This window comes from Nonomuraea turkmeniaca, from assembly GCF_005889735.1.
Taxonomy (GTDB): Bacteria; Actinomycetota; Actinomycetes; order Streptosporangiales; family Streptosporangiaceae; genus Nonomuraea; species Nonomuraea turkmeniaca.
The window spans coordinates 1-51,442 of sequence record NZ_VCKY01000051.1; the positions used below are offsets into that span (position 1 = coordinate 1).

The following is a 51,442-nucleotide window of genomic DNA, read 5'->3' on the forward strand; positions in this document are numbered from 1 at the left end:
TGGCTGGTCAGTGCCCGCTTCGCCAAGGATCCGATCCTGCCGCTGCGGCTCTTCCGCGATCGCGCCTTCGCCGTGCCGGTGGCGATCAGCCTGCTCATCGGGTTCGCGTTGTTCGGGACGATCACGTACATGCCGGCGTACCTGCAGATCGCGTTGGGGACCAGCGCGACGCAGGCAGGGCTGCTGGTGACGGCGCTCATGGGCGGCGTGCTCGTCACCACGGTCGTGTCCGGGCGGCTGATCACGCGGACCGGGGTGTACAAGCCGTACCCCGTCGCCGGCACGGCCGCGGCCGGGATCGGGCTGGCGCTCGTCGGCCTCGCGGGGCACTCGCCACTCGGGCTGGCCGGCGCGATGTTGCTGACCGGGTTCGGGGTGGGGCTGGTCATGCAGGTCATGGTGCTGGCCGCGCAGAACGCCGTCGAGCACGCCGACCTGGGCACCGCCACCTCGGCGGTGACGTTCCTGCGTCAGATCGGGGCGTCGGCCGGGGTCGCGCTGGTCGGCGCGTTGATCACATTGAGGTCCGGGATCTCGGCCGCGGCCACGCCGTCGGACCTGCCGGCCGGTGTCCGTGAGGCGTTCGCCGCGGCGGTGCCGCCGGTGTTCGCGGCCATGGCGCCGCTGCTCGCCGTGGCGTTCTTCCTCGCGCTGGCCCTGCCGGCGCGTCCCCTTCGTACCAGAGCCTACGTCGAGGAGTCATCGTGAAACTCGTCGCACCCCTGAGCACGTTCGGCCGGGGCGACCTGGCCATGGCCGGCGGCAAGGGCGCCAACCTGGGAGAGCTCGTCAGGAACGGCCTCCCCGTCCCCCGCGGCTTCGTCGTCACCACGCACGCCTACGACCAGGTCGCCCAGGGCCACACCGGGCGGGCGTACTTCGAGCAGGTCGAGCTGCCCGACGACCTGCGCCAGGCGGTTCTCGACGCCTACGCCGAGCTCGGTGCCGGGCCGGTGGCCGTGCGGTCCAGCGCCACCGCCGAGGATCTGCCGGGGGCCGCGTTCGCCGGCCAGCAGGACACCTACCTGAACGTCGTCGGCGCCGAAGCCCTGCTCGACGCGGTACGCCGCTGCTGGGGCTCGCTCTGGACCGACCGCGCCGTCGCCTACCGCGCCAGGCTGGGCATCGACGACGTGAGCATCGCGGTGGTCGTGCAGAGCATGGTCGAGGCCGACACGGCAGGCGTGATGTTCACCGCGAACCCGGTCAGCGGCGACCGCACCCAGCTCGTCATCGACGCCAGCAGCGGGCTCGGCGAGGCCGTCGTGTCCGGCCTGGTCACCCCCGACCACTACGTCGTCGATGCCGAGGGCGGGGTGGAGTTCACGGCCGGTCGCCGCGAGGTCGTCATCCGCGGCAAGGCGGGCGGCGGGGTCACCCGCGAGGCCGGCGTGACAGGGGAGCGGCTGCCCGACGCGGTGGTCGAGGAGCTGGCGGAGCTCGGCCGGCGGGTCGCCGGGCACTTCGGGCGGCCACAGGACATCGAGTGGGCCTGGGCAGGCGGCCGGGTGTACCTGCTGCAGGCCAGGCCCATGACCGCGCTGCCGCCGCCCCCGGTCGGCAGGCTCAACCCGATCCGGCGCCGCCTGGCCACCGTGCTGGTCGAATACGTGCCCGTGCGGCCGTACCCGATCGACATGTCCACCTGGCTCCCGTACGGCCCGGCCGGGCTGATGGGCAAGGTGACCGGTGCCTTCGGGCTGCACAGCGCGTTCGAGGGGTTCCTGCGCGAAGAGGACGGCGTGGTCTACGCGTTGGTGCCGCCGGAGCCGCGCCCCACGATCAGGGTGCTCGCCGCACCTTTCCGCGTCGCGGCCAAGGCCCGGCGGTACGACCCGGCGCGGTGGACCGAGGACCCGCGTTTCCTGGACTACCTCGCGGCGGTACGGCGACTGGCCGCACGCGACCTGGCCGCGATGCCGTGGGAGGAGCTCGTCCGTGTGCCCAGGCAGACGTTCGCGCTGGTGGCACCGGTGGCCGACCTGCGCGTCGACTACCTGCCGCGCACCGGGCTGGCCCTGCTGCGGCTGCTGGTGACGGTCAAGCTGTTGCGTCGCGGCGCGTTGTTCGGCGGGCTGCTGTTCGGCGCGGTCACGCGTACCAGCGAGGCCAACGAGGCGCTCGTGCGCCTGGCCGAGCTGGCCAGGCGCACCGGCGCGCTCGACGCGGACCCGCCGTCCGCCGAGTTCCAGGCCGCGTTCCAGGAGTTCATGACCGAGTACGGCCACCGCGAGACGGCCAGCCCGATCCTCGTCACCCCGCCCACCTGGGCCGACGACCCAGAGACCGTCCGCGGCCTGATCAGGATGCTGGCCGCCGAGCCGCATCAGCGGAAGGAGACCGACGACGCACTGGAACGCCTCCTCGACCATCCGCTCCTGCGTCACCCGCGCCGCCGCGCCAGGATGCGTCGCTGGGTGGCGGCCACGCGCGCCGGGATCGCCTTCCGCGAGGACAGCCACTTCTACTTCACGATGCCGCAGCCCATCCTGCGCAGATCACTGGTGGAGCTGGGGCGCCGGCTGTGCGACAAGGGTGTGCTCGACCAGCCCGAGGACGTCTTCCACCTGCGGCTGGAGGAGCTCGAGTCGTTCCAGGACACCGCGGCGGACCGGGCGCGGCTGCGGGAGGTCGCGCGGGCGCGCGCGGTCAAGCGCGAGGAACTGGCCGGCACGCGGCTCATCGACCCCGCCGCCGTCTTCCCTGCCGTACAGGGCGGTGACGCGCTGATCACCGGGTCGCCCGCCAGCGGCGGCATCACGACCGGACCGGTGAAGGTGATCAGGGAGCCGGCCGAGTTCGGCAAGCTGGAGTCGGGTGACGTGCTCGTCTGCCCGTACACCAACCCCTCGTGGACGCCGCTGTTCCAGCGGGCCGCGGCCGTGGTCGTGGACAGCGGCGGCGCCGCGTCGCATGCCGCGATCGTGGCCAGGGAGTACGGCATCCCGGCCGTCATGGGCACGGGCACGGGAACGTCCGTGCTGGAAGACGGCCGGCTCGTCACCGTCAACGGCGACGCCGGCACGGTCACCGAGGCTGCCTAGGATCGCCCTATGGTGACCGACCACCGCAAGCTGCCGCGCCGCCGGGGAGAGGCGCTCAACGCCGCCATCTACCAGGCGACGCTCGACGAGCTGGCCGAGAGCGGCTACGCCGGGCTGACCATGGAGCGGGTGGCCGAGCGGGCCAGGGCCAGCAAGGCCTCGCTCTACCGGCGCTGGCCGACCCGCATCGAGCTGGTGATGGAGGCCGTCCGCAACACCCTGCCCACCCCCGAGAGCACGCCCGACACCGGCACCCTGCGCGGCGACCTCGTGGCCATGCTGGGCAATGCCGCCCAGGCCCTGTCGGGACCCGCGGGAGAGGCGATGCGCGGGCTGCTGGGGGAGGCGCTGAGCAGCGGATCGCCGCTGAGGTCCATGCGCAAGACGTCTCAGGGCATGGGCAGGAGGACGATGGAGGAGGTCGTGCGCCGTGCCGTGGAGCGCGGCGAGGTCGACCCGGACGCGGTCACCCCGCGCCGCCTGGACGCGGGGTACGCGCTCCTCCGTCACCATTTCCTCTTCAACGGCACACCCATCCCCGGCGAGCTCGTCGTCCAGATCGTCGACGAGGTCCTCGTCCCATTGCTCACGCGGCGCTGAGCAGCCCATGGCGCCGCGGCTGCGCCGGAGCGCCCGGCGCGCGACCAGCGTCGACATTCCGATGCTGAGCAGCGCGCTGACCGCCACCGCCGCCACGAACATCCCCGACGCCTGCGGCAGGCCGACCACGACCAGGGCTGCGACGAAGACCCAGCCCAGCCCGTTGCAGATGGCCGCGACCGTGAGGGTGCCCGCGCTGGCGCGCACCCGGCCCGCCATCGTGCATCATGCCGGCCCCCAAACCACGCGGCTGGTCCCCGCCTGCTCGATCCGCCGGAGCGTCGCCAGCTGCTCGTGCAGCGCGGCACGGCCGCTCTCGGTGATCTGGTACGGCTTACGCCGCTCGGACGACTCCACCGCCTCGATCCAGCCGCGCTTCTCCAGCCGCATCAGCGCGCCGTAGAGCGTGCCCGGCTCCAGCGCCGTGCCAGAGAACTCCTCGATGTCATTGATCATCCGATAGCCGTGCTTCTGCCCCTCGGCCAGGCTGATGAGGACGAGGAGTGCCACGTCCGTGAAGCGGCCGAGCTCTTGTGTTCTCCGTCCCATATATTCAGTAAAACTTAATAAGTCTCACTGAGTAAGGCCCAAGGTGGCGGCCGCCAGCCGCATCGCGTGCTCGAACGCCGTGCGCCTGTCTTCAATGGTGTTGTTGAACTGGCCGAACACCTCGAAGTTGACCCATCCGTACAGCGCCGTCCATGCCGCGATGGACAACCAGATCACGGAGTCCGGCGCTCCGGGGATGAGCTCGCGGATGCCGGACGCGTCGGCTGCGAGCTCGGACGGTGGCGCGGGCGCGACCCCGGGCGGGCGGACGGCCTCGGCCTCCCAGGCGTCGGCGACGACGCGTCCCAGGACGGCCACGTCCCGCACCCGGGCGACGATCGTGTCCTGCGGCGCCTGGTAGCCGGGCACGGGGGAGCCGTAGATCAGCGCGTACTCGTGGGGATGCTCGATCGCCCACTCGCGTACCGCGTGGCACGCCGCCAGCCACCGGCCCAGGAAATCCTCCCGAGGATGCCCGGCCTCGGCCTGCTCCACGGCCTCCCCCAAGGAGTTGTAGCTGTCGATGATCAACGTGGTGAGCAGGTCATCCCTGCTCGGGAAGTAGCGGTAGATGGCCGAGGAGACCATGCCCATCTCCCGCGCCACGGCCCGCAGCGACAGGCCGCCCGCGCCTTCGGTGGCGAGGTGGCGGCGTGCGATGTCGGTGATCTCCCTGGTGAGCTCCGCTCTGACCCGTTCTCTGGCGGTACGGCTTGCTGTCATGTCCAGGAGGTTATCAGAGCGGTGAGAAAAAACGAGAGCACTGCTCTTGACGAACGCTGCTCTATTGAGAGAGCATTGCTCTCATAAGCGAAGGGCACCACCCCGACGGAGGTCGCAGATGCTCCAGCTCGCCAAGCACGCCAACGCGGCGCTCATGTTCTTCCTGGAGCTCGGTGTGCTGGCCTCCGTGGGCTACTGGGGGTTCACGCTCAGCCCCAACTGGGGGATCAAGCTCCTGGCCGGGCTCGGCGGGCCCGCGCTGTTCATCGCCGCGTGGGCGTTGTTCGGTGCGGGCGGCGGCGCGAACGCCACCTTCCCGCTCACCGGCCTGGCCCGCGCCGTTCTGGAGATCCTCTGGTTCGGCGGCGGCGCCCTGGCGCTCTACGCCTCCGGTCTGGCCGCCTCCTCTGCCGTCTTCTTCGCGCTCTTCGTCATCAACGCGGTACTCCGCATCATCTGGAAGCAGGTCTGATCATGGGTAAGCACGTCGTCGTGGGCTCCGGCCAGGTAGGCACGCATGTGGCCGCCAAGCTCCTCGCCCAGGGACACGAGGTCACCGTCGTGACCCGCTCGGGCGGCGGGCCCGAAGGCGCGGTCAGGGTGGCCGCGGACGTGGCCGACAAGGACAAGATGATCGAGGTCACCCGCGGGGCCGCCGTCCTCTACAACTGCGTCAACCCGAAGTACCACCGCTGGCTCACCGACTGGCCGCCGATGGCCGAGTCCTTCCTGGCCGCCGCAGAGGCCACCGGCGCCGTGTACGTGATGCTCGGCAACCTCTACCCCTACGGCCCTGTCTCGGTCCCGATGACCGAGGACCTGCCGCTCGCCTCGACCAGCCCCAAATCCCGGGTGCGGGCGAAGATGTGGGCCGACGCGCTGGCCGCCCACCAGGCCGGCCGGATCAGGGTGACCGAGGTGCGCGGCTCGGACTACTTCGGCCCCGGTGCCACCGACCAGTCCTACCTGGGCGACCGGTTCCTCGTCCCGCTCAAGGCGGGCAAGACCGTCCAGCTCGTCTGGCCTGCCGACGTGCCGCACAGCTTCACGTACCTGCCCGACGTGGCCGACGCCCTCATCGTGGCCGGCCGGGACGAGCGGGCCTGGGGCCGCCCCTGGCACGTGCCGACCGCCGAGCCGGTCACCTTCCGCCAGCTGGGGGAGCGGGCGGCGGCGCTGCTCGGCCGCCCCGCGCCCCGGATGGCCCAGCTGCCCTGGCCCGTGGTGCGGGCGGCCGGCCTGTTCTCGCCGATGCTCGGCGAGCTCAGGCACATCCGGTACCAGTTCACCGCGCCCTTCGTGCTCGACTCGTCGGCCTTCCAGCGCACGTTCGGTGTGGCGCCTACCCCCATTGACCAGGCGCTCAAGGCTAGTCTCGACGGGTGAAGATAGCCATGATCGGCCTGGGTGACATCGCGGAGAAGGCGTACCTGCCCGTGCTGGCCGCCCAGCCCGCACTCGACCTCCACCTCTGCACCCGCAACAGCGCCCGGCTCGACCGGCTCGGCGACGCCTACCGCGTCGCCCGCCGGTCGACGAGCGTGGACGAGGTGATCAAGGCGGGGGTCGACGCGGCGTTCGTGCACGCCGCCACCGGCGCGCACCCGGAGATCGTCGAGTCGCTGCTCAACGCCGGGATCCACGTCTACGTCGACAAGCCGATCGCGTACGCGCTGGGGGAGTGCGAGCATCTCGTACGGCTGGCGAAGGCCGAGGGCAGGTCGCTGATGACCGGCTTCAACCGCCGCTACGCGCCCGGATATGTCGGACTCGCCGCCCACCCCCGACACCTCATCCTTATGGAGAAGAACCGCGACAATCATCCCGACGAGCCCCGCCGGGTGATATTTGATGACTTCATCCATGTGGTGGACACCCTTCGCTTTCTCGCCCCCGGCGCGATCACCGGCACCACGATCCGCACCCGCGTCGTGAACGGCCTGATCGAGCACATGGTCCTGGAGCTGTCGGGCGACGGCTTCACCGCCATCGGCGTCATGAACCGGATGAGCGGCGCCGCCGAGGAGACCTGCGAGGCCATGGGCGACGGCGCCAAACGCCGGGTGGTCAACCTCGGCGACGTCATCGACTACCGCGACGGCGAGCGGCTCGCCCGGCGGCCCGACTGGGTGCCCGTGGCCAGGCAGCGCGGCATCGAGCAGATCTGCCTGGAGTTCCTCGCCGCCGTCCGCGAGGGCCGCAGGATCGACGCCGACGACGCCCTGCGCACGCACGCGCTCTGCGAGGAGATCGTCAGCCAGGCGGCTTGACCCGCATCGCCCGGTCGGCCCTGGCGAGCATGCGCTCGAAGGGCCGGCCGCCCAGCCTGGCCAGCACGGTGTAACCCTTCTCGTCACTCAACGGGCTGGACGACGACACGACGCCCGCGATCGAGCCGCCGTACAACGCGGGGCCGCCGCTGCCGCCGGCGGCGGCGTGGCAGTTGCGCGTGACCAGCAGCCCCGGGCCCTCGGAGACGCCCTCGACCGCGTCGCCCAGGCACCGGTGCAGCCGCAACGCCGGATACCCCTTGCCCGCCGGGTAGCCGAGCAATTCGAGCCCGCGCAGCTCGGTGCCCCTGGCGGTCGGCAGCGGCCGCAGCCCGCGCCCGGTCACGTCCTCCAGCGGGCGTCGTTGCCGCAGCACCCCGACCAGGCCGACGTCGTACGGCAACAGGTCGGCCGAGTACGGCCGGTTCCGCCACCTGGACGGCACCCACGTGCGCGCGACCGGCCACACCCCCAGCGGCGGCCGCCCCCGGTCGTACCCCGGCAGGAAGGCGAGGTGCTCCAGCACCCGCCCCTGGTTGTAGAGGCAGTGCGCCGCCGTCAGCACCAGGCTGCGGCTACGCGAGCCGATCACCGTGCCCCCGCACATGACGTCCCGCCGGGTGACGGGATCTCGGCCGACCAGCACCCCGGTGAGCCGCCGCGCCCCCGTGAAGGGGCGCGGGACGGGGGCGTAACCCAGGCGGTCCCCGTTCGGGGTCAGCACTCGGGGAACGGGGATGTTACGTTGCGACACCTCGGCGACGACGGCGGTTGGATCGAGCAGGACCAGGGACAGCACCAACCTGAGCACCCTCCACAGTTAGCAGAAGATGATCAGCCGCCTGACCTGCGACATCCATGTTTACCTAACTTGTGTATTGGGAACCGAGGGTCCGTAGCCGGGCATGCGCGCCCTCGTAGACGTCCGCCGCGCCGAGGTAGGCCTTGGGCATCTTGGCGACCATCGTGTAGTTGGTGTCGCACACGTTGCCCACCGGCGCCTGCCCGGCCTGGCTGACCAGCTGGTACGCGTCGAGCGTGTCCAGCCCGGTCAACTCCGACGCCCAGGTGACCAGGTCGTGCTGGCTGATCCGGTACGCGTCTTCCAGCGGCCGGGCCGACCCCGTCGACATCAGGTGCAGGTCGTCCTCCAACCGTGGCCACGTGCGGGCACTCCATGGGCGAGCTGGCCGAGGCCGTGCTGATGCCGCACCCGACGCTGACCAAGGCCGTCGACCGGCTCATCGATCGGGCGCTGGTCTATCGCGGGCCGTCGCAGGGTGATCGGCGGCGGGTGGCGGTGTTCGTGTCCGACCGCGGGGCCGAGTTGCTCGCGCGGGTGGACGGCGCGGTGGCCGAACACCACCGGCTCATCGCGGTGGCGTTCGGCCAGGAGCGCACCGAGCGGCTCATGCGTGATCTCGAGAGCCTGATGGCGGCGCTCGACCACGCCGAGCTCAGGACATGATCATCACGGGTAGAGGCCGCGCATCTGGTGGGCCTCGGCGACGCGGCCCACGCCGATGACGTGCGCCGCCTGCCTCAGCGTCAGCCCGCGTGCCGCGGCCATGGACTTGACCTCGGAGAACGCGCTCTCCACGAGATCGCGCAGCTTGAGCTCGACCTCCCCGGAGCTCCAGGAGTAGGCCTGCATGTTCTGCACACACTCCAGGTACGACACGATCACCCCGCCGGCGTTGGCGAGGATGTCGGGCACGACCGTGGCGCCGTTCGCGGTCAGGATCTCGTCGGCCTCCGGCGTGGTGGGGCCGTTGGCGCCCTCCACGATCAGGCGGGCGCGGACGCGCGGCGCGTTCGCCCCGGTGATCGCGCCTTCGAGCGCCGCCGGGATCAGGACGTCCACGTCCAGCTCCAGCAGGTCGTCGAGGGGCAGCGCGTCGGCATGGCGGTAGCCGGACACGCCGCCGGTCTCGGACACCCACGTACGCAGGGCGGCGATGTCGAGGCCGCCGGAGCTCGCACTGGCGTACACGGCACCCGTGATGTCGGAGACCGCGACCACCTTGCAGCCGGCGTCGGCGAGGTACTGCGCGGTCAGCGCGCCCACCTTGCCGAAGCCCTGCACGGCCACGGTCATGCCCTCGGGCGAGCGGCCGAGTGCGGCGAGCGTGGCGATCTGCACGCCGCGTGAGGTCGCCCCGGAGCGCCCGAGCGAGCCGCCCAGCGTCATCGGCTTGCCGGTGACCACACCGGGCACCGAGTAGCCCGCGCTGACGCTGTAGGTGTCCATGATCCACGCCATGGTCTGCTCGTCGGTGCCGACGTCCGGCGCGGGGATGTCCTTCTCCGGGCCGATCAGCGGCAGGATCTCGTTGACGTAGCGGCGGGTCAGGCGTTCGAGCTCGCGGGTGGTGAGTACGGTCGGGTCCACGGACACGCCGCCTTTGGCGCCGCCGTACGGGATGCCGACCAGTGCGCACTTCCACGTCATCCACATCGCGAGCGCGGTGATCTCGTGGATGTCCGTGCCGGGATGAAACCGGATGCCGCCCTTGGCGGGGCCGCGTGAGACGTTGTGCTGGACGCGGAAGCCCTGGACGACGTCGAGGCGTCCGTCCTCACGCCGCACCGGGACCGAGACGGTCAGCGAGCGGCGGGGCGTGGCCAGCACCGTCCGGAGCCCGTTGTCGAGCCCGAGGTGCTCGGCCGCCTGGTCGAGCTGGTGGAGTGCGGAGTCGAGGGCCTGTCGGCCCGGGCTGATCAGGGCCGGCGTCTTTGACGGCACCATGATGCTCATGGAAGAGATTCCTCCTGGTATATACGCCCTATTTGCGGGGAAAGCGCCATTGCCTTCCACTTGTGGGCGATGTTGTCGCGATCATCCTAGAGCGGGGCGTTTGACCTTGCCTAGCTGTCGGTAAAATCCAAGCCGCTGATCGGGATGTTGCGGACCGTGCCACTCTGGCAGGCTAGGCCGCGAGAGTGTGCCGGATTCATCGAAGGCTGCGAAATCGGAGGTGGGATGCCCGCACTCGTGGTGGGGCCGATGCTGCGACACGTCGATGACAACAGCGCCTCGATCTGGGTGGAGTCCGCCGAGCCCTGCACGGTCACCATCGAGGCGGGAGGCAGGGCTTACCGGTCGCCTACCTTCACCGTGCACGGACACCACTACGCGATCGTGGATCTCGTCGAGCTCACCCAGGATATCGCCTCGTATTCGGTACGGCTCGGCGGGGAGCACGTATGGCCTCTGGCGGGTCGCCCGCCCAGCAGGATCCGGCTCCTGCCGCCGGAGGGAGCGCGCCGGCTGGCGTTCGGATCGTGCCGGACCAGCGTGCCGCACGACGCCTCGCACGTACGCACCCACGGCGAGGACGTCCTGCGTTCCTACGGCCGCCACCTCGCGGAGTCCGGCGACGAGGAGTGGCCCGACCTGCTGCTGCTCCTCGGCGATCAGGTCTACGCCGACAGCCCTTCGCCCGAGATGCGCGCCTACATCCGCGCGCGCCGGACCGGCGAGCCGCAGGACGAGATCGCCGACTTCGAGGAGTACGCCGAGCTCTACCGCCAGGCGTGGACCGACCCCGAGATCCGCTGGGTGCTGTCCACCGTCCCGACCGCGATGATCTTCGACGACCACGACCTGCGTGACGACTGGAACACCTCGCATACCTGGCGCGAGGAGATGGCCGGGACGAGCTGGTGGCGCCACCGGGTGGTCGCCGGGCTCGGCGCGTACTGGGTCTACCAGCATCTCGGGAACCTCTCGCCGGCCGAGCGCGCGGCCGACCCGCTCCTGCGCACGCTGCTGGACCTGGGGGAGCGCGACGGCGCGGACGCGCTCGACGCCTTCGCCGAGAAGGCCGACGCCGAGCCGTCGAGCAGCCGCTGGAGCTATGCCCGCGACCTCGGGCCCGCCCGCCTCATCATGGTCGACACCCGCTGCGCCAGGCAGCTCACGCCCGGCGCGCGCCGCATGCTCGATCCGGCGGAGTGGGCCTGGCTCGAGGAGCAGGTCGCCCGCCCGGCCGAGCGCCTGATCATCGGCTCGTCGATCCCGTTCCTGCTGCCCGAGGGGGTGCACGGCGTGCAGAACTGGAACGAGGCCCTGTGCGACGGCAAATGGGGCCCGGTGGTGGGGCGCTGGTCGGAGAAGCTCAGGCAGGCCATCGACCTGGAGCATTGGGCGGCGTTCCAGCGCTCGTTCCACGACCTGGCGCGGTTGTTCGTCGGGCTCGGCAAGCCGGTGGTGATCCTCTCCGGCGACGTGCACTTCTCCTACCTCGCCAAGGCCCGCCTCGGCCCGGTCTACCAGGTGGTCTGCTCGCCGATCCGCAACCCGCTCAGCCCTCTGCTGCGCTGGGCCAACGTGGTCGCCCAGTTCTCCGTCGCCACCCTGGTGGGCGGCCTGCTGGCGCGCCTGGCGCGCGTCCCGCGGTCACCGTTCCGGTGGCGGATCACCAAGGGGCCGTGGTTCCAGAACGCCGTCGCCACCCTCACCCTCCCCGACCAGGTGACCTGGTACGACTCCAAAGGTGAGACCTTAAGGCGGATCGATTCTGTACGACTTGACTGAAAATGGTTATCGTCACACCTCATGGATGACGACCACTACTCCCTTGCCGTGCCGTTCTACGACCTGTGGCACGAGGACGGGCACGTCCCGCTGATCCGCGAGCTGCTGCCGCCGCTGCTGAAGGGCGTACGGCGGAGCGTCATGGAGATCGGCGCGGGCACCGGCCTGATCACCCGGGTGATCCTCCAGGAGACGCCCGCGGAGGTCTACGCCGTCGAGCCGTCGTCCGGCATGCGCTCCGTCCTGGTCAACCGGCTGGCCGAGGACCGCGAGGCGCTGAGCCGGGTGACCGTGCTGCCGTGCGGGGGGCTGGAGGCGGAGGCCGACGAGCCTGTCGAGGCCGTCGTGATGATCTCGGTGCTGCAGAGTTTCGACGCCGCGCAGCGGGCCGACCTATGGCGGGTGCTGCGCAGGCAGCTCGAACCGGGCGGCTTGTTGTTGTTCAACTGGCGCGAGCGCGCCACACCTGAGCCGGGCGAGCCGGAGATCGTGGGCTCCTACCGGGTCGGCCGGCACACCTACGAGATCGCGGGTCAGGTGCTCGCGGTCGCCGGCGAGAGCGTCAAGGCCCGCTACGTCTACCGCGTCAAGCAGCGCGGCGTGGTGATCAGCGAGGACGAGGTGCTGTCCGAGAGCCACTGGCCGGCGCGGGAGCGCCTGGTGGCCGAGCTGGAGGGGGCCGGATTCGCCCGGGACGGGGCTCCCGACGGCATGGAAGCCTGGCGGCTCCCGAAATAGTAGCTACGGAGCGGGTGCCCGGGCGCCGTAACGGCGCCCGGCCCCGTGAACCGCAGGACCGTCTCCCTGGACCGGGCCCAGCCACGTACGGTGGTCGGGCCCGCCCGGCGCAGCCGTAAAAGAGCTTAAGGGTGTTGATTCTTGAGGTCGTAGAGGGCGTCGGCGAGTTGATCGATCGCCCAGAGAAGATCCTCTTCGGAGATGACGATCGGCGGGGCGAGACGGATCGTGGACCCATGGGTGTCCTTGGCGAGCACGCCTCGCTTCATCAGCGCCTTGGAAACCTCACGACCGGTGGCGAGATCAGGACAAATATCCACTCCGGCCCAAAGCCCCCGTCCACGAACCTCGACGACACCCTTGCCGATCAGCTCGCGCAGACGGGCGTGCATCACCTCGCCGAGCTTGGCGGCCCTGGCCTGGAACTCGCCGGTGTTGAGGATCTCGATGACCGCGTTGCCGACCGCGCACGCCAGCGGGTTGCCGCCGAACGTGGACCCGTGCTGCCCAGGGTGGATGACGCCGAGCACGTCCCGGTTGGCCGCGATGGCCGACACCGGGACGACGCCGCCGCCGAGCGCCTTACCGAGGACGTAAATGTCGGGCACGACCCCTTCGTGGTCGCACGCGAACGTCTGCCCGGTCCGCCCCAGCCCCGACTGGATCTCGTCGGCGATCATCAGGATGCCCGCGGCCGTGCACAACTCACGGATGTCGGTCAGGTACCCGTCCGGCGGCACCAGCACCCCGGCCTCACCCTGGATCGGCTCGACCAGCACGCCGACGGTGTTGGCGTCGACGGCGTCCCTGATCGCGTCGATGGACCCGTACCGCACGATCCGGAACCCCGGCGTGTACGGCCCGAAGTCGTCGTGCGCGTCAGGGTCGGTCGAGAAGCTGATGATCGTGGTGGTGCGGCCGTGGAAGTTGTTCTCCATCACGATGATGTTGGCGAGGTCCGGCTCGACGCCCTTGACCTCGTACCCCCACTTGCGCGCCACCTTGATGGCGGTCTCGACGGCCTCGGCGCCGGTGTTCATGGGCAGGATCATGTCCTTGCCGGTGAGGTCGCCGAGCCCGGCGGAGAACCGGGCGAACTGGTCGTGATAGAAGGCGCGGCTGGTCAGCGTCAGCCGCTGCAGCTGCTCCTGGGCGGCCTCAAGGATCTTCGGGTTGCCGTGGCCGAAGTTGAGCGACGAGTAGCCGGACAGGCAGTCCAGGTACCGCTTGCCGTCCACGTCGCTCACCCACGCCCCGTCGGCCTCGTGGATCACGACGGGCAGCGGATGGTAGTTGTGCGCGCTGCGGCGCTCGCTGAGCTCGATCAGCTCTGCGCTGCTGGTCATGTCAGTTCTCCCCCCTGATCTCCAGTGTGCAGCACTTCGGGCCCCCGCCCGCTTTGCGCAGCTCCGAGAGATCGACCGGAATGACCTCGTACCCACGGCGCTTGAGCTCCAACTGCAGGCCGGAGGCCTCGGCGTTGATGACCACGTTCGTGCCGTCGCTGACCGCGTTCAGTCCGAGCACCTCGGCGTCGTCGGCGGTGGCGAGCACCGCGTCGGGGAACATCCGGCGCAGCACCTCCCGGCTGCCCGCGGAGAAGGCCTCCGGGTAGTAGGCCACGTTGTGCCCGTCGAGCGGGAACAGCGCCGTGTCGAGGTGGTAGAAGCGGGGGTCGACCAGGGTCAGCGAGACGACCGGACGGCCCAGGTACTCCTGCGCCTCCTGGTGGGCGATCACCTCGGTGCGGAAGCCGGTGCCGGCCAGGATGACGTCGTCGAGCGTGAGGAAGTCACCCTCACCTTCGTTGACGTGCTGCGGCGCCTGCACCGGGTAGCCGCGCTCGGCGAACCACCGCAGGTAGGCCGGCCCCTCGGGGCCGCGCTGCGGGTAGGCGAACCGGGCGCCGTAGACGCGTCCGCCCACGACCAGCGCGCCGTTGGCGGCGAACACCATGTCCGGCAGCCCGTCGATCGGGTCGATCAGGCTGACCTGGTGGCCGAGCTCCTCGTAGGCGGCCTTCAGCCCCTCCCACTGCCGGACCGCGATGTCGCGGTCAGCGCCGGTCTCGGGATGCATCCACGGGTTGATCGCGTACTCGACCGTGAAGTAGTCCGGACGGCACATGAGGAAGTGTCTGGGCATGCAGGTCTCCGTCGAGGTTATGGCGGGATGTCCCTGATCGGGGGGACGGAGACAGCCTAAGAATGTCTGTTTACGCAGGCCAAGTCGTTGCATTGCGAGTTGGCGCGGGTCTGTTGCGTCTCTCAGCCGCTGGTGTGCGATCCGTTGCGTACGACCCCAGGAGGGGCTTCCACGAGCCGCGACAGCACGATGGAGCTCTTGGTCCTGACCACGAACGACTGCGCCGCGATGCGCTCGATCACCCGCTCCACGTGCCGCACGTCCGTCGCCCTGATGTGCAGTAATGCGTCCGCCTCGCCGGTGATCGTGGCCGCCCCCACCACCTCGGGGAACCTGGCCACGGCCAGCGCGATGTCCGACGGCTTGGTCTTGCCTTGGCAGAACAGCTCCACGTACGCCTCGGTCGTCCAGCCGAGCGCCTGCGGCGACACGACGGCGCTGAACCCGGTGATCGCCCCGCTGTCGAGCAGCCGGTCCACCCGCCGCTTGACCGCCGACGCGCTCAGCCCCACCTGGTGGCCGATCTCCGCGTAAGTCGCGCGGGCGTCGTCGACGAGCGCCGCGATGATGTCACGATCGAGCCGGTCCAGTTCCACGCGCTCTGTATACAGCCTGGCCAGGCTGGCGCGCGACGAGCGGCGCGCGGGAGACTGGACGCTCTGCCGTTTCACCGGAGGTTTCCGCCAGAATGAGCCCAGAGATGAACATTGCCAGCTTCCCCGAGGGATTCATCTGGGGCGTGTCGACATCGGCCTTTCAGATCGAGGGCGCCACCTCCGCCGACGGCCGCGGCCCGTCCATTTGGGACACGTTCTCCGCCGACCGCGCCGATGCCTGCGACCATTACCACCGCCATCGCGAAGACGTGCGGTTGATGAAAGACCTCGGAATGGCCGCCTATCGGTTCTCCGTGAGCTGGCCCCGGGTGTTTCCCGACGCTTCTGGGAAACTGAACGCGGCTGGGCTCGACTTTTACGACAGGCTGCTCGACGAGCTGCTGGGCGCGGGTATCACGCCGTACGCGACGCTTTACCATTGGGATCTGCCGCAGGCATTGGAGGACGCCGGCGGCTGGCCGGTCCGGGACACCGCCCGCCATTTCGCCGATTACGCGGCCGCCGTCTTCGACCGGCTGGGGGATCGGGTCGACACGTGGTTCACGTTCAACGAGCCGTGGGTCTCGGCCTTTCTCGGCTACGGTTCCGGCATTCACGCGCCGGGCCGGAAATCGGCCGCCGACGCCTTTCGCGCCGCCCATCATCTCCTGCTCGCGCACGGGCTCGGCGCCCAGGCGTTGCGGGCGGCCGGGGCGGCGAAGGTGGGCACCGTGCTCAACATCTCGCCCGTCCTGACGCCCGGCCAGGTGAGCGACGCCGCGCGGCCGCTGTCGGCCGAGGACGCCGAGGCCGTGGCCAGGATCGACGCGCTGGGCAACCGGCAGTTCCTGGAGCCGATGTTGCGTGGCGCGTACCCCGCCGAGGTGCTGCCGATCATCGAGCGCACCGCCGGGCTCGGCCACGTGCGCGACGGCGACCTGGAGCTCATCGCCCAGCCGATCGACCTGCTCGGCGTCAACTACTACACCCCGCTCGTCGTGCAGGCCCAGCCCAGCGAGCCCGCCGACCCCGCCTACCCGGGGAGCGAGGGCGTGCTGTTCTGCACGGTCCCCACCGCGGTCACGGCCATGGGCTGGCCCATCGTGCCCGGCTGCCTGTCCCAGGTGCTGCGCCGCCTGGCCGCGGAGTTCCCCGAGACCGAGCTGATGATCACTGAGAACGGCGCCGACTTCGTCGACGTGGTCACCGGCGACGGCATCCATGACGTGGAGCGCATCAGCTTCATCGAGGAGCATCTGCGTGCCGTGCGCGTGGCGGTCCAGGAGGGTGCGAAGGTCCGCGGATTTCTCGTCTGGACGCTGGTCGACAACCTCGAATGGTCCGACGGCTACCAACGCAAGTTCGGGCTCGTCCACGTCGACTTCGCCACCCAGCGGCGGCGGCTCAAGGACAGCGCGCTGTGGTACCGCGACGTCATCAAGCGGAACGGCCTGGTCGAGACCCGCCCCAAGCGGCCCACTCTCGAGACCGTGGCCGCCCGCTCCGGCGTCTCCCGCGCCACGGTCTCGCGGGTGGTCAACGGCGAGGCGTCGGTCAGCGCTGAGGTCCGCGAGGCGGTGCTGCGGGCGGTCAGGGAGCTCGGGTACGTGCCGAACGCGGCCGCCCGCAGCCTCGTCACCCGCAGGACCAACTCGATCGCACTCGTCCTGTCCGTCCCCCGGCAGAGCGGCGACCCGCTGACGTCCGCCGTCGTCCAGTATGTGACCAGCCTGCTCGAGGGCGCCGGCAAGCAGATCACGCTCATGCTCGCGGACACGGCCGAGAGCCACCGGCGCATCGTCCAGCACGTGGAGGCGGGCCTGGTGGACGGGGTGGTCCTGCTGCCACCGGACCGGGGCGACACACTGGCCGAGCGGCTCTCGCGTACCGGCGTGCCGATCGTGTTGCTCGGCAAGCCGGTGATCGCGTCGATGATGCCGTACGTGGACGTGGACAACGCCGGCGGCGCGAAGGCCGCGACCGAGCACCTGCTGGCCGCCGGCCGCCGGCGCATCGGCATGGTCTGCGGCCCGATGGACCTGGTCGCCGTCCAGGACCGGCTGGACGGCCACCGGATCGCGATGCGGCAGGCCGGCCGGCAACCGCTGCTGGCGCCCGCCGACCTCACCCGCTCGTCCGGCGCGGCGGCGACCCGGCAGCTCCTGACCGACCAGCCCGCCCTGGACGCCGTCTTCGCCGCCAGTGACCAGCTGGCCATCGGGGCGTTGCAGGCGGCCCGGGAGGCCGGGCGGCGGGTGCCGGAGGACCTGGCGATCGTGGGCTTCGACGACATCGACGCCGCCTCGGCCACCACGCCCGGGCTCACGACCGTCCGCGTCCCGGTCGCCGAGCAGGCGCTGGCGCTCGCCCGGCTGATGTTGTCCCGGCTGGACGGCCGGCACACCGAGTCCGTCGTCCTGCCCACCCGCCTCGTCGTCCGCGACTCCACCTGATGACACCTTGCCGCGGTCGTCGCTGAAACATCAGGCGAGCCGTGGTGAAACATCGGCTTAGCGCCACGTCGATACCGTCGGTTCCCATGGAGCCTGATGCGTTGAGCCTCGCCATGGGAGCGCTCCCGCCCTCGCCGGAGGCGGAAGCCCTCTACCGGGAGTTGCTGAAGGCGGCGCCGGTGCCGGAGCACGAGTTCCTGGCCGGCGCCGCCGCCCCCGCCGCCGCCCGCCGCCGGCTGGCTGGGTTCCTCGCCGCCGGCCTGATCCGCCGCGACGCGGACGGCCTGCTGCAGGTGTGCCCGCCGCGGACCGCGCTGGAGGCGTGGGCGGCGCAACGTGAGCTGGAAGCCGCACGGGCCCGGGCGAGCGCACATGCGCTGTCCGAGCTGTACAGCGCCGCGCACGGCACGGGCGGGGCGTTCGTCGAAGTGGCCCAGGGCAAGTTCGCGGCCCGGGAGTTGTTCCGTGTGCTGCAGGCGGCCGCCAGGACCGAGGTGCGCGGGCTCGAACGCGGGCCGTACCTGCCCGACGCCCCGCCGGCGCCGGAGGAGGTGCAGCTCGACGGCATGCGCCGCGGTCTGCGCTACCGCGCCGTGTACGACGGCAGCGTGCTGCACGACGAAGCCCTGCTCGCCGCCGTGCGTGAGGCCGTGGCCGGCGGTGAGCAGGCTCGTGTCTTCGCCGACGTGCCGATGAAGCTGCTGCTGTCCGATGCGGACCGGGCATTGATCATGCTGCCCCACCCGGGCGGCGGAGACGCCGACGCGCTGCTGGTCTACCCGTCGAAGCTGCTGGAGGTGCTGTCGGAGCTGTTCGAAGTGTTCTGGCGGCTGGGGGCGCCGATCCAGGCGGCGGCCGGCGGCCCCGCCGCGGTGTCCCCGGACGCCGACCGGCTCGACCCCGGACCCGACCCGGACACCCAGCGGCTCTTGGTGCTCCTCACCGCCGGGCTGACCGACGAGGCCATCGCCCGTGACCTCGGCGTCAGCGAGCGTACGGTGCACCGCCGGGTCAGCAGGCTGCAGGAGTTGCTCGGCGCCCGGACCAGGTTCCAGCTGGGCGTGCAGGCCAGCCGCCGGGGCTGGTTGTGAGCGGATTGACAGAAACCGGTCATGTCTGGTCTTCGCCGCCGACAACCGATGTGCGCGGCGGGCCGGCCCGGTCATGGTGGTGGCGACCCCGTTCCACCCGAGAGGACAACACATGCCTCGCTTAGCGTCCGTACCGCGCCACGTACCTCGTCGGCGCCGGCTGGCTGTCATCGGGATGTCGCTGATCGCGGCAGTCCTCATGGCGATGCTCCCCACCCCACCCGCCTTCGCCGGCGAGGCCGCCGAGCCGGACACCACCGCGCTCGCCGGCCCGCTCGCGCGGCAGCAGATCACCTGGGAGCCGTGCGGGCTCGGCAGCGTGACCGCCGAGCAGGAGGCGGCGCTGCGGCTCGCCTGCGCGACCGTGACCGTGCCGCGGGACTGGCACGACCCGAAGGACGGCCACACGCTCCAGGTCCGGATCTCCCGTACGGTGGCCACCGGCGCCGACCGCAAGGGCATCCTCCTGGTCAACCCCGGCGGGCCCGGCGGCAGCGGGCTGTCCCTCGCGCCCTACGTGGCACTGGCCGGCCCGGCCGTGGGCGAGCACTATGACGTCATCGGCTTCGATCCACGCGGCGTCGGCCAGAGCACCCCGCTGTGGTGCTCGGTCACCTTCGACAGCGAGATCCACAACACCAACGACAAGATCACGCAGGCGAAGGTCGCCGGCTGCCGGTCCACCGAGCTGACTAAGTACATCACCACCGAGCAGACCACGTACGACATGGACTTCATCCGCGGCCTGCTCGGCGAGCCGACCATGAACTACCTCGGCTACTCGTACGGCACCTGGCTCGGCACGTGGTACGCCGCCACCTTCCCCGGCAAGGTCAACCGGATGGTGCTCGACTCGGTCGCCGCGGTCGACTCGCCCACCCTGCAGCAGACCTGGGACCTGCAGCCGCTCACCCGCGACCGGGCGTTCCAGGAGCAGCTCATGCCGTACGTCGCCCGTCACGACGACGTGTACGGCCGCGGCACCGACCCGATGGCGATCCGGCAGCTGTGGGAGCGGGCCGGCGGCACCCGGCTCGGCATGGGGCCGTTCATGTTCGGCTGGTACATCCTGGGCGCGCTCTACGACACCGAGAACTACGGAGTCGCCGCCGCGGCCGTGGACTACGTCATCGACTACTACGAGCAGTGGAACGGCTGGACGCCCGAGCAGCTCCTGGCAGACGCCACCGCCAAACTGCTGGCCAGGCCTGAACTGACCGCCGGCCAGCGGGCGTACGTGGAGGAGGCGGCCGCCAAGGCCCGAGCCGCGCTCAAGGCCGGTGCGAAGCCTGCCGAGTCCGCCTCCGAATACACCTACGACGTCGACTACGTCTTCGAGGCGATCCGCTGCCAGGACGGCCAGTGGAACCAGAACGTCGGCTACTGGCGTGCCTTCAGCGACCGGCTCACCCGTGACGCGCCGCTGGTGGCGCCGTACATGCAGGACCCGCCGGCGTGCGCTTACTGGCCGACGACCAACGCCATGCCCGCCGTCGACCAGAAGACGTTCCCCAAGGTACTGATGCTGCAGAGCGAGCTCGACGTGGCCACCGCGTACGAAGGTGCCCTCTCCGCCGCCCGGCACCTGCCCGGGGCGCGTATGATCAGCGTCGACAACGAGGGCAGCCACGGCGTCTTCCCCTACTACACCACCTGCGTCGACGACCGCGTCCACGCGTACCTGCTGGACGGCGTGCTGCCCGGCGACAAGTTCACCGCCTGCCAGGCGGTGCCGCTGCCCGGCGAGACGACCGTCCACGAGGTGGGCGGCAGTCTGCAGCCGAAGGGCGCCGTGCGGACCCAGCTGATCAGCGACGACATGCGGGCGGCCAACAAGATGCTCAAGCGCATGCTGCGTACCGAGCCAGGCCCGTCGTACCCCGAGTAGCCATCGCCCAGGGCCTGGCACCCGGTGGTGCCAGGCCCTGCCCGAGGGCCTGACCGGTCACCGGCCGTCCTGGACGACGTCACGGTGGCGTACCCCGACTTCGCGGGCGGTAACGCCGAGACCATCGCGCGCCTGCGGAAGAACGGCCGGATCAGCCTGATGCGGCGCGCCTCTCTCCGGGTGTGTCGGGCAAATTGGTGTGCCTTTCAAACCCGAGGTCGGCTCCCGATTACGGGGTTCCTGTCAGGAGCGGGTGCGGCGGCGGAGCACGATGCGTTCGGCCCAGCTGGCCGCCTCCGGGTCCTTGAGCCCCTCCACCACCCCGCCCAGGTAGGCGGTGGCCAGGCTGTCGAAGCCGCTGTCCAGCTGACGCAGCCGGCTGGCCTTGCGGCGGTCCGCCGCCTGCAGATATTGGGCGATGCTCTCCGCGTACCCGGCGTCGTGCTGGTAGGCGCGCTGGGCGGTGGCGCTGGCGGCGGACTCGGCGTCGCGTTTGGCCCGCAGCTCCCGCAGCCGCCGGTCGTTCGGGTTGTGCATCCGACGCCCCAGGTCGGCGGCGATGAGCGCGGTGGCGATCAGCAGAGCCAGCAGCAGGATCATCGTCGGCAGCTGGCCGACGCCCTCCGACGTGGGGCCGATCTCCTGCCCGTCCACGATCAGCGGCTTGACCAGGGCGTCCCGGCGCAGCACGGCCACGGCGACGATGAGGCCGAGCCAGACGAGCGCCACGCCGATCAGCAGCCAGCGGCCCTTGGCCGAGCTGCCGTGCTCCTGCCAGGACCGGAATGTCCTGCCGTACATATGAGGTGCGACCAGCATGATGAGCGCCGCGCCCGCAGCCAGCAGCGCGGTCATCGCGATGCTGTCGCCCCAGCTCAGGATGACCTGGTAGAGGATCGGGACCTCGACGATCAGCAGGAGCAGCAGCAGGAGCGCGGCGGGCAGCCAGCGGCGGATCAGCGGCCAGTGGCTGCCGGAGATCGCGATCGAGCTGGGCCGGCCGTCGCCGGGCCGCCTGCTCGGCTGCTCCAGCTCCGTGACCCGGTGCTGGCTGTCCTCCAGGGCCTTGCGCGCCTCCCCGAAGGTGCGCTGCGACTCCGCCAGCCTGATCTTCTGGGACTCGAACTCGGCCCGCGCCCGCTGGATCTCCTGCTCGGTACGCTCATCGAGCTCGGCCAGCTCCGCCAGCCGCTCGTCCTCCAACTCGTGGAAGCGCGGCACGCTGCCGGTCTGCAGCGTGAGCGTGTCGATCTGGCCCTCGGCGGCATGCGTACGGCCCAGCTCGCGCTCCTCGCGGCGGCGCTGCGGCCAGTCGGGCAGGCGGTAGAGGTCGCCGTCGTACGCCACGGCAGGCGTGATGCGGGTGACCTGGCCAGACTCGAACGACTCGTCCTGCTTGCGGCGTAAGAAGCGCATCGGGCCTCCAAGAGGGTCCTGCCTTCGATGCTAAGCGCCCGCTTTGTAGAACAATGGCGTGGTGAGCGAATTGCCGGTCATCGATGTCGCGCCCCTCCTCACCGACGCCCCGGACCCCGGCAAGCGTGCCGTCGCGGACGCCATCGGCGCCGCCTGCCGGGACGGCGGCTTCTTCTACGTCACCGGCCACGGCGTGCCGCCGGAGCTCCTCGCCCGGCTCGACGCGGCGAGCAGGCGGTTCTTCGCCCTGCCCGACGAGGTGAAGGCCGAGATCTCCATGGACAGGGGCGGCAAGGCCTGGCGCGGGTTCTTCCCGGTCGGCGGGGAGCTCACCTCGGGGCGGCCCGACCTCAAGGAGGGCATCTACTTCGGCGCTGAGGACCCGCCGGGCCCGCTCCCGCTGCACGGCCCCAACCTGTTCCCCGCCCAGGTCCCCGAGCTGCGCGAGACCGTGCTCGAATACCTGGAACGGCTGACCGCGCTCGCCCAGTCGGTCATGTCGGGCATCGCCCTGAGCCTCGGCCTGGACGAGGACTACTTCCGGACCGGCTACACCGCCGACCCGACCATCCTCTTCCGGATCTTCCACTACCCGCCCGCCCCGCCGGACGACCCCGACACCTGGGGAGTGGGCGAGCACACCGACTACGGCCTGCTCACCCTCCTCCTCCAGGACGCGAACGGCGGCCTGCAGGTCCGCACCCCGGGCGGCTGGATCGAGGCGCCGCCGCTGGCGGAGACGTTCGTCTGCAACATCGGCGACATGCTCGACAAGCTCACCGGCGGCCAGTACCGCTCGACCCCGCACCGGGTACGCAACCGCAGCGGCAACGAGCGCCTCAGCTTCCCGTTCTTCTTCGACCCCGGCTGGGACAGCGAGGTGCCGCCCCTGCCGTACGCGCCCGGCCACCGCTGGGACGGCCAGCTGGACTTCACGGGCACGTACGGCGAATACCTGCTGTCGAAGGTCTCCAAGGTGTTCCCGAGCCTCTTCGAGAACGTCAAGAGGTCGAGAACGTGAACCAGTTGACGTTCACGAAGTCGGCCGGCTGACCGCTGCTGAACGTCAAGTAGACGGTGTGCGTTCCCGTGACGCCCGAGATGTTGGCGGGCACCGTGCGCCAGCTCTGCCACCCGCCCGTGTTGGCGAGGGCGAAGTCCCCGATGGGCGCGGCCGTGGGGCTGTCCAGCCGCACCTGCACCAGCCCGCTCACGCCGGCCGCCGCCCCTGAGGCGACCCTGGCCCTGAACTGCCTGGCCGCCTCCGTGCCGAAGTTCACCCCGTCGAAGCGCAGCCAGTCGCCGTTGGAGATGGCGCCGACGTTCTGCCCGCCGCCCGTGTCGGTGGTCGTCTCGACGATGGTGCCCGACTGGGCCTGGTAGCGCTCGGCCTGGATGGTGGAGCGGGCGTCCACGCCGCCCGGCGGGTTGGTGGGCGTGGTGGTGGTGCCGCTCTGCCACACCGCCACGTAGTCCACCACCATGGGGCGTCCGGGCACGGTGTCCGGCGTCGGCGTCTGACCGCCGAGCGCGTTCGGGAACGCCCCGCCCATCGCCACGTTCAGCAGCAGGAAGTAGCCGGCGTGGCCGGTCATGTTGCTCCACGTCGTGCTGTCGAACTGGGACTGGCTGACGCTGTGGAACTGCTGGCCGTCCACGTACCATCGCAGCTGGTTCGGGCTCACGCTGCGGTCCCACTCGAAGCGGTAGGTGTGGAAGGCCGACTGGCAGGTGGAGCCGGGGCAGGCGCGGCTGGCGCCGAGCCCGGTCGTCTCGTTGCACGGCCCGCCCGGGTTGACGCCGCAGTGGAGCACACCCCAGACGGAGTTGATGCCGTTGACGTTCTCCATGATGTCGTACTCGCCGATGCCCGGCCAGTTCCAGTAGTTCCCCCGGTACGGCGACCCGAGCGCCCAGAACGCCGGCCAGTAGCCGAGTGCGGCGTTGCCGGTCACGTTCGGCATCTGGATCCGGCCCTCGATACGCAGGATGCGCCCGTCGGCGGGTTTGAAGTCGGCGCGCCTGGTCTCGATGCGGGCCGATGTCCACTCGCCCGAGCCGCTGCGCAGGGGTGTGATGCGCAGGTTGCCCGCGCCGTCGAGGCTGAGGTTGGAGGTGCTGGAGGTGTAGTTCTGGATCTCGCCGGTGCCCCAGTTGGCCGGGCCGCCGGGGTACGAGTGCCCCGTGTCGATGATCCAGTTGGTGGACGAGGGGAGAGTGCCGGCGTTGCCGTTGAAGTCGTCGGACCAGACCAGCGACCAGCCTGACGGGGTGGGCGGGACGGCGGCCGAGGCGCTGACGGCCACCTGGACGAGCAGTCCGGTGAGCGCCGCCAACGCCACGGCCACGGCCGCCAGGCGCCGCCGCCTGCTTGTTGTTGTCATCGTTTCGCTCCTGGGGGGTGCGGGAGACGCATGTGAGAGCGCTCTCTCAAGGATGTGAACACAGGGTTTACTCCCTGTCAACATTCCGAACCATGCACGGGGCGGGCCGGTGAGGCGGCCTGCCGAATGCTTAGAGAGCGCTCTCCATGCTCTAGAGCAGATCGACCGTCGTCGCGCCCGCGGACTCGAAGGCCTCCCGCCAGAAGCCCTCGAGCAGCGGGAACCTGTCGGGGCTCGACGTCTTCTTCCGCAGGAAGCCGTGGACGGCCACCGAATACCCGGTCAGGTCGGGGAGCAGCCGTGTGTCCCGCAACTCCTTGATCTTCTGCTGGCGCGCGCCTTCGCTCAGGTCCAGCTTGTTGATGTCCAGGTCCCCCCGGTTGTTGATCAGGTCGCTGAACACGATGATCTGGTGCGTCTTCTCCGGCTGCCGCTGCGCACTGAGCTGCTTGACCACGTACCGCAGCGCGCCCAGCACGTCCGACCCCTCGCCCTCCGTCGGGCAGTCGAACAGCTGGACCGCCCGGGGCAGGACCTCCTTGATGCGGTGCGCCCTGACGCGCTCCTCGACGACCGGGTTCTCGTTGGGGTTCTCCGCCCGGGTGGCGGCGATGGCCACCGGGTCCTGGCGGCACGTGCTGCTCTCCGAGCTGCCCGTGACGGCCGCGAACGCGATCCAGTCGCAGTTCTGGGCGAACGGGGGCAGTTTGGATGTGACGTCGCTCCTGGAGGTGGCGGGCTCGGCGTAGCTGGTCGAATCGACGATCACACCGCAGACGCCACGCGCCTCGGTGCCGCATCCCGCCACCCCGGTGACGGCCAGCAGCATCCCGCTCAAGCCCGCGACCATCCGGCGCACGGTCCCGCGCCGCGTCCGCGCGCGTAAGAGCGCGCCCCGCCGCCCATGAACGTTCCCCTCGCCACCGCCGTCCTTCGCCATCATGCGCCCTTCGCCATCATGCGCCCTTCGCCATCACGTGCCTTCGTCATGCCGCGGTCCGCGCCATGACGCACCTTCTTGCCCGAGGCCAGAAGCGGGACGTTTGGCCGAGGCGTCCGACACGTTCCGGCTGTCTTGCCCCGGATGGCCGTTCCGCCCGGTGGCATTGTCCACAGGGGCCTGGCCGTTTCGAGCGTCCTGGCCGGGCTGGATCTCCGAAGCGTCCGGGGTGGGGCGGTCGCGTCGGACGTCCTGGGCCGGATGGTCGTCTCCGAGGTCGTGGGCTGACTGGTCGTGTCCGGGGTCGTGGGCTGGATGGTCGTGAGCTGGATGGTCGTGTCCGGAGTCCTGGACGGGGTGGTCGTGCCCGGCGTCCTGGGCCGACGGGTCGTGTGCGGCGTCTTCGGCCGTCGAGTGGTCGTTCGACGAGGACACCGCTGAGGACACCGCTGAGGTCGCCGCAGAGGTCGCCGCTGAGGTCGCCGGGCCGAGTTGGCGGCGGGACTCGGTCGTCAGCTCGCGCGGCATGACCTCGGCCCGCCATCCCTCGATCCGGTCCTCCACCTCCCGCAGGATCCGCCCGATCTCCTCCCGTCCCGAGATCGCCGCGGGCGTGTCACCGGGTGCCTCCATCGCGATGACCTCGCCCTTCCACAGGGACGGGATCTCCTCCCGGCGCGGATGGGCCTCGAGAACACCGCCCTTGTACGCGGCGATGAGCTGCTCAGCCCTGGCATGCACGGCCTCCACCTCGTGGTCACGCTCGATCAGCGCACTCTCCCACTCCTGGCTGAGTTGCTCGAGCCGGGCTCTGGCCCGCTGCACGTTGGCGTTCGTCTCCTCGACCACGACCCGCCGCCGAGCCTCGGCCCGCCGCGCCCTGGCCTCCGCGATCGAGATGAACGCGTCCACCGGCCGCTCGTCCTGACCGGCCGCGCGATCGTGCCCGTTCACGTGGGTGGCCGGCTCCGGCAGAGTGTCGCTCCTGCCCAGCTCCTGCAGGATCACCTCCCGCGCCCCCGCAGCCCGCTCCAGCAACGCCGTACGGGCGGCCGCCAGCCGCCTGTCCACCTCGGTGATCTGCTCACGGGCCCGGGCCCGGATCTCGGTCACGTACGCAGGCTGGTAGTCCGGATCCGTGAACTCACCCAAGGGGTGCCGGCGGGCGTCCCGCCTCCCCTGCCGGCGGGCCTCCTCCCGCTCGGCCAGCGGGTCGCCCCGCTTGAACAGCCGCGACAAGAACGCCATCCGCGTCTCCTGGCTCCGGCCGGACCGGAACCCGGCCCGGGTCTGCCTGAACCCCAGACTATGCGCTCACTTTGCGATATGCCGCCGGGCCGCTCTTCGACCACGTCATCGGCCCACCTTGCGCCGTTGCGGCGGCCCGCCGGTAAAGGGCTCAGTGGGCGTTTAGTCCTGTCTGGTCCCGGGTTCAGGTGCCACGCCAGGTGGGGGTGTTCTCGCCGGTGAGGCGGCGGCTCATGAGGTCGATCATGGCGATGTGGATCATGGCTTCGGAGCGGCTGGGCAGGGCTTCATAGTCGCGGGCCAGGCGGCGGCGCAGCATGAGCCAGCCGAGGGTGCGCTCGGCCACCCAGCGGCGGGGCAGCGGGGTGAATCCCCTGGTGGCGGGGTTGCGGGTGACGACTTCGACGTCGATGCCCGCCTTGGCGGCGCCGTCGATGGCGGTGGTGCGGTAGGCGCTGTCGGCCCAGGCCTTGGTGAAGGTGGGCTGAGCTGCGGCGACTGTGGTCAGGAGGGGCAATCCGGCGGCGCTGTCGGACACGCTGGCAGCGGTGATGAGTACCGCCGCCAGCAGGCCGAGGGTGTCGGTGACGATGCTGCGCTTGCGGCCGGCGATCTTCTTGCCGTTATGCCTGGACCGGCATAAGGCCAATTATCAGGGGTTGGATGTTATGCCGGGCCGGGTGGATCAGTGCTGGCTGATAGTGGCGCGGCCGGTGAATTGACCTCATAACGCCGACGCTTCACCGTCTCCTTCATCGAGGGGTTGTTGATGGAAGTGAGGACATGGTCAAGGCTGCGACGGACGGCCGCTACCCGGTCAGGGTGTCGGCGCCGTTGGCTGGGCTGGTGCACGAGTTTCGGCTGGAGCTGATCCGTCAGGGGTTCACGGAGCGGACCGCTCAGGGGCACGCGTATGTGCTGGCGCATCTGAGCCGCTGGCTGGAGCAGGAGGGGATGGCCCCCACTGAGCTGGGTACCGAGCGGATCGCCGCGTTTGTCGCGGCGCGGCGAGTTGGCGGCTGTCGACGGTGGCGGACGGCTGGCTCGCCGCGGCCGATGCTGGGCTATCTGCGCGGGCTTGGGCTGGTCCCGGACGAGGAGCCGCGCGCCCTGAGTCCGGTCGATGCGCTGCTGGAGAGGTATCGCCGCTGGCTGGAGCACCGCCCGGGAAAGATCGCCGCAAACGCAGCATCGTCACCGACACCCTCGGCCTGCTGCTCGCCGTGCTGGTCACCGCCGCCGGCGTCTCCGACAGCGCCGCCGGTCTCCCCCTGCTCACCCAGGTCGCCGCAGACAACCCGGCCATCACCAAAGCCTGGGCCGACAGCGCCTACCGCAACACCGTCATCGAGGGCGGCGCCGCCCTTGGCATCGACGTCGAAGTCGTCCGCCGCGATCCTGCCACCAGGGGATTCGCCGCACTCGATCGCGGTGGTCGTCGACGAGATGCTCCCCCGGGAGGGACGAGACGACCTGCTGGACATTTATGCCCACATGTTCGTCGAGCGCCCCTCGCAGAAGGCGATCGTGATCGGCCACAAGGGGGAACGGCTGCGCGACGTGGGCTCGCGGGCCCGCAAGCAGATCGAGGCGCTGCTGGGGACACGGGTATACCTGGACCTGCGCATCAGCGTGGCCAAGGAGGCGACGCGACCCGAAGCAACTGCGGCGGCTGGGCTTCTACGACTGAGTCAGCCGCCACCACCTCCGCGGTCGTGGAGACGGTGGCGATGCGCGGGAGGATGTAGTCGAAGGCGAACTCGTGGGCCCGCGCGTCCAGCGCGGTCACCGCGTCTTCAGGGACGATGACCTGGAAGCCGAACTCGTCGGCGAATCGCGCCGTCTGCTCGACGCCGAAGTTCGTGGCGATCCCGGTGATGATCAGAGTGTCGATGCCGCGCGAGCGCAACGCCTCCTCCAGCCCGGTGTCGTGGAAGGCGCACCGCCTCGGCCAGGTCGAGGGAGCGGGCCACCACGGCGGGACCGGCATGCGGCGCCGTGGGCTGCTCGACGATGCGCGTCATCAGGTCGATGAGGATGAGCGCGGTACGCCGGGGGTCCAGCTTGTCCATGATCGACATCGTGGTGGTCACTCGACGCGCGTCAGGACGGTGTCCTCGGCCAGGAAGATCCGCCCGTCGGGGTGGACCGCCAGGTTCTGCGCCGGCCGGTCGAGCAGCAGCTTGCCGGTACGGCCGGCCAGGTCGATCTCGAACAGCAGGTGCCGCTGGACCAGGGCGTAGATCCGGCCGTCCGCGGCCGGACGGGCGAGCTCGCCCGCGGTCGAACCCGTGTCCGGGGCCAGCTGCAGGCGGTGCACCACCTGCCGGGAGGCCACGTCGAAGGCGAAGAGCTGCCCGTCGGCGAGTCCCCACAACAGGCCGGTGGAGTCCTGGAGGAGCGCCGGGATGGCCGGGGCTCCGGGGACCGGCGTCATCTCGAAGGTCTTGCCGGCCGAGACGGTCCAGCCGAACAGGCGGGCCTCGGGCTGGGTCGGCGTGGGCGTCGAGTAGCCGCCGTGAATCGACGTCCCGCCGACGATCGTGCCGTCCTGGTAGGCCAGGCTGACGATGGACTGGTCGGTGACTACCGGCAGGTGGACGGCTGCCGCCAGGGTGGTCTTGTCGACGATGACGAGGGCGCCGTTCAGCGTGGTCCCGTCCGGCATGGTGCCGTAGGCCAGGTCGGTGCCCGCGTCGGTCATCGCGCGGATGCGTACCTGGTGCTGCGCCTTCAGATCGGTGATCTTCACCGGGTTGTCGGCCGTCCCCGGCGGGCCGGGCGCGTACTCGGGGCTCGACCAGGGCAGGGACGGGTCGTAGCGGTACAGCCGGGAGTCCGGGTACCCGCCGATCCAGACGGCGCCGCCGATCTCGCGGATGCTCTCGATCTGCCCGAAGCTGTGGTAGTCCGCCTGTCCGGTGCCGGGATCGATCTCGGCGAAGCCGCTGAGGAACCCGCCGGCGTACACGGTCCCGCTCTGACCGGCGTGCAGCGTGAGGATGAGGACCGGGTCGCCGGGCACGTCGGTCTGGACGAGCTCGCCGCGGCCGGTGATCGGGTTGTGCCGGAAGAGCGCGCCGCGCCACAGGAGCCCGGTGACCGTCTCGCCGGGCCAGTCGCGCGTGCCGAGGTCGGCCCATCCGATGCCGCGGTTGTTGGCGACCCGGCCCATGATGTCGGGGCCGACCGCGGTGAGTTTCCCGGTACGCGGCTGGTAGCGGGTGAGGCGGTTGTTCCGGGTGAAGTAGACCTCGCCGCGCCGGCCGGGCGAGGAGACGTCGAGGCCGGCGACGCCGTCGATGAGGTCGACCCACTTGCCGGCCGAGATGTCGTAGACGCCGAGCTTGCCGTTGATCGCGGTGCCGAAGCGGGCGTAGAGCTTTCCGGCGTAGGCGTTGAGGTCGTTGACGAGTTGCCCGGTCCCGTCGCCGAGCCCCTCGGGGAGGGGGAGCTCGCGCTTGGCGCCGGTGTCCTTGTGGATGGCGATGACGTGGGCGTCCGGCAGGGTCCCGGCGTAGATGTAGGACCCCCAGACGGCGATGCTGCGGACGTACTGGAGGCCGGGCAGGAGCTGGCCGTAGTCACGGACCCGGCCGGTGCGGTGGTCGTAGCGGAAGACGCGGCCGCCGGGATAGGTGCCGCCGTAGAGGCGGTCCTCATCGTCGATGGCCAGGCGCCAGATGTAGTGCTCGGAGGGGAGCGGGCGGCCGAGGTTCTCCGGCGTGCTGTCCGGGCCCGGCTTGCGGCGGTAGAGGGAGCCGGTGTCGTAGGTGCCGACGTAGAGGGTGCCGTCGCGGGTGGCGACGACCGCGTACGCGCCCGGCGACCCGGTCAGCGGCTGGGTGAGCACCGTCTTGGCGGTGGCGGGGTCCACGGCGTTGAGCTTGGCCGGTTCGCCGGTGGCGACCGACCACAGGACCTTTTTGCCGTGCGGGCCGGGCGCCATGGCGCCGCCGACCAGCGTGACGTCCTGGAGCGGGGAGCCGAGCGGCGTGACGGACACGGCGCGTGCCGGGGTCGGGATGAGGGCGGCGCCCGGCGCCAGGATCGCGGCGGCTAACAGGCTGCGGCGGGTGAGCATAGCGGGGTCCTCCATCTTCGGCCGGGACCGAAAGGCCCGTCGGCAGGAGATCTGTGGCACTCATGAGAATATCGGTATAGACCGAAAGTACGTCAATGCCTCTAAGGGGTCCTAACAGAAAGATCAGCGGACGAGGCGTCGCCAGCAGATGATCGCTGCGGCGAGAGTCATGAAGGCTTCGTGACGTCGTGGCCTTCTACGTCAACACCCAGAAGTTCGCCGGGTTCGAGGTGCGCGGGCCGCAGGTGCCGGGCGGGCTGGCGGGGTTCGGCGTCCAGCAGGGCGTGAGCATCCCCGACGGCGGCCGCTTCGCGCTGTCGCTGGTGGGCAACCGGGCCGCGATGTACGCCGACACCGGCTCGGGGTGGCGGCTCGTCACCGCCGCCACGCTGCAGCACCTGCCCGACCTCACCGACCCAGACGTGCGCGCCGGTTACCGGTACGGCTTCGGCGTACGCGGCGACGCCGGGCCCGCGCCGCTGCTGCTGGACGCGGTGGAGGGGAGGAGCATTTCGTAGAACGGCGGGCCGGACCGTTGACAATTACGGTCCCGCCCGTTATTCCCTTGCTATGCGCATCCTCTCTGTCGTGCTGTCCACCTTCTTAGCCGCCTCGCCGGTCCAGGGGACCGTCACCGACTTCGGCGTCCAGTCCGCCGCGCTCACCGTCCACGAGGGCCACTTCGGCACCGGCCAGGACGGCCGGCCCGCGGTCTTCGCCATCCAGATGGGCACCCCCGGCGTCGTGGCCGAGGTGGACCCGGTGACCCGCGAGCTGCGTGACACCGTGCCCCTGCCCGGCTCGTCGGGCGGCTGGGGCATCACCCAGACCGCCGACGGCACCGTCTACGCTGGCACCTATCCCAACGGCCACCTCTACTCCTTCAAGCCCGGCGCCGACGTCGCGACCGACCTCGGCCAGGTGGTGCCCGGCGAGACGTACGCCTACGGCCTGCAGGCCGGGGCGGACGGCACCGTCTACGGCGGCACCTACCCCGGGGCGCACGCCTTCTCCTACTCGCCGTCGGCCGGCTTCCGCGACCTGGGCGCGATGTTCCCCGGCCAGCAGTACACCGTGGACGTCGCCGTCGACACCGACCGGCAGCTGCTGTGGGCGGCCATCGGCTCGGCTGGCCACCTGATCAGGCTGGACCTGGCCACCGGCGAGAAGCGCGACATCTGGCCCGAGGCCCTGCGCGGCGACGCCAGCTACCCCTACGACATCAACCTCGTGGCCGGCAAGCTCTTCGTCAAACGCAGCAAGAACCAGGCGCTCGTGCTCGACCCGGACACCGGGGCCGTGCTGGCCGACGGGTTCACCATGAACTCGCGCGGCACCACCAAGACCGCCGCCGGCGGCTACGTCTACTTCACCTCCAGCGGCGCGTTGTGGCGTTACGACCTGGCCGCCGACCGGCCCGAGCCGGTGCCCGGCCCGGTGAACGCGGGCGGCCCCGCGGTCGGCTGGGGCTTCGTCGACGGCAAGCTCTACGCCGCGATCGGCAACTATGGCGGCGACGCCTTCTCCTACGACCCGGCCACCGGCGCCGCCGAGCGCTTCAAGCTGCCCTTCCCGCACCAGCCCATCGACATCGCCAACATCACGGCGGGGCCGGACGGCAGGATCTACACCAACCTGTTCATCAACGGCAACCTCGCCGTCCTGGACCCGGCCACCGGCACGGTCACCCAGCTCGGCCGGACCGGGCAGACCGACGGGTGGTTCTGGAAGGACGGCAAGCTCTACCTCGGCGTCTACCCCAACGGCTCGATCATGCACTACGACCCGGCGCAGCCCTTCGTGTCGGGCACGAACCCGCGCGAGCTGTTCCGCCTGATCGGCGACGGCCAGAACCGCCCCGTGGCGTTCGCCTCCTCCGGCAGCAAGGTCTACATCGGCAGCACCCCCGACTACGGCCTGTGGGGCGGCGCGCTCACCGTCTACGACGAGACCACCCGCACCCACACCGTCCTGCGCGCGCCCGTCACCGACCAGGGCGTCACGTCCCTGGTCGTCCTGGGCGGCACGCTGTGGGGCGGCACGTCGATCAACGGCGGCGGCGGCACCACACCGAGGGCGACCGAGGCTAAGCTGTTCACCTACGACCTGGCCACCGGCGCCAAGCGCTCTGAGTACACCCCCGTCCCGGGCGCGCGGACGATCACCTCGCTGATCGAGGGGCCGGACGGCCTGCTGTGGGGCCTGGCCGACGGCACGCTCTTCCTCGCCGACCCGGCCACCGGTGAGGTGGTACGACGGGTGAAGCTGAGCACCGGCTCGGGCAGCGTGTCCGACGAGCTGCACCTCAACGCGGACGAGCACGTCTACGCCGCGCTGGACGGGAAGCTGCTGCGGATCGACCCGCTGTCGAAGGAGGTCACGGTGGCGGTGGAGTCGGGCGTTCACCGGAGTGCGCAGGACGGGGCCGGTAACGTCTGGTTCCGCAGTGGCACGAAGGACGCCGACGGCGCCATCCAGGGTGGTGCTCGGCTGCTGCGTTACACGCCGCCTGTCGATGCCTGTCCGCGTTCGGACTTGTCGCCGACGGTCACGATCAAGGATCGGGACAGCGGGGTCGCCAACCGGTACCGGGCCGATGGGTGCACGGTCGAGGATCTCATCGAGGACGAGAAGTATTCCGGTGGGCAGCTGGTTACCCATGTGGCCAGGAAGAGTGCGGAGCTGGCGGCTTCTGGGCTGATCACGGCTCGAGAGGCGGGGCGGATCATCGCAGCAGTCCGCTAGCCGCCACCTCGACACCAGCCACCTCGACACCAGCCACCCGCTGACCGTCACCCGCTGGCCGCCGCCCCGCTGGCCGTCATCGGGTGGCGGTCGGGATTGAAGGTGAGGGATGTAGAGCCGGGGATGGCCGTGTCAGAGGGGAGGAGGGCTGCCGAGAGCGAGGATGAAGAGATCGCACGAGAGCGCGAAGCGCGAGCAACGCAAGAGTGACAACGAGTGCAGGAAGCGTCACAGATAAGAGGATATGGGACGGCTGGGTGACATGAGGGGGCGGCGGAGAGATCCGGAGGGATCGAATACGACGAATGGCGACAAGCCGTGACGAGAAGGGTGTTCAGGTGAGGCAAAGGGCAGAGGAAAAGGTCGCTAAGGGTCCACGTTGGTGGTTACATTGATCGGAGGTGCACGGGCCGGGAACCTGACATGTGCTTAGGAGCTACGACCGTGGGTGACGGAGCGGCGGGAACGGGTAGCGCGGACTCGGAGACGAGCAAGGGACGTTACGGACAGGACCTTAAAGCGGGTTCTGAGCGAAAGCCGGAAGTCAGAGAGAGTCGGCATTCTCGTAGGGCACATTCGCTGGCTGGTGGGCGAAGAGGGCTTCCCTTGGATAAATGAGTTAGCCCGCGTGGGCAAGAGCGAGCAACTGACGGTAGCTGAAATCAGGGATGTTACGTCAGAAATCGCATGGATAAGCCGAGAAGCCGGGGAACGTACACCAGAAAAAGACATGCGGCCTGACGACGACATAGACAAAGAGCTTTTCGGGCTGGTGCCGGCGTACAGTCGGGCAGCGAATGCGAAGATCGAAGCGGCTCTATCAGGGCAAACGCTTCTATCCAAGCCCATGACCAGCGAAAATGCCAGTCACGGGCCAACTGCCCGAAGATGACGTGATCGCAGCGTAAATCCCCAGGTAAACCCCCTGATCGGCTAGAGACTGTTGTTCTCCCTGGAGGGTCATCAGCCGGAGTGCGGCGTTTGGCGTGCCGTCGGCTCCGCAGTACCACATGAAAACGTGCGGCGCCGCAGGAGAGCTACGGCGCCGCACACAACCCAGAAGTCAGAGAATCATCCCTTCTCCGCCTCCCCTGTGGCCTGCTCCATGGCGTCCTCGGGGGAAGCCTCAAGATCTTGTTCGGCATCGGCGCCGGCCTGGGCGGATGCCTTGTCGAGGCGGACCCAGCTCGTCACGCTCTCCACAGCGAACAGCACGAACAGGTACGCCGTCAGCACCGCCAGCACGGGCGTCACGATGCCGACTGCCGCGCCCACACCGATGATCAGAAGCCGTAGCTCCCAGCCGAGCCCGGCGTGGAACACCCAGGCGGGCGGCCAGATGCTCTGCCTCGTCCGGTAAACGGTGTCGTAGGTGTGGTAGCCCACCACGTACACCAGCACGAACAACAACCACTTGGGAGCACCGGCGGCCAGGCCGACCGCGATCACGGCGAGGAACTCGGTGCCGCGCAGCAGCGGCGGTGTCAGCCAGTCGAAGCGGCCCAGGTGGTCGCGCGGCGCCGTGGGCAGGATGAGCACCAGGGCGATCGCCACGGGCAGCAGCAGAATCGGGCCAGAGGAGAGCAGCCCGGTGGCCGCGATGACGGCCACGGCGAGCAGGGCGGCGAGCGCGGCCGGCACGGGCGGCAGACCCTTGCCCAGCCGGGGGGCGAGCGCGTGGACAAGGGGGCCGTCGTCGCGGTAGGCGAGCAGGCGGGCGGTCTGGATGCGGCGGCGTTCCTCGTCGGGGTCCGGCGTGGGGGTGGCCATGGCCTGCGGTTGGGTGATCATACGAGCGACCTCATGAGGCGTCCGGTGAGGGTGTAGGCGGCGGCGACGGAGCCCCAGATCACCAGCGTGAGGAAGGTGATCCGGGCGTCGAAGAGGGCGGCGGTGATCGCGATGGCCGCGAACCGCTCGCCGATGGGGAACACGATCATCTTGCGCGCCCAGTGAACGGCGCGGAACTTGCCCGCCTTGGTCCACATCTTGAGCAGGCCACGCAGGCCCTGGCTGCGCTCCTCCTTGCGGCGTACGAGGGCCTTGCGCAGCGCGCGGTCGTCGGGGGCGTCCAGCGGCAGCGTGGGCAGCTGCGCCGGCGGTTTGCGGCGGTTGGAGATGCCGAAGGAGAAGTCGAGCAGATGGCGCACCGACTGCAGGCCGAGCGCGGCCAGCGCCAGGATCCAGATGTCGTCGCTTTGACCGGCGACCACGTAGCCGACGGCCAGGCCGGCGAAGACCACGTATTCCTTGAACCGGTCGAACGTGGCGTCCAGCCAGGCGCCGAGCACGCCGAACTTCCGAGCGTACCGGGCGACCTGCCCGTCGACGCAGTCGAAGACGAACGCGAAGTAGATCAGCACGCCGCCCAGCACCATCCACGGGCGGTCGCCGGTGGCGAAGCACGCGGCCGCGGCCACGCCCAGCGCGATCGAGATCATCGTCACCTGGTTGGGCGTCAGCCCGCGGCGGGCCGCCCAGCGGGCGATGAAGCGGGAGTAGGTCGAGACGAAGTACGTGGTGAAGAAGCCGTCGGCGCCCTTGACCGCGTTGTTGAGCCTGGCGCGGTCCTCGTCCATGCCGGCCATCTCGGCGCCGGCCTCGTTGGCCTCCTCCTGGGTGGTGACCCGGCGGTAGAACAGGTCGCGGCGGCCGCGGATGCCGACGGACACGCCATTGCGCACCAGGCCGAACACGACGAGCTGCACCAGGTCGTCGTCCGGGCCGAACGTGTGCGCCATGGCGGCCAGCTCCCGGCAGGTCTGGGCCAGGACGGGGGCGTTGCGCGCGCTGAGGTGCACAGGGCCGAGCATCACGGCGTTGGGCCTGGTCACGGCATGGCTAGCGGTGCCGACGGAGACCACGCGCGACTTGCCGACGCGGGAGCGCACCGGCAGTCCCTCGACCCGGCTGAGGCCGATCTCCGGTTCGGCCTCGTCGATCGGGACGCTGTCCTCCTGAGCCTCCTCGTCCGCCGTGTCCGGTCGTGGCTCTTTCGCGACGAGCGCCAGCGCACCGCGTTTGGTCTTGGTGATCTGGTAGATCAGCTCGTCGTGGACGACCGAGTTCTCCGGGATGATGAGCAGGCTCTCCGTTGCGGTCTCTGCGACGTCAGCCAGGTTTCGCAGGGCTGCGGCCACGTCGTCCGAGGGAATGGTGGCGGGCCGCGGATCTAGGGAGGTGAGCTGGCTGCGCAGCCGCTCGGCCACGGTGGGATCGCCGGGCAGCGCGGCCAGCCTCAGGCCGGTCGGAGAGGTGTCGGGGCCGGGCGAGGCGCCCAGCAGGACCACGCGGGTCATGACTCCCTTTCGAGACGGTAGCGGGGGGTTGAACAACGGGTGATGCGGGGACAGACGTCAAAGTCTAGTGAGGGTCACGTAAAGTCGCGTCATCAGAGCATGCCCGTAACTCGGCGCCGGTCCAGCCGTAAGATGTCCGAGTGAGTCTTTACCGTGACGAAGGCGTAGTTCTGCGTACGCAGAAGCTCGGCGAGGCCGACCGCATCGTCACGGTCCTGGCCAAACGCACCGGCAAGATCCGGGCAGTGGCGAAGGGTGTGCGCAGGACCACATCGCGCTTCGGGGCGAGGCTGGAGCCGTTCACCCACGTCGACCTGCAGCTCCACACCGGCCGCACGCTCGACGTCGTCACGCAGGCGGAGACGATCAGGCCGTACGGCGAGGTGCTGGCCGCCGACTACCCCCGTTACACCGCCGGCACCGCGATGCTGGAGACGGCCGACCGGCTGACGCACGGCGAGAAGGAGCCGGCGCTGCGGCAGTTCCTGCTGCTGGTGGGCGGGCTGCGCACGCTCGCCGACCGGGAGCACGAGCCCAGGCTGGTGCTGGACGCCTATTTCCTGCGTTCGCTGGCCGTGGCCGGTTACGCGCCCGCGCTGGAGGCGTGCGCCAGGTGCCGGGCGCCGGCGATCAGGGCGTTCGCCATCGTCGCGGGCGGCGTGGTGTGCGGAGCGTGCAAGCCGGCCGGGTCGGCGGTGCCCGCGGGGGAGACGATCGGGCTCATGACGGCGCTGCTGCGCGGCGACTGGGCCGCCGCCGACGCCTCGGACCAGCGCCATCGCAACGAATGCAGCGGGCTGGTGGCCGCTTATCTGCAGTGGCACCTCGAACACGGAATACGCTCTCTGCGACACGTCGAAAGGGAGCCCGTGTGAACGTACGACCTCCGTCCCCGCATCCGTCCGGCGCGACGCCGCCGCCGATCCCGCGTGAGCTGGTGCCCCGGCACGTGGCGATCGTCATGGACGGCAACGGCCGCTGGGCCAAGGCACGCGGGCTGCCGCGCACCGAGGGGCACAAGGCGGGCGAGTCCTCGTTGTTCGACGTCATCGAGGGGGCGCTGGAGCTGGGCGTGCCCTATTTGAGCGCGTACGCGTTCTCGACGGAGAACTGGAAGCGCTCGCCCGACGAGGTGCGCTTCCTCATGGGCTTCAACCGGGACGTGATCAGGCGGCGGCGTGACGAGCTCAACGCCATGGGCGTGCGGGTGCGCTGGGCGGGCCGCCCGGGGCGGTTGTGGAAGAGCGTGATCTCCGAGCTGCAGACCGCCGAGGAGATGACCGTCTCCAACCGGAAGCTCACGTTGCAGTTCTGCGTCAACTACGGAGGGCAGGCCGAGATCGTCGAGGCGGCGGTCAAGCTGGCCCAGGACATCGCGGCCGGGCGGGTCAAGCCGGGCAAGGTCAACGAGAAGGTGTTCGCGCGTTACCTGGACGAGCCGGAGATCCCCGAGGTGGATCTGTTCGTGCGCTCGTCGGGCGAGCAGCGGTTCTCCAACTTCCTGTTGTGGCAGTCGGCCTACGCCGAGATGGTCTTCCTGGACCGGCTGTGGCCGGACTTCGACCGCAGGGACCTGTGGGAGGCGTGCGAGATCTACGCCAAGCGTGACCGGCGCTACGGCGGCGCGCTCCCCAATAAGGTCTAACTCGTTCACCAATAAGATCCAACTCGCTCCTCAATAAGGTCTAGCTCAGGAACTCCGCCACGTCCGCGGCGAAGCGCGGGTGACCGAACGTCCCGATGTGGCTCGTCCCCGGGTAGATGATCAACTGCGACTCCGGCAGCAGCTCGGCCGTCTCTCTGAAGAGCCCCGCCGGGTAGGCCAGGTCACGCTCGCCGCCGACGATCAGTGTGGGCGCCCTGATGCCGGCGAGCCGGTCCCGTACGTCGAAGGAGTCCTCCGCCTGGGCGAAGCGCAGCATGTCGAGAGGGTTCGAGGGACGCATCACGGGGTCGGCGAGCCACAGCAGAGGCCGGAACAGCGCCCTGGTGAGCGCGGTCCTGCCGACGAGGGGCGCCTGGTGGTGGGCGCCGCGTCGCCCGGCCGCCACAGCCTCGGTGTAGCTGCGCTGGACCTCGCGGGTGAGCGGGGTCAGCGTGTACGCCGCCCCGGCCACCACCAGCCGCCTGACGACCTCGGGGTGATCGGCGGCCAGTTGCAGCGCCAGCGACCCGCCGGACGACATGCCCAGCACGTCCACGGGCTCCCCGAACCGCTCGGCCAGGGCGTCGGCGTGCCGGCCGGCGATGTCCGCCATGGTCGTGCCCTCGGCCATCCCCGGCGCCCGGTTGACCGCATAAACGTGGAAATGTCGCCCGAGCGGGTCCATCGTCCTGCGCTCCATCCTGAGCGCCCATCCCGTGGGGTTGGCGTGGTCCGGCGTGAACCACCGCAGCACCACCAGCGGCCTGCCCGACCCCACCGTGTAGTACGGCAATCCGTGCGCCAGCGTGCCCGTGTCCATCGTCACCCCGCGTCCCTCATGCCACGGCATCGACCCGGAGCCGTGCCGAACTCCCGCTTGAACGCCTTGGCGAACGCGAACTCCGTCCACGGCAACCCTGCCAGCGCCGCGAGCGACTGCACCGTCCACGGATGCGCCGGCCGGTGAACGGCCCGCAGCGTCTCCATGACCTGGGAGTCACGCAGGGCGGGCAGCGGCAGGCACCCGCCGCGCAGGATCATGGGGAAGCCGGCGCCCTGCTGCGGGCGGAAGCGTCCGCCCCACGGGGCCCGCAGGTGGGTGCGCGAGGCGTGCGGCCGTCCCGTTCGCATGGCGGCGACGGCGTCGCTGAGCACGTCCATGCTTTCCACGGTATCCCGGGGGCCCCTCGTTCCCCGGTGGCTCCCGGGAGCACGCGGGCTCGCCGGGGATGGCCTTTCGGGCCCTGGGGCTCCGGGCAGAGCGCTTCTTCACCCGCCCATGACCGCCGGGAGCCGATTCTGGAAGTCGAGGACGCCTACCCATGTGGGACGCAGTGCGATGCGGGCCATCTTGGTGTCCGGATGGTCGGCCTGGGCGACGTAGCCGGCGCCGCCCTCCTCACCGAGGAATCGGCGTGCCGCCTGGGCCTGTTCCGGCACCATGCCGCTGACCTCGGTGATCGAGACTCGGCCGCGGAGCAGGAGCACCTGGGGCGGCTGGGGCTCGGTGTCGATGGTGACGGCGACGTCCGCGTTGGCGCGCAGCGCGCGCAAGCGATGCGCCGGCCGCAGGATCCCCATCGGAGGGCAGTGCACGAAGGTGGCCATCACCAGTTCCTCGCCTGTCCAGACGAACCATGTCGACATCACGCGAGGCGTCCCATCGGTGGATGTATAGGCCAGGCGGGCCGGAATGGTCGAGTTGAGTAGATGTTGCGCGATGTCGGTCTTGAGCAGCCGTACATCACCTTGCGGAAAGTCCATGATCATCTCCTTGCGGGTGGTCCAGAGAAGATGACCGGTATGCCGCCGAAAAATCGTCGCGTCGTTGCCCCCGGCCCGTAGCACGATCAGTATCCGCGCGCGCCGGCGGGGTTCACCATGACCGCAGCGGGTCCGTTGCCGGAGCGCTCGAAGGCGATCTCGGTTCCGTCGGCGGAGCGAATGGTTCCGAGTGGCGTCTGCATGATCTTTCCGCCTCCTGAGCATGGCCCGGGGGTCGGCAAGGGCCTTGTCCGTGGATGGAGACACGGGCGCGGCGGGAAACTCATCGGTCGCCGCCGTATCCTGGCGATCATGGCTGAAGCCGTGGTGCGCCGGTCCGCTCGGGTCCTGCTCGTGGATGAGGTCAACCGGATCCTGCTGTATCGGGCCCTGATGTCGACGGTGACCGGCGAGTACGCCTGGTTCACCCCGGGTGGCGGCGTCCGGGCCGACGAGACGCCGGCCATGGCCGCCGCCCGTGAGCTGCGTGAAGAGATCGGTCACCACGTCGGTCCCGGCGAGGTGGGACCGGTGGTGGCCACCTGCTCGGGCATCTGGAGTCCGGACGACCGGACCCGCTGGCGCTCCGTGGACTCCTACTTCTTGCTACGGGTGGCCGGGGTCGAGGTGGACGTCTCCGGGATGGAGGAGCTGGAGCGGTCCCTGCTCGACGGCTTCCGCTGGTGGACCCTGCCGGAGCTGCGGGTCACCGGGGAACGGGTCTTCCCGGTCGGGCTGGCGGGCTTGTTACGCCGTCTCCTCGACGGCGACGTCCCGGACGAGCCGGTGATCTTGCCGTGGGAGTAGACGGCGCGAGTGCTCTCGTCGCGCCGTCGGCGGTACCTCGTCCGCCACGCTCGGCCAGGGCTCGAGGTCCTGGTGCTCGTCGCAGTGGAGGGCGAGGCGGCCGGCTCACGCGCGCGCTGTGAGCTTGGGCGTGTAGGTGAGGCCGAGGACGCCGTTCTCCAGCCTCACGACGTCGACGAGCGTCAGGTACGTCGTGTCGATGCCGTCGTACAGACGCGCCCCGCTCCCGGCGATCACCGGGACCAGCCAGAACAGGTACTCGTCCACCAGCCGGTGCCGAAGCAGGGTGCGGCTGAGCGAGCCGCCCGTGCCGACCTTCAGGATGTCGCCGCCAGGCCCGCTCTTCAGCTTGGCGACCTCATCCACCACGTCCCCTTCGATGAGAGTGGCGTTCCAGGTGGTCTCCTTCAGCGTGGTGGAGGCGACGTGCTTGGGGATGGTGTTCATCCTGACGGCGTAGTCGCCGAACTGCTCCTCCATCTGCGGCCACACCTCCGCGTGTGCCTCATAGCTGAGTCGCCCGTACAACAGGGCGTCGACCGAGAACAGCAGGTCCCGCGAACGCTGCTGGAACTCTCCGGCCCACAGCTCGCCCAGCCAGTTCTGCGGGGTGCTGATCTGACCGTCCAACGTCACCACGCCCTGCTCAATGATCTTCCTCATGGCCTGCTTCCTTCCTGCCACGTTGTTGGTGACTCTGCTGACGCGTCGACGGGGCGGGCTCGGATTCGACAGGAGGACGCAGGATTTTTCACGGCGATTCCGCCACCACGGCTCCGACGAGCTCACGGAGAGAACGGAGGCGCTGGTCGAGGCCCTCCGCTCTTGTACGGTGACCACAAACGTTCACCGGTTCGGGTGCGGAGCATGTCCCAGCAATCCTGAGGACAGGCCAAGACCTCGCCGCGGTCGCTCTTGATCGGCGTGCATCAGCACCATTCACTTCATGTCACGACCCTGACGTCGAACCCGTTGAAGTGCGCGGCTGGATGGGAGAGTAGCGGCGTGCCAGGGAGGGCCCCGATGATCGAGTCCCCAGGGTGCTAGCGGAGCTGTCCATCCGATTCGGTGAACAGGTCTTGGATCGTCTGGGCGGTGGCTGCGCGGGTGGCCCAGATTTCGAGTTGGAAAAGGTCGGTGCAGGCGGTGATGCGGGCCCGGGTGTCGTCCGGGACGTCGAGGCCGCGGGCGGTCAGGACGAGGAGCACCATCCTGGCTGCCTCTTCCGCTTTGCCCTCCGCCTTGCCTTCCGCTAGGCCACGGCCGAAGTGTTCACGGGCGAAGGGGCTGTAGACGGGCCAGTCGGTGGACGTCATGATCTCCTCCATGAGGCGCCGGATGTCGGGCCCGGCCATGCTGTAAGCGTATTCATAGTACTTCGGAGCGTGGTCGTCGCGTGTGTCGTTCAGTGCTGCGGCGAACGCCTCGACGACTTTGCGGTTGTGGCCGTGGACCATGACCGACATGGCCGACAGCGCCAGGTGGTCAGCGGCCTGCTGGGGGTCGGTGATGGCCGGGATGCCGTCCGGTCCCAGCACCCGGGCCTGCAGCTGATAGCCGGTCAGCCCGGACTCGATCGGCCGCGCGTAGTAGCCGGCGACCCCACGGTCGGGGCAGACGACCAGGACGGTGACGTCGCAGCCCAGCATCAACCACAGCGCGGCGGCGTAGCGGGCGAGTTGCCGGGGGTCTTTGGACTTGTCCTGTTGGATCTCGACGATGATGGCATGTGCGGGAGTTTGCGGTGATCCCAGGACGAGGAGCAGGTCGGCTTCGATGTCGTCGGAACGCCGGGTGTTGAAGGTGCTGTCCTCCACTCGGACCAGCGGCGTAGCGGGCAGTTCCACTCCCATGAGGTCACGCAGGATCTCCACCGCCAGTTGGGGACGGCCGGTGAACAGCTTGATGAGGGCGTCATGTCGGGGGGACGGCATGTCGCTCATTGTGACATCTCGGGGACGCAAGGTGATGATGAGTCTTGGGCTTCTCCCCGGTGTTTCAACGGCTTTTTGGCGCCGCCGAACACGGTCCGAATCTGGCTGGTGGTAACCGGGATCGCGTCCGGGGCTGGGGGCGAGTCCCATCGCGCGAAGCGCCCCTTGCGGCGGACTATGCGGTTCCCGGGGCGCCTCGCGCGCCGGGTCAGGCGCGGCGGCGGGCGCGATACGCCGCCACGTGCATGCGGTTTCCGCACGTCCGGCTGTCGCAGTACACCCGCGACCGGTTCCGCGACTCGTCCACGAAGACCCGGTCGCAATCGGGCGCCGAGCACGTACGGAGGCGTTCGGACTCGCCCTCCACCAGCAAATGAGCCAGCGCCACGCCGCAGTCCGCCGCCAGGTGCTCCGCGAGGGTCGCGTCCGCCGCGAAGTAGTGCATGTGCAGCGGGTGGCCGTCGTGTTCGGTCAGGCGCGGGGTGATGCGGGTCTCGGACAACAGAGCGTTCAGGGTGCGTACGGCGGTCGGCTGGTCGGGGGACGTGAAGACGCGGTGGAAGGCCTCGCGGACCATCCGCACCTGGCCCAGGTCGCGGGGCGTGAGCCTGCCCACGCCGCTGACCTGGCGGGAGTCCACGAACGCCTGCAATTCGGACAGGCCGGACAGGCCCTCGTCGCCGCCTGTGGAGGGCGAGGTGTTGACCAGTTCGACGACGGTGGCCAAAGAATGCACCATGTCATGGCCAAACGGCATGTTGACTCCTGTCCGGGCCGAGTTCTAGCGTGGTCGAACTGTATCTCTTGCGTGGGCATCGGGGGGTTTCTGTGAGTGCACATCGCCGTATCGTGCTGATCGCGATCGTGGGTGCGCTCGTCATCTCCACCTCCGCGCCCTTGGTCCGGCTCGCCGGTGTATCGCCGGCGACGTCCGCGTTGTTCCGCTGCGCGTACGCCATCCCGCCCATGCTCATCCTGGCCTGGCTGGAGCGGCGCAGGCTCGGCCCGTTGCCGTTCAAAGCATTGATACCCGCCTGGCTCGCCGGCGTGGTGTTCGCGCTCGACCTGCTGTTCTGGCATCACGCCATCGACTACGTGGGCGCCGGGCTGGCGACCGTGCTGGGGAATCTCCAGGTGTTCATCGTGGCGTTCGCGGCGTGGGCGCTGTTCAGGGAGCGGCCGTCGGGGCGGTTGATGGTGGCGACGCCGGTGGTGTTCGGCGGCGTGGTGCTGATCTCCGGGGTGTTCGACAGCGCCGCGTACGGCAGCGATCCGATCATGGGGGTGCTCGCCGGATTCGCCACGTCCGTCTCGTACGCGGCGTTCCTGCTGTTGATGAAGGGCGGCTCCGACCGGGCGGCGGGGCCGCTGGCGCACGCCACCGTGGTCGCCACCGTGGTGATCGCGGTGCTCAGCCCGTTCTTCGGAGGCGCCGACTTCGTGCCGAGCTGGCCGGCGCACGGGTGGCTGCTCGTGCTCGCGCTGGGGCCGCAGGTGCTGGGATGGTCGCTGATCGCGTTCTCGCTCCCGCGGCAGCCGGCCGCTCTCACCGCCTTGTTGCTGCTCGTCCAGCCGATGACGACGGTGGCGCTGTCCGCGGTGGCGCTCGGCGAGCGGCCGTCGGCGCTGCAACTGGCCGGGTGCGCGGTGATCGTGCTCGGCGTCCTGTACGGCTCCCGCCGGGATCAGCCGACCTTGGCCGGCGCCGAGGAGCATGAGGAGCAGGTCCCGAAGACCTCCACCGTGTGAGTGATCTCGGTGAACCCGTGCTCGCTGCCGACCGCCTCGGCCCAGCGCTCGACGGCGGGACCGGCCACCTCGACGGTGCGCCCGCAGCGGCGGCACACCAGGTGGTGGTGGTGCGCCTCGCTGGCGCACGCACGGTAGACGGACTCGCCCTCGTCGGTGCGGAGCACGTCCACCTCGCCCTTGTCGGCCAGTGCCTGCAGGGCCCGGTAGACGGTGGTCAGGCCGATCTTGGCGCCGTGCAGGCGCATCTCCGCGTAGACGTCCTGCGCGCTGCGGAAACCCTCACTCTTGCGCAGGGTGTCGTGCACGGCATTGCGTCTCGTCGTCATGCGACCTCCTCCACGCGCATTCTTGAGCTCACTCTCGACTCCTCGCTACGGCCTCGCCGTAGCAATTTACCGACACCGAGGGCCAGGACGAAGCCGGCCAGAGCAAGAAGCACGATGGCGGCGCCGGGCGGCACCTTGGTCGACACGGTGGAGGCCAGCAGCCCGCCGACCGAGGCGAGCACGCCGAACACCATGGCCAGCACCATCGTCGTACGGAATCCCCGGGTCAGCTGCTGACTGGTGGCCACCGGGATCACCATCAGCGCGCTGACCAGCAGCAGGCCGACGACGCGCATGGCGATGACGACGGTGAGCGCGGCCGTGACGGCGATGAGCAGGCTGAGGAACCGCACCGGCAGGCCGCTGGCCCTGGCCATCTCCTCGTCCTGGCAGAGCACGAACAACTCCCTGCCGAAGATCACGACCACCCCGATCACGGCGACGGCCAGCGCGGCGATGACCCAGATGTCCTGGGGTGTGACGCTGGCGATGGCGCCGAACAGGTAGGAGTTCAGCTTGGCGTTGCTGCCGCCCGGCGCGATGGCCATGAGCATGACGCCGCCCGCGATCCCCCCGTAGAACAGCAGCGCCAGCGCAACGTCACCGCTCGTCCGCCCGCGCGCCCTGACCAGCTCGATGGCCACGGCCCCGGCGACGGACACCAGCACGGCGGTGAGCACCGGCGCCGAGCCGGTCAGGAAGCCGAGCGCCACGCCGGTCAGCGCCACGTGGCCGATGCCGTCGCCGAGCAGCGCCAGCCGGCGCTGCACGATGAACGTTCCCACAGCAGGCGCGCAGAGCCCCACCAGTAGCGCCGCGATGAGCGCCAGCTGGAAGAGTTGCTCCTGCAGAAGTTCGAAGATCACCTTGGTTCCCCCTGCCACCCGGTGAGTTCCGCCTGCCACCCGGGGAGCGGCCCCGCGACGGTCTCGGCGGCGTGCGGGTGCTGGTGCTCGTGCCCGGGCCGCGCGCACTCGCCCTCCGGGCGCGGCGGCCGGCCGTCGTGCGAGATGATGCCGTCGCGGATCACGACGCCACGGGTGACGATCGGCTCCAGCGGGCCGAGCTCGTGCGCGACCAGCACCACGGTCTTGCCGTCGACCACCAGCCGGGACAACGTGTCGGCCAGCAGTTGCTGGGTCGCGGCGTCCACGCCGGCGGTCGGCTCGTCCATCACGTACGTGTCCGGCTCCCCGGCCAGGGCGCGGGCGATGAGCACTCGCTGCTGCTGACCGCCCGACAGCGACTGGACGGGGTCGTGCGCGCGGTCGGCCAGACTGACGGCCTCCAGCGCCGTGGCCACGGCCGCCTTGTCGGCCGCGTTGGTCCAGCGGAGCCGGCGCTGCCGGGCGATGCGGCCCGAGGCCACGACCTCCTGCACGGTGGCGGGCACGCCGCCGCCGACCTGGAGCCGCTGCGGCACGTAGCCGATGCGCCACCAGTCGCGGAACCTGCCGGGCGGCGAGCCGTAGATCAACGTCGTGCCACCGCTCAGCGGTGTGAGGCCGAGCAACGCGCGGACCAGCGTCGACTTGCCCGAGCCGTTGGAGCCCAGAAGGGCCACGACCTCCCCGGGACAGACGTTCAGGTCGATCCCCCGGAGAACGGGCGTGCCGTCATAGGAGACCTGGCCGTCTGTCATCGAGAAGGCCGTTTCGCTCATGCCGTACACCCCAGTGCTGTTTGTAGGGTTTTGAGGTTATCGCGCATGGCGGACAGGTAGTCGCCCGAGGGCTTGCTCTCCAGCGGGTCCAGCACGGCTGTCTTGGCGCCTACCTGGCTCGCGAGAACCTCGGCCACCTTCGGGCTCACCAGGGACTCGGTGAAGATCGTGCTGACGCCCTCGGCCTTGGCGATCTTGGCCACCTCGGACAGGCGGGCGGGGGAGGGCTCGGTCTCTGGGTCGAGCGTGATGCCGACCTGCTTGAGCTTGTAGCGGTCCGCCAGGTAGCCGAACGCCTCGTGCGCGGTGACCAGCGTCTTGGTCTTGCACGTGCTCAGGCCCTTGGTGAACTCCTGGTCGAGGGTGCCCAGCGCGGCCGCGGTCCGGGCGGCGCGGTCCTTGTACGCCTGCGCGTGCGCGGCGTCGGCGGCGGCCAGGCGCTCGCCGAGCTTGCTCGCCACGGTGGCCAGGCGGGAGGGGTCCAGCCAGATGTGCGGGTCGTAGGCGATCTCCTCGTGGCCGTGCTCCTCTTCCCCGGCGTGGCCCTCTTCCTCCTCGGCGTGCTCGCCTGCGGGAAGTGTGGTGACGGCGGTGGCGGCGTCGAAGCTCTTGTCCGCGGCCACGGCGTCGTCCACGGCCGGCTGGACGCCCTTGATGTAGACGGTGAGCGCGGCGTTCTGGATGTCGGACACCTGCTTGATGCCCAGCTCCAGGTCGTGCGGCTCCACGCCGGGCGCGGTCAGCGTCGTCAGCTGGACGTCGGCCCCCCCGACCTGCTCGGTCAGCCACTGCAGCGGGTAGAACGCGGCGACCACCTCGGGCTTGGCCTCGGAGGCGGGGGTCGCGGCCGAACCGGTGGTCTCGGCCGTGCCGGATCCGCAGGCGGCGACGGTGAGCAGCGCGGCTCCGGCCAGCAATCCGGCAGCACGCGACCGGGAAAATCCTGACATCATGTGAGTCAGTATGCGCCAAAATGAAAACGGTTGTCAAAATCCCATAGCCCGACGAAGGAGTGCCGTCGCCTGGCGAGGGAGGGCGGCGTCTGGCGACCGAGCCCGCCTCACGGAGTGAGGCCAATAAACGCAGCGGGGATGCCGGACGGCGTCCGGGGGCTAGACGGACGCCGTCCGGTGAGCCGCGTTATGCGGCCCACCGCACGTGACGTGCGGCATCCCGCTCCATCACCCCGGTAGGCGTGCGCCGGCAGAGCCAGTGCCGGCGCCCGAGGTGAGGTCCAGCCGCCGTTCGCCCGCGTAGACGTTCATCGAGGTCTCGCGGAGGAACCCGATGAGCGTCAGCCTTCCTCGGCGGCCGGCTCCACCGTCAGTGAGGACGGCGCGGACACGGCGGCGAGCACTGGCACGCCACCCATGACCGCCTTCTGCACCAGCTCGAACGACGCCCGCCCGGACACCATCAGCACGGTGCCGCGCAGCGGCAGCCGCCCGTTGCGCAGGGCCCAGCCGAGCGGCTTGTCCAGGGCGTTGTGCCGCGCCACGTCCTCGCGGACGCACAGCGGCTCGCCGTCGGCGGTGAACAGGCCGGCGGCGTGCAGGCACGGTGAGCCGCCGGCAGATGTAGTCGAGCGCGTGCAGGTACGGGGGCTCCAGCGAGTCCTCCGACGGGCACGGCCACTGGATGCCCTGCAGCTCCGCCAGCCGTTCGTACGTCATGCCCTTGTGCCGCGGCGACAGCGCGCGCAGCTCGTTCCAGACCTCTTCGGCGCCGTCGTAGTGCCAGTCGTGGCCCAGCCTCCGGGCGATCTCACACATGATCCAGATGTCGTCGCGGGCCTCACCCGGTCGGTCGAGCGCCTTGCGCACCCGCTGGACGCGCCGCTCGCTGTTGGTGAACCTGCCGTCCGCCTCGCACCAGGCGGCGCTGGCCGGCAGCACCACGTCGGCCATCTGGGCGGTCTTGGTGAGGAAGATGTCCTGCACGACCAGGTGGTCGAGCATGGAGAGGCGCTTGATGCAGGCGAGGGAGTCGGCCTCGGACTGCACCGGATTCTCGCCGATCAGGTAGCAGGTCGTCACCTCGCCCTCGGCCATGGCCTCCAGCATCTGGGTGAGGTTGAGGCCGTGGCGAGGCTGGATCGGCGTGCCCCAGGCGCCTTCGAACGGCTCCCTGGCCGAGGGAACGAGGATGTCCTGGAAACCCGGCAGCCGGTTGGGAAGCCCGGCATGGATGATCTCCCTGGCCACCGCGTGGGCGAGCGGGATGTCGGTGCCCACGTTGAGTCCCAGCCACAGGTCGGCCCACTGGGCGGTGCCGGTGCGGCGCGGGTCGACGGCGAACATCCTGGCACCGTTCCTGATGCCCTTCAGCATGTGCTGGAAGAAGATGGGGTGGGCGTTGCGGGCCGCCGATCCCCACATGACTATGACGTCGGTGTCCTCGACGTCCTGGTAGGAGGAGGTGCCACCGCCGCTGCCGAACACCGCCGACAACCCCGCCACGCTCGGGGCGTGGCAGGTGCGGTTACAAGAGTCCACGTTGTTGGTGCCGATCACCACGCGGGTGAACTTCTGCCCGACGTGGTTCATCTCATTGGTGGAACGGGCACACGACAACATCGCGAAGCTGTCAGGCCCGTGCGCAGCGATGTTGCGGCGGAAACCCTCGGCCGCCCGCTCCAACGCCTCTTCCCATGTCGCTCGGCGCAACACGCCGTTCTCACGCACCAGTGGATGGGTCAGGCGGTCATAGCTCATGATCCTCCATTCTGTATACAGGCTACGGTATGCTCGGCTAGACCGCACGGACAAGATTCTCGTTGAGCAGGTCGCTCACGGCGTGGATCGCGCGCAGTGTCGGGACCTCGGCGCCGGTCAGGTCGGCCAGCTCGACGACCGCCGCCAGCAGCACGTCGAGCTCCAGTGGTTTGCCCTTCTCCAGGTCCTGGAGTGTGGACGTCTTGTGTTCGCCCGCCTTCTCCGCGCCCCGCAGCCGGCGCTCGATGGAGATCCCCGGATCGCAGCCGACCCTGTCGGCCACGTCCACCGTCTCCCGCATCATGGCCACGACCAGTTCCCTGGCGCCGTCGTGGCGGCAGATCCCGGCCATCGTCGCCCGGGCCAGCGCGCTGATCGGATTGAAGGCGATGTTTCCCATGAGTTTGATCCACACGTCGCGGCGCAGGTCACGCTCGACCGGGCACTTCAGGCCGCCCTCGACCGCGGCCCGGCTGAAGGACAGGCACCGTTCGGTGAGCTCGCCGCTCGGCTCGCCGATGGAGAAACGGGTGCCTTCCAGGTGACGGATCACGCCTGGACGCTCGATCTCGGTGGCCGCGTAGACGACGCAGCCGATCGCCCGGTGCAGCGGGAGTGCGGTCGTCACCGCGCCGCCCGGGTCGACGCTCTCGATGCGGTAGCCCTCGTAGGGGCCCTTGAGTCCGTGGAAATACCACCACGGGATGCCGTTCTGCGCGGCGATGATGCTCGTGGTCTCGTGCAGGAGCGGCTGGATCATGGGGCCGGCGGAGGCGTAGCTGTTCGCCTTGAGGCCCAGGAAGACGTGGTCCACCGGCCCGACCTGGGTAGGGTCGTCGGTGGCATGGGGATGGGCGATGAAATCGCCCCTGGGGGTGAGCACCCGCACACCGGCGCGACGTATCGCTTGCAGGTGCTCGCCTCTCGCGATGAGGTGCACCTCGACTCCCGCCCTGTGGAGGGCGGCGCCCACGTATGCGCCGATGGCGCCGGCGCCAAGAACAGCGACCTTCATGCTCGCGCTCCGTTCTCGCGTCGGATTGTGCATTCGGTATACAGTATGGAAAAACGCGGGTCAAGGAGTGTGCCGGTGACCGTTGTGCGGCATGGACCAGTGGTGGAAGCAATGTCATGGGCTTCGGCGCGGGTCGTGGCGGCGGGATGCGCGGGGCCGCTCAGCCCCTTGTGGGTGCCCTTGTCAGAAGCGCTGGGGTGCCGGCTGGCCGCGCCCTTGACGGCCCTGGTGGCGGTGCCCGGGGTGGACGTGGCGGCGATGGACGGCTACGCGGTGGCGGGCGATGGTCCGTGGCGGGTGGTCGGCCGCGTCCTGGCAGGAGGGGCCTTCCACGAGGGCGTTCTGGAGGCGGGGGAGGCCGTGGAGGGCGCCACCGGAGCTCCGGTGCCGGTGGGGGCCGAGTCGGTGCTGCCCTACGAGCAGGCGGTGGCGGGCGCGGTGTGGGTGGACGGCCGCGCCGAGGCAGGGCGGCACATCCGGCGGCGGGGCGAGGACATCACCGAGGGCGCGGTGGTGCTGGGAGCGGGCGCGGTGGTGACGCCGGTCGCGCTCGGCCTGGCCGCCGCCCTGGGCCACGACGAGCTGCTGGTACGACCCAGGCCGCGGGTGGCCGTCCTCGTCACGGGCGACGAGGTCGTCGAGCACGGGCTACCGCGCCCCGGCCGGGTGCGCGACGCGATCGGCCCGTTCCTGCCGGGCCTGGTGGAATGGGCGGGTGGCCGCGTCACGGACACGCTCCGGCTGCCCGACAGCGCGGCCCCGCTGCGCGCCGGACTCGCCGCGCCGCCCACCTCCCTCCACGTGATCGTCGTGTGCGGCGCGTCCTCCAGGGGGCCCGCCGATCATCTGCGGGCCGTGCTCGGCGACCTCGACGCCGACATCCTCGTCGACGGCGTCGCCGTGCGGCCCGGGCATCCGCAGCTGCTCGCCCGGCTGCCGGACGGCACGCTGGTCGTCGGCCTGCCGGGCAACCCCTTCGCCGCGCTGGCGGCGTCACTCACGCTGCTCGTCCCGATCCTGCATGGTCTCGCCGGGACGAGAGGGGGCGGGGCGACGGGTGCGCTGACTG

49 protein-coding genes and 3 pseudogenes are annotated in these 51,442 nt (G+C 70.2%); 23 read left to right on the forward strand and 29 right to left on the reverse strand.

From position 1 onward, the window contains the following. The 3 genes from ETD86_RS17165 to ETD86_RS17175 form a co-directional block, all read left to right on the forward strand. On the forward strand, positions 1-708 hold a 708-nt coding region (locus tag ETD86_RS17165; RefSeq protein WP_138667164.1), incomplete at its 5' end, for an MFS transporter. After that, positions 705-3,044 carry a PEP/pyruvate-binding domain-containing protein gene (locus tag ETD86_RS17170; protein ID WP_342779277.1) on the forward strand — a complete coding sequence of 780 codons (2,340 nt, stop codon included), beginning with the start codon at positions 705-707 and terminating at the stop codon, positions 3,042-3,044. The genes ETD86_RS17165 and ETD86_RS17170, both read left to right, overlap by 4 nt. Before the next feature lie 9 nt (positions 3,045-3,053). Continuing rightward, positions 3,054-3,644 carry a TetR/AcrR family transcriptional regulator gene (locus ETD86_RS17175; protein WP_138667165.1) on the forward strand — a complete coding sequence of 197 codons (591 nt, stop codon included), beginning with the start codon at positions 3,054-3,056 and terminating at the stop codon, positions 3,642-3,644. A 225-nt stretch (positions 3,645-3,869) separates the two neighbouring features. On the opposite strand, the gene ETD86_RS17180 is transcribed toward ETD86_RS17175, so the two are convergent. Further along, on the reverse strand, positions 3,870-4,193 hold the full coding sequence (locus tag ETD86_RS17180) for a PadR family transcriptional regulator (protein ID WP_138667166.1): 324 nt from the start codon (positions 4,191-4,193) through the stop codon (positions 3,870-3,872). Positions 4,194-4,217: 24 nt separating this feature from the next. Then, positions 4,218-4,916, reverse strand: a complete 699-nt coding sequence (locus ETD86_RS17185) for a TetR/AcrR family transcriptional regulator (RefSeq protein WP_138667167.1) — start codon at positions 4,914-4,916, stop codon at positions 4,218-4,220. Positions 4,917-5,034: 118 nt separating this feature from the next. On the opposite strand from ETD86_RS17185, the gene ETD86_RS17190 reads away from it, so the two are divergent. From ETD86_RS17190 to ETD86_RS17200, 3 genes are read left to right on the forward strand one after another with little or no spacing between them, the layout of a single operon-like run. After that, positions 5,035-5,388 carry a YrdB family protein gene (locus ETD86_RS17190; protein ID WP_138667168.1) on the forward strand — a complete coding sequence of 118 codons (354 nt, stop codon included), beginning with the start codon at positions 5,035-5,037 and terminating at the stop codon, positions 5,386-5,388. A 2-nt stretch (positions 5,389-5,390) separates the two neighbouring features. Then, positions 5,391-6,302 (forward strand): NAD-dependent epimerase/dehydratase family protein, encoded by a 912-nt coding sequence (locus tag ETD86_RS17195; RefSeq protein ID WP_138667169.1) that lies wholly within the window; start codon positions 5,391-5,393, stop codon positions 6,300-6,302. Beyond that, a complete protein-coding gene (locus ETD86_RS17200; RefSeq protein WP_138667170.1) occupies positions 6,299-7,186 on the forward strand; it encodes a Gfo/Idh/MocA family protein in 888 nt (295 codons plus the stop codon). The genes ETD86_RS17195 and ETD86_RS17200 overlap by 4 nt, the downstream gene beginning before the upstream one ends. Here the strand turns inward: ETD86_RS17200 and ETD86_RS17205 are convergent. Both ETD86_RS17205 and ETD86_RS17210 read right to left on the reverse strand, forming a co-directional pair. Next, a complete protein-coding gene (locus ETD86_RS17205; protein WP_138667171.1) occupies positions 7,170-7,997 on the reverse strand; it encodes a trypsin-like serine peptidase in 828 nt (275 codons plus the stop codon). The two genes, ETD86_RS17200 and ETD86_RS17205, sit on opposite strands and share 17 nt — an antisense overlap. Positions 7,998-8,052: 55 nt before the next feature. Then, complete coding sequence (locus ETD86_RS17210) at positions 8,053-8,340, reverse strand: acetamidase/formamidase family protein (protein WP_246147959.1); 288 nt, start codon at positions 8,338-8,340, stop codon at positions 8,053-8,055. A 2-nt stretch (positions 8,341-8,342) separates the two neighbouring features. Here ETD86_RS17210 and ETD86_RS17215 point away from each other — a divergent pair, with 2 nt between their 5' ends. Continuing rightward, positions 8,343-8,654, forward strand: a complete 312-nt coding sequence (locus tag ETD86_RS17215; RefSeq protein ID WP_246147960.1) for a MarR family winged helix-turn-helix transcriptional regulator — start codon at positions 8,343-8,345, stop codon at positions 8,652-8,654. A 3-nt stretch (positions 8,655-8,657) separates the two neighbouring features. Here the strand turns inward: ETD86_RS17215 and ETD86_RS17220 are convergent, their stop codons facing one another. After that, positions 8,658-9,944 carry a Glu/Leu/Phe/Val family dehydrogenase gene (locus ETD86_RS17220; protein WP_138667172.1) on the reverse strand — a complete coding sequence of 429 codons (1,287 nt, stop codon included), beginning with the start codon at positions 9,942-9,944 and terminating at the stop codon, positions 8,658-8,660. 225 nt (positions 9,945-10,169) lie between these two features. Between ETD86_RS17220 and ETD86_RS17225 the strand changes: the two genes are divergently transcribed. Together ETD86_RS17225 and ETD86_RS17230 are read left to right on the forward strand one after the other, a co-directional pair. Next, positions 10,170-11,726 carry an alkaline phosphatase D family protein gene (locus ETD86_RS17225; RefSeq protein ID WP_211370105.1) on the forward strand — a complete coding sequence of 519 codons (1,557 nt, stop codon included), beginning with the start codon at positions 10,170-10,172 and terminating at the stop codon, positions 11,724-11,726. Between the two features lie 21 nt (positions 11,727-11,747). Beyond that, positions 11,748-12,464, forward strand: a complete 717-nt coding sequence (locus ETD86_RS17230; RefSeq protein WP_138667173.1) for a class I SAM-dependent methyltransferase — start codon at positions 11,748-11,750, stop codon at positions 12,462-12,464. A gap of 125 nt (positions 12,465-12,589) precedes the next feature. On the opposite strand, the gene rocD is transcribed toward ETD86_RS17230, so the two are convergent. The 3 genes from rocD to ETD86_RS17245 all read right to left on the reverse strand — a co-directional run bounded on the left by rocD (position 12,590) and on the right by ETD86_RS17245 (position 15,205). Further along, positions 12,590-13,810 carry an ornithine--oxo-acid transaminase gene (gene rocD, locus ETD86_RS17235; protein WP_138667174.1) on the reverse strand — a complete coding sequence of 407 codons (1,221 nt, stop codon included), beginning with the start codon at positions 13,808-13,810 and terminating at the stop codon, positions 12,590-12,592. A 1-nt stretch (position 13,811) separates the two neighbouring features. Further along, the gene (gene ddaH, locus ETD86_RS17240; RefSeq protein ID WP_138667175.1) at positions 13,812-14,609 is read right to left on the reverse strand and encodes a dimethylargininase; all 798 of its coding nucleotides are present in this window, start codon (positions 14,607-14,609) and stop codon (positions 13,812-13,814) included. A gap of 122 nt (positions 14,610-14,731) precedes the next feature. Continuing rightward, positions 14,732-15,205, reverse strand: coding sequence for an Lrp/AsnC family transcriptional regulator (locus ETD86_RS17245; RefSeq protein ID WP_138667176.1), 474 nt, complete (start codon positions 15,203-15,205; stop codon positions 14,732-14,734). Between the two features lie 104 nt (positions 15,206-15,309). Between ETD86_RS17245 and ETD86_RS59625 the strand changes: the two genes are divergently transcribed. From ETD86_RS59625 to ETD86_RS17260, 3 genes are all read left to right on the forward strand, one after another. Next, positions 15,310-17,658 (forward strand): GH1 family beta-glucosidase, encoded by a 2,349-nt coding sequence (locus ETD86_RS59625; RefSeq protein WP_138667177.1) that lies wholly within the window; start codon positions 15,310-15,312, stop codon positions 17,656-17,658. Positions 17,659-17,744: 86 nt separating this feature from the next. Further along, a complete protein-coding gene (locus tag ETD86_RS59130; RefSeq protein ID WP_138667178.1) occupies positions 17,745-18,749 on the forward strand; it encodes a helix-turn-helix transcriptional regulator in 1,005 nt (334 codons plus the stop codon). Positions 18,750-18,861: 112 nt separating this feature from the next. After that, positions 18,862-20,637, forward strand: coding sequence for an alpha/beta hydrolase (locus ETD86_RS17260; RefSeq protein WP_170223124.1), 1,776 nt, complete (start codon positions 18,862-18,864; stop codon positions 20,635-20,637). A gap of 243 nt (positions 20,638-20,880) precedes the next feature. Here the strand turns inward: ETD86_RS17260 and ETD86_RS17270 are convergent, their stop codons facing one another. Further along, positions 20,881-22,053, reverse strand: coding sequence for a hypothetical protein (locus tag ETD86_RS17270; RefSeq protein ID WP_138667180.1), 1,173 nt, complete (start codon positions 22,051-22,053; stop codon positions 20,881-20,883). A 61-nt stretch (positions 22,054-22,114) separates the two neighbouring features. On the opposite strand from ETD86_RS17270, the gene ETD86_RS17275 reads away from it, so the two are divergent. Further along, the gene (locus ETD86_RS17275; RefSeq protein WP_211370106.1) at positions 22,115-23,074 is read left to right on the forward strand and encodes an isopenicillin N synthase family dioxygenase; all 960 of its coding nucleotides are present in this window, start codon (positions 22,115-22,117) and stop codon (positions 23,072-23,074) included. On the opposite strand, the gene ETD86_RS17280 is transcribed toward ETD86_RS17275, so the two are convergent. The 4 genes from ETD86_RS17280 to ETD86_RS17295 form a co-directional block, all read right to left on the reverse strand. Then, positions 23,055-24,437, reverse strand: a complete 1,383-nt coding sequence (locus ETD86_RS17280) for a glycoside hydrolase family 16 protein (protein WP_138667182.1) — start codon at positions 24,435-24,437, stop codon at positions 23,055-23,057. The two genes, ETD86_RS17275 and ETD86_RS17280, sit on opposite strands and share 20 nt — an antisense overlap. Before the next feature lie 151 nt (positions 24,438-24,588). Continuing rightward, positions 24,589-25,287: a vWA domain-containing protein gene (locus ETD86_RS17285; RefSeq protein WP_138667183.1), complete on the reverse strand. Its 699-nt coding sequence runs from the start codon at positions 25,285-25,287 to the stop codon at positions 24,589-24,591. Between the two features lie 123 nt (positions 25,288-25,410). Then, positions 25,411-26,625 (reverse strand): hypothetical protein, encoded by a 1,215-nt coding sequence (locus tag ETD86_RS17290; protein ID WP_138667184.1) that lies wholly within the window; start codon positions 26,623-26,625, stop codon positions 25,411-25,413. Positions 26,626-26,809: 184 nt separating this feature from the next. Next, entirely contained in the window at positions 26,810-27,274 is a 465-nt protein-coding gene (locus tag ETD86_RS17295) for a transposase (RefSeq protein WP_138667185.1), read from the reverse strand. 379 nt (positions 27,275-27,653) lie between these two features. Between ETD86_RS17295 and ETD86_RS60080 the strand changes: the two are divergent. Together ETD86_RS60080 and ETD86_RS17305 are read left to right on the forward strand one after the other, a co-directional pair. Continuing rightward, positions 27,654-27,989: pseudogene (locus tag ETD86_RS60080) on the forward strand (transposase); the annotation flags it as partial. A 52-nt stretch (positions 27,990-28,041) separates the two neighbouring features. Next, positions 28,042-28,315: pseudogene (locus tag ETD86_RS17305) on the forward strand (KH domain-containing protein); the annotation flags it as partial. A 27-nt stretch (positions 28,316-28,342) separates the two neighbouring features. On the opposite strand, the pseudogene ETD86_RS56990 reads toward ETD86_RS17305, so the two are convergent. Together ETD86_RS56990 and ETD86_RS17315 are read right to left on the reverse strand one after the other, a co-directional pair. Continuing rightward, positions 28,343-28,615 (reverse strand): annotated as a pseudogene (locus ETD86_RS56990) (cysteine hydrolase family protein); the annotation flags it as partial. Positions 28,616-28,714: 99 nt separating this feature from the next. Next, positions 28,715-30,709 carry a ligand-binding sensor domain-containing protein gene (locus tag ETD86_RS17315; RefSeq protein WP_138667186.1) on the reverse strand — a complete coding sequence of 665 codons (1,995 nt, stop codon included), beginning with the start codon at positions 30,707-30,709 and terminating at the stop codon, positions 28,715-28,717. A 188-nt stretch (positions 30,710-30,897) separates the two neighbouring features. On the opposite strand from ETD86_RS17315, the gene ETD86_RS17320 reads away from it, so the two are divergent. The 3 genes from ETD86_RS17320 to ETD86_RS17330 all read left to right on the forward strand — a co-directional run bounded on the left by ETD86_RS17320 (position 30,898) and on the right by ETD86_RS17330 (position 34,346). Next, complete coding sequence (locus ETD86_RS17320) at positions 30,898-31,227, forward strand: hypothetical protein (RefSeq protein ID WP_211370107.1); 330 nt, start codon at positions 30,898-30,900, stop codon at positions 31,225-31,227. 52 nt (positions 31,228-31,279) lie between these two features. Then, on the forward strand, positions 31,280-33,454 hold the full coding sequence (locus ETD86_RS55160; RefSeq protein WP_170223125.1) for a YncE family protein: 2,175 nt from the start codon (positions 31,280-31,282) through the stop codon (positions 33,452-33,454). 628 nt (positions 33,455-34,082) lie between these two features. Then, on the forward strand, positions 34,083-34,346 hold the full coding sequence (locus ETD86_RS17330) for a hypothetical protein (RefSeq protein WP_138667187.1): 264 nt from the start codon (positions 34,083-34,085) through the stop codon (positions 34,344-34,346). A 179-nt stretch (positions 34,347-34,525) separates the two neighbouring features. On the opposite strand, the gene ETD86_RS59135 is transcribed toward ETD86_RS17330, so the two are convergent. Both ETD86_RS59135 and ETD86_RS59140 read right to left on the reverse strand, forming a co-directional pair. Beyond that, the gene (locus ETD86_RS59135) at positions 34,526-35,245 is read right to left on the reverse strand and encodes a DUF5941 domain-containing protein (RefSeq protein WP_138667188.1); all 720 of its coding nucleotides are present in this window, start codon (positions 35,243-35,245) and stop codon (positions 34,526-34,528) included. Beyond that, entirely contained in the window at positions 35,242-36,753 is a 1,512-nt protein-coding gene (locus tag ETD86_RS59140) for a CDP-alcohol phosphatidyltransferase family protein (RefSeq protein ID WP_138667189.1), read from the reverse strand. The genes ETD86_RS59135 and ETD86_RS59140 overlap by 4 nt, the downstream gene beginning before the upstream one ends. 140 nt (positions 36,754-36,893) lie before the next feature. Between ETD86_RS59140 and recO the strand changes: the two genes are divergently transcribed. Then, positions 36,894-37,628, forward strand: coding sequence for a DNA repair protein RecO (gene recO / locus ETD86_RS17345; protein ID WP_138667190.1), 735 nt, complete (start codon positions 36,894-36,896; stop codon positions 37,626-37,628). Continuing rightward, positions 37,625-38,398: an isoprenyl transferase gene (locus tag ETD86_RS17350; protein ID WP_138667191.1), complete on the forward strand. Its 774-nt coding sequence runs from the start codon at positions 37,625-37,627 to the stop codon at positions 38,396-38,398. The genes recO and ETD86_RS17350 overlap by 4 nt, the downstream gene beginning before the upstream one ends. Positions 38,399-38,438: 40 nt before the next feature. On the opposite strand, the gene ETD86_RS17355 is transcribed toward ETD86_RS17350, so the two are convergent. The 3 genes from ETD86_RS17355 to ETD86_RS17365 all read right to left on the reverse strand — a co-directional run bounded on the left by ETD86_RS17355 (position 38,439) and on the right by ETD86_RS17365 (position 40,162). Beyond that, on the reverse strand, positions 38,439-39,218 hold the full coding sequence (locus ETD86_RS17355; protein WP_211370109.1) for an alpha/beta fold hydrolase: 780 nt from the start codon (positions 39,216-39,218) through the stop codon (positions 38,439-38,441). 2 nt (positions 39,219-39,220) lie between these two features. Continuing rightward, positions 39,221-39,559 (reverse strand): AraC family transcriptional regulator, encoded by a 339-nt coding sequence (locus ETD86_RS56995; RefSeq protein ID WP_138667193.1) that lies wholly within the window; start codon positions 39,557-39,559, stop codon positions 39,221-39,223. Between the two features lie 108 nt (positions 39,560-39,667). Further along, positions 39,668-40,162: a pyridoxamine 5'-phosphate oxidase family protein gene (locus ETD86_RS17365; RefSeq protein WP_246147961.1), complete on the reverse strand. Its 495-nt coding sequence runs from the start codon at positions 40,160-40,162 to the stop codon at positions 39,668-39,670. A 312-nt stretch (positions 40,163-40,474) separates the two neighbouring features. Between ETD86_RS17365 and ETD86_RS17370 the strand changes: the two genes are divergently transcribed. After that, complete coding sequence (locus ETD86_RS17370) at positions 40,475-40,969, forward strand: NUDIX hydrolase (protein WP_138667195.1); 495 nt, start codon at positions 40,475-40,477, stop codon at positions 40,967-40,969. A 105-nt stretch (positions 40,970-41,074) separates the two neighbouring features. Here the strand turns inward: ETD86_RS17370 and ETD86_RS17375 are convergent, their stop codons facing one another. The 3 genes from ETD86_RS17375 to ETD86_RS17385 form a co-directional block, all read right to left on the reverse strand. Next, positions 41,075-41,632, reverse strand: coding sequence for a dihydrofolate reductase family protein (locus ETD86_RS17375; protein WP_138667196.1), 558 nt, complete (start codon positions 41,630-41,632; stop codon positions 41,075-41,077). 380 nt (positions 41,633-42,012) lie between these two features. Further along, the gene (locus ETD86_RS17380) at positions 42,013-42,903 is read right to left on the reverse strand and encodes an RpnC/YadD family protein (RefSeq protein WP_246147962.1); all 891 of its coding nucleotides are present in this window, start codon (positions 42,901-42,903) and stop codon (positions 42,013-42,015) included. Between the two features lie 208 nt (positions 42,904-43,111). Then, the gene (locus tag ETD86_RS17385) at positions 43,112-43,639 is read right to left on the reverse strand and encodes a CGNR zinc finger domain-containing protein (protein ID WP_342779279.1); all 528 of its coding nucleotides are present in this window, start codon (positions 43,637-43,639) and stop codon (positions 43,112-43,114) included. A 92-nt stretch (positions 43,640-43,731) separates the two neighbouring features. Between ETD86_RS17385 and ETD86_RS17390 the strand changes: the two genes are divergently transcribed. Then, positions 43,732-44,652, forward strand: a complete 921-nt coding sequence (locus ETD86_RS17390; protein WP_246147963.1) for a DMT family transporter — start codon at positions 43,732-43,734, stop codon at positions 44,650-44,652. Here ETD86_RS17390 and ETD86_RS17395 read toward each other — a convergent pair. The 6 genes from ETD86_RS17395 to ETD86_RS17425 all read right to left on the reverse strand — a co-directional run bounded on the left by ETD86_RS17395 (position 44,589) and on the right by ETD86_RS17425 (position 50,373). Then, the gene (locus tag ETD86_RS17395) at positions 44,589-44,981 is read right to left on the reverse strand and encodes a Fur family transcriptional regulator (RefSeq protein ID WP_138667198.1); all 393 of its coding nucleotides are present in this window, start codon (positions 44,979-44,981) and stop codon (positions 44,589-44,591) included. The two genes, ETD86_RS17390 and ETD86_RS17395, sit on opposite strands and share 64 nt — an antisense overlap. Next, positions 44,978-45,844: a metal ABC transporter permease gene (locus ETD86_RS17400; protein ID WP_246147966.1), complete on the reverse strand. Its 867-nt coding sequence runs from the start codon at positions 45,842-45,844 to the stop codon at positions 44,978-44,980. Before ETD86_RS17400 ends, ETD86_RS17395 begins: the two co-directional genes overlap by 4 nt. Beyond that, positions 45,844-46,644: a metal ABC transporter ATP-binding protein gene (locus ETD86_RS17405; RefSeq protein WP_138667200.1), complete on the reverse strand. Its 801-nt coding sequence runs from the start codon at positions 46,642-46,644 to the stop codon at positions 45,844-45,846. The genes ETD86_RS17400 and ETD86_RS17405 overlap by 1 nt, the downstream gene beginning before the upstream one ends. Continuing rightward, positions 46,641-47,597 (reverse strand): metal ABC transporter substrate-binding protein, encoded by a 957-nt coding sequence (locus ETD86_RS17410; protein ID WP_138667201.1) that lies wholly within the window; start codon positions 47,595-47,597, stop codon positions 46,641-46,643. Before ETD86_RS17410 ends, ETD86_RS17405 begins: the two co-directional genes overlap by 4 nt. Before the next feature lie 228 nt (positions 47,598-47,825). Then, positions 47,826-49,358 (reverse strand): molybdopterin oxidoreductase family protein, encoded by a 1,533-nt coding sequence (locus tag ETD86_RS17420; protein ID WP_425465642.1) that lies wholly within the window; start codon positions 49,356-49,358, stop codon positions 47,826-47,828. A 37-nt stretch (positions 49,359-49,395) separates the two neighbouring features. Next, positions 49,396-50,373, reverse strand: coding sequence for a 2-dehydropantoate 2-reductase (locus tag ETD86_RS17425; protein ID WP_138667202.1), 978 nt, complete (start codon positions 50,371-50,373; stop codon positions 49,396-49,398). 111 nt (positions 50,374-50,484) lie between these two features. On the opposite strand from ETD86_RS17425, the gene ETD86_RS17430 reads away from it, so the two are divergent. After that, on the forward strand, positions 50,485-51,442 hold a 958-nt coding region (locus ETD86_RS17430; protein WP_138667203.1), incomplete at its 3' end, for a molybdopterin molybdotransferase MoeA.

Excerpts from the sequence above, each read along its gene's own strand:
- ETD86_RS17370 (WP_138667195.1), top strand. The coding sequence starts at position 40,475 with ATGGCTGAAGCCGTGGTGCGCCGGTCCGCTCGGGTCCTGCTCGTGGAT.
- ETD86_RS17225 (WP_211370105.1), top strand. The coding sequence starts at position 10,170 with ATGCCCGCACTCGTGGTGGGGCCGATGCTGCGACACGTCGATGACAAC.
- ETD86_RS17315 (WP_138667186.1), bottom strand. The coding sequence starts at position 30,709 with ATGCTCACCCGCCGCAGCCTGTTAGCCGCCGCGATCCTGGCGCCGGGC.
- ETD86_RS17375 (WP_138667196.1), bottom strand. The coding sequence starts at position 41,632 with ATGAGGAAGATCATTGAGCAGGGCGTGGTGACGTTGGACGGTCAGATC.
- ETD86_RS17285 (WP_138667183.1), bottom strand. The coding sequence starts at position 25,287 with ATGGTCGCGGGCTTGAGCGGGATGCTGCTGGCCGTCACCGGGGTGGCG.
- ETD86_RS17355 (WP_211370109.1), bottom strand. The coding sequence starts at position 39,218 with ATGGACACGGGCACGCTGGCGCACGGATTGCCGTACTACACGGTGGGG.
- ETD86_RS55160 (WP_170223125.1), top strand. The coding sequence starts at position 31,280 with ATGCGCATCCTCTCTGTCGTGCTGTCCACCTTCTTAGCCGCCTCGCCG.
- ETD86_RS17260 (WP_170223124.1), top strand. The coding sequence starts at position 18,862 with ATGCCTCGCTTAGCGTCCGTACCGCGCCACGTACCTCGTCGGCGCCGG.
- ETD86_RS17410 (WP_138667201.1), bottom strand. The coding sequence starts at position 47,597 with ATGATGTCAGGATTTTCCCGGTCGCGTGCTGCCGGATTGCTGGCCGGA.
- ETD86_RS59130 (WP_138667178.1), top strand. The coding sequence starts at position 17,745 with ATGGAGCCTGATGCGTTGAGCCTCGCCATGGGAGCGCTCCCGCCCTCG.
- ETD86_RS17280 (WP_138667182.1), bottom strand. The coding sequence starts at position 24,437 with ATGACAACAACAAGCAGGCGGCGGCGCCTGGCGGCCGTGGCCGTGGCG.
- ETD86_RS17290 (WP_138667184.1), bottom strand. The coding sequence starts at position 26,625 with ATGGCGTTCTTGTCGCGGCTGTTCAAGCGGGGCGACCCGCTGGCCGAG.
- ETD86_RS17195 (WP_138667169.1), top strand. The coding sequence starts at position 5,391 with ATGGGTAAGCACGTCGTCGTGGGCTCCGGCCAGGTAGGCACGCATGTG.
- ETD86_RS17380 (WP_246147962.1), bottom strand. The coding sequence starts at position 42,903 with ATGCCGTCCCCCCGACATGACGCCCTCATCAAGCTGTTCACCGGCCGT.
- ETD86_RS17185 (WP_138667167.1), bottom strand. The coding sequence starts at position 4,916 with ATGACAGCAAGCCGTACCGCCAGAGAACGGGTCAGAGCGGAGCTCACC.
- ETD86_RS17405 (WP_138667200.1), bottom strand. The coding sequence starts at position 46,644 with ATGAGCGAAACGGCCTTCTCGATGACAGACGGCCAGGTCTCCTATGAC.
- ETD86_RS17230 (WP_138667173.1), top strand. The coding sequence starts at position 11,748 with ATGGATGACGACCACTACTCCCTTGCCGTGCCGTTCTACGACCTGTGG.
- ETD86_RS17175 (WP_138667165.1), top strand. The coding sequence starts at position 3,054 with ATGGTGACCGACCACCGCAAGCTGCCGCGCCGCCGGGGAGAGGCGCTC.
- rocD (WP_138667174.1), bottom strand. The coding sequence starts at position 13,810 with ATGACCAGCAGCGCAGAGCTGATCGAGCTCAGCGAGCGCCGCAGCGCG.
- ETD86_RS59625 (WP_138667177.1), top strand. The coding sequence starts at position 15,310 with ATGAACATTGCCAGCTTCCCCGAGGGATTCATCTGGGGCGTGTCGACA.
- ddaH (WP_138667175.1), bottom strand. The coding sequence starts at position 14,609 with ATGCCCAGACACTTCCTCATGTGCCGTCCGGACTACTTCACGGTCGAG.
- ETD86_RS59140 (WP_138667189.1), bottom strand. The coding sequence starts at position 36,753 with ATGACCCGCGTGGTCCTGCTGGGCGCCTCGCCCGGCCCCGACACCTCT.
- ETD86_RS17270 (WP_138667180.1), bottom strand. The coding sequence starts at position 22,053 with ATGCGCTTCTTACGCCGCAAGCAGGACGAGTCGTTCGAGTCTGGCCAG.
- ETD86_RS17420 (WP_425465642.1), bottom strand. The coding sequence starts at position 49,358 with ATGAGCTATGACCGCCTGACCCATCCACTGGTGCGTGAGAACGGCGTG.
- ETD86_RS17180 (WP_138667166.1), bottom strand. The coding sequence starts at position 4,193 with ATGGGACGGAGAACACAAGAGCTCGGCCGCTTCACGGACGTGGCACTC.
- ETD86_RS17425 (WP_138667202.1), bottom strand. The coding sequence starts at position 50,373 with ATGAAGGTCGCTGTTCTTGGCGCCGGCGCCATCGGCGCATACGTGGGC.
- ETD86_RS56995 (WP_138667193.1), bottom strand. The coding sequence starts at position 39,559 with ATGGACGTGCTCAGCGACGCCGTCGCCGCCATGCGAACGGGACGGCCG.
- ETD86_RS17190 (WP_138667168.1), top strand. The coding sequence starts at position 5,035 with ATGCTCCAGCTCGCCAAGCACGCCAACGCGGCGCTCATGTTCTTCCTG.
- ETD86_RS59135 (WP_138667188.1), bottom strand. The coding sequence starts at position 35,245 with ATGATCACCCAACCGCAGGCCATGGCCACCCCCACGCCGGACCCCGAC.
- ETD86_RS17365 (WP_246147961.1), bottom strand. The coding sequence starts at position 40,162 with ATGGACTTTCCGCAAGGTGATGTACGGCTGCTCAAGACCGACATCGCG.
- ETD86_RS17220 (WP_138667172.1), bottom strand. The coding sequence starts at position 9,944 with ATGAGCATCATGGTGCCGTCAAAGACGCCGGCCCTGATCAGCCCGGGC.
- ETD86_RS17395 (WP_138667198.1), bottom strand. The coding sequence starts at position 44,981 with ATGACGACGAGACGCAATGCCGTGCACGACACCCTGCGCAAGAGTGAG.